The sequence below is a fragment of the Flavobacterium sp. I-STPP5a genome (assembly GCF_009764685.1).
Lineage (GTDB): Bacteria > Bacteroidota > Bacteroidia > Flavobacteriales > Flavobacteriaceae > Flavobacterium.
In genome coordinates, this window is record NZ_VHLM01000077.1 from 115,343 (window position 1) to 173,013 (window position 57,671).

The window sequence follows — 57,671 nt, forward strand, 5'->3', positions numbered from 1 at the left end:
AAATTAAGGAGAAAGGTGGCGACATGATTTTGTTTGAGTCCTTTTGTGGCGGATTAGTCGCCCCAGAATCAGACACGAATCTTTGGAATTATAAATTTACTTGGGCGCCGCGCAATGTGGTGCTGGCAGGTCAAGGAGGCGCTGCTAAGTTTATTCAAGAAGGCACCTACAAGTACATACCGTATTGCAATTTGTTTCGTAGAACCGAGTTTTTGCAAGTAGAAGGTTACGGTCGTTTTGAGGCGTATTCTAACAGAGATTCCCTAAAATACCGCTCTGTGTACGGACTAGATGATGTACTTACTTTATACCGAGGCACCATTCGTAGAGTAGGTTTTTCAAAAGCGTGGAACATGTTCGTACAACTTGGCATGACCGATGATAGTTACATCATGGAAAACTCAGAGAACATGAGCTACCGTGAATTTGTCAACTCGTTTCTGCCGTATCATCCTACCGATTCTGTTGAAATAAAAACCCGTTTGATTCTCAAGATTGACCAAGACGACATCATGTGGGACAAATTATTAGAACTCGATTTGTTCAATCCCAACAAAAAAGTAGGTTTAACAAACGCCACACCAGCCCAAATTTTAGAAAAAATATTAACCGATAGCTGGACCTTACAAGAAGAGGACAAAGACATGATTGTCATGTACCATAAATTTGGCTACGAGATAAACGGCAAAAAAGAACAAATAGATGCAAAAATGGTTTGCCTTGGTGACGATCAAACCTATACCGCCATGGCCAAAACCGTAGGTTTACCCGTTGCCATGGCCACATTATTAATCCTGAATGGCAAAATCACCACGCCAGGTGTACAATTACCCATTCGAAAGGAAGTATACGAGCCTATTTTAAAAGAGTTAGAAGAATACGGCGTAATCTTCAATGAAACCGCCATGCCGTATTTAGGATACAATCCTGATAAAGAGTTTAGTTAGTAGTTTTTTTTAGATTTATAGTTGGATGAATCCGCTCCTTTTCAGTAAGTAGCGGATTTGTTTTTTTAGATCGTTATATTTTCAGTCCTTGGGCGTGCCCCTGCGTGAAAAACTTCGGGTCAGGCTGTACGCTGCAATCTTTGTGTTTTTAAAGAAAAAACACAAAGGATTTCCGCTGCCATCCTTCACGCGAGCCCAGTTTTCAGTTGTTGATTTTTTAATAATTTGTAAGATAATTTTAATATATTTGGAAAACGCAAAGCGAAACAAACTTTAGATTATTTACACATGTTTGGTTGTGTGTATGAAGGTTTGTTTCGTTTATATGTAAGTTAGGCAGAGATATTATGAAAAAAGTACAAAAGACAATAATCCTACTATTTTTAGTTCAAATATGTTTTGGACAAAATCTAAACATAATTAATAATGAAGCAATTTTATTTAGTCTTAAACAAAAAAAGGATACTATTGATTTTATTTTAGTCGATACTAAAACTGACGAAAAAAAACCAATATTCTTATTTTGTCAAGGTTCTTTACCGATGCCTTTATTTATAAAACCCGAAAAAGAAGATATGTGGATGTTTGGTGGCGGAATTACAAATTTTGACATAAATGAAATCAAAAAATACTATCATTTAATTGTGATTTCTATGCCAAAAACACCTGTCATTGTTAATGAAAAAAACCTAAACGAATCATATTGTTACATCCCCAGTTCAAACAAGCCTGATGAATTTGACCAAGAATATGTAAAATCTGATTATTTAGAGAATTACGAAAAAAGAGCAAAGGAAGTTTTGAAGTTTTTAAAGAAACAGAAATGGGTAGATAATTCAAAATTGATTGTAGCAGGACATTCACAAGGTTCAAAAGTTGCTACAGTATTGACATTGAATAATAAAAATGTTACTCATTTAGGATTGTTTGGAGCAAACCCATTTGGTAGAATTGACCAAAGAATTAGAGAGTATCGGAAAAAGGCGGATATAAAAGAAATGACTTGGGAAGAAGCTGATGAAAGAACTGAAAACACTTATCAAATGCTTAGAGATTCTTACAATATCGACAAAATAAACAAGGAGCTCGATTTAATAGCTTGGAAGTCCTTTTCAAAACCATTTATCAATGACTGGTTGCAAATTAAAATTCCAACCTATTTAGCATATGGTTCTCATGATATTGCTTCAGAATTATGTGATTTAGTCCCCTTGTTTTACATCCAAAATTCAAAAACTAACTTGACTTATAAAAGATATCCAAATTTAGAACATAATTTCTTTGAAGTAGATGAAAATGGAAAAGCTAACTACGACAAAGAGCATTGGATAGAAGTAATGAACGAGTTTGTAAAATGGACTATTAAATAAATACATTTGCCACCAACACACACACACACACACACACACACACACACTTCAAGCAAATGGGTTTGGGGCTTAATTTGAAGATAGTTTTGTGTCTGAAACTTATATAAAGTCCGAAAATCGAGCTTAATTTGGTTCCAAACTCGCCAAGCGAAGGGATGTTGTGCGATATTTTGCCAAAAAAAACTAAAAAAGAAAAATGAATTTTAAAAATAAGATTGTCCTAATTACAGGAGCAAATTCAGGAATTGGAAATGCATTAGCAGAGAAACTAATTGCTGAAAAATATTATGTAATTGGAACTTCCAGAACTGGGAAAATTGAAAATATTAAGTCTGAAAACCTATTTGTTGTAGCATTAGATTTGAAAAATCAAAAGTCAATTGAAAATGCGAACAAAATAATTAGAAATAAATTTAACGGAATTGATATTTTAGTTAATAATGCCGGAATTGCGCCAGATTTAGATAAAACAGAACCAGATTTAGAAAGTTTAAGATCAACTTTTGAAACGAACGTTTTTGGACTTGTGAATTTTACCGAAACTGTTTTAGATTTAGTAAATCAAAACGGAAAAATTTTAAATATTTCTTCTATCATGGCAACGCTGAATACAACATCAAAAATTGATTCAACTGCTTACAGAATGTCTAAAGCTGCATTGAATATGTACACGAAAACTTTATCTGCAAGATTGAAAGATAGAAATATAGATGTGAACTCCATTCATCCAGGTTGGGTAAATACAAAATTATCAACTGAAGGTGCACCGTTATCAACAGAATTTTCTGCAAACGGAATATTTAAACTAATAGAAACCGGAATGAAAACGGGAACTTTTTGGAATGCTGAATTACAAGAAGAAATGTTGTGGTAAAAAAACACATCACACAACAGCTACGACAACGCATTTAGACAATCAGCTTAATAGAAAATTGGTTTTGTATTTGGAAGATTTGGCAAATCCAAAGATAGAGCTTAATTTAGTCCCAAACCCGCTGTAGTAGCGGGATGTTATAGGGCGGTTGTATCGAAATCAAGCAAGTAGTTCAAGTTCAAGATAACGATTTTAAAAACAAAAACGTGAAGTTAAATTTTTTAGCAGAACAAAGCGTTGGATAATAACTAACCTGAAACAAACATATTGAAATCAATAGTATTTTTTTTATTTTTTTGTATCACTATAAGTGCACAAAACAAGCCAATTGGTAAATTTGAGCATAGATGGTTTTCAGATTATTGTGAAGATGGTTTAGGTTGTATTGGACAAATTTTCACTCTTCAATTAAATCAAGATAATAATTATGTTTTAGTCGAACATATTGAAAGCGATGGAATGGAAGAACCAAAAATAATTGCTGGATTATATACATATGATAAAAATATATTGACTTTACAAACACCAACTATTTGGGTATTTAAAGTAAATAGAAAAATGACAAAATTAAAAGCTATAGAAAAAACTAAAGCATACGGAAAAAAAGTTAGGCAAATCTATAAAAAAAAGCAAGTTGATTAAAACTTGATAACGGAAACGTGGAAAGTTTGCTTTTAAATTATAATTTCGACAAAAACAACCAGCCCATAACAGCTACAACGAATTTGGGCAAAAGGCTTAATGATAAGTTGGTTTTGTATTTGGAAGATTTGGCAGATCCGAATAATGGGCTTAATTTAATCCCAAACGGCTTATAGCGCGTGTACTTTACAAGAAACCTTTGGAAAACTGATGAGAAAATATCAAATACTTATAGCGACTATCCTTTTAGCGATTTCTGGAATTTTAATATTTAGCAACACTGCACGATATGAACTTACAAAAAGAATAAATATTATTTCTGCAGGAAGTTATGCGTTTTCTGAATCTTATGAATTTCCCTACTCAGAGGCGAGAGTAATAAAAGCTATCGAAAATTTCAAAGAGAAAAATCCGAAATATCAAGTCCCTGAAGTGTCAATTTTCTCAAACAATTCATTTAAACTTGAAGATTCCAAATCCGAAAATGGATTATAGTTCATCGCTTATTTTTATGATGCTGATTAAAATAGAATTTTTAATATTGCAATACGAGGAAATGAAACCAATACTACTTTAGAATTCGTGTCTATAAATAACGGTTTGAAAATTGGAAATTGGAAAGACATAAATCGTGATTTCTCTTATGATGAAAATGAACGACTAAAAAATAGATTTGAAGAATCGTGTTTAAATCCAATAAAAAAGTTGTTGAATAACAATTAAGGTTTCTGGTAACACTTGTTAAAAATGATTTGGGTTTTAGGCTTAATTTGAAATTGGTTTTGTATTTGGGATGATTTACTTCGTCTATTCGCTATCGCTCGAGTGGTTAATGCGAAAATAGAACTTAATGTAGTGCCAAACCCGCCTTAGTGCCAGAACGTAAGTTAGAATGCGACAGAAACTCACGAAATAAAAAAAACACAAAGTGAAGTAATCAACTTGACGAGTGTCAAGAAACAATCAATTCAAAACCCGAAGCGAATAAAACTAAATGAAATTATCCGAATATATAAAGAAGAGAAATGGCGTTCCAATCGGGCATCCTAAGTCGCTTCGTAATAATTTAGAAAGGTCGCTTGGTGCAAATAATTTTTCAACTTTTTGGAATTTCTGGAACCCAATTGTCGGCTATTATTTAGGAAAAAAAGTATTTCGACCGTTAAAAAAAATATTTCCAGCTGGATTTTCGTTAGTGTTAACATTTGTTTTCTGTGGACTCATTCACGATTTAGTAACGACTGTAATAAGAGGTGAAATTTCACTTTTCTTTGCCGTTTGGTTTCTTTTAATGGGGATTTGCGTTGTGATTTCAAAAGGAATTAACTACAACTTATCAAAATGGAAATGGATTTTTAGAGCTTTAATAAATCTATTAATAATTGGTATTTGTTTTTTTCTAACAAAAGGTCTCAATACAATATTCAATTTTCATTAAAACTCAAGATTATCTCCTTACATATTCCTCTTTATAAGGAATAAAATACATCTTAAAAAAAGTGCCTTAACGATCTCGTGTTATAAAGGATTCCAACATCAAAACCAACAATATTTTAAAAACAAATCCGCTTCAGGTCTACTAGTCTAGTCTTGAAGCGGATTTGTTTTTGAATTAGGATTTGGCTGATTGTATAGTTATTGGTAAACTGTATAGCACTCGTACGGGCTCGCCTTTTACTTTTCCAGGAATCCATTTTGGGCAAATGTTCATTACGCGTACTGCCTCGTCACCAGTGTCAAAACCAATATCACGAATGCTCTTTACATCGGTAATGCTGCCGTCTTTTTCGACAATAAAAGTGATGAAAACTTTTCCTTTTAAATCGGGTTGTTCAGGAGTTTTATAATTGTTACCTACGAATTTGTAAAATTCCATCATTCCACCAGGAAAATCTGGTTTTTCGCTTATTTCTGGAGAGTTATAGATGCCGTGTTCTCCTTTTTTTACAATCTTATTTTCAAGGCTAAACAGATCAATTTCCATAGTTGCGGGAGCACCTTTGCTTAATTTGGTTAAAAGTTCCTCGTTGGTTGGTAGTCTTTCTTCTTTTGATAAAATCGAAGGGATCGCCCTTTTTTCGGCAGGAGTTAAGTCGTTGTACTTTTTCTCGGCGGTAATTTTTCCCTTTTCATCTTTTACCTTAAAAGTAGTTTTATTGTAGTAGGTAGTAAACAAACTCCCCACTTTGTTAGGTTGCGCATTTTGTTGGGTACCTATTTGTTGCGCCACTACCTTGGTGCATAGTGAAAATAGTAACGCTGTTACCGCAGGCAAGAGCAAGGCTTGCTTGGCAATGGCTTTTCTTTTTGATGTGGTTTTAGTCATCATTAGTAATCGTTTTTTAGTTATTAAATAGTTCAAATTACTGGCCAAGTAAAAAGTTGGGTTCGCGTTTGCCTTTGAGAGCAACAAAGATTGGTAAAACGGAACATTGTTATAAGAGTGCACTACTTTCTCATCGGCGAGAAATTCGTGGTTGAGTTGAATGGCTTTTTTATAAAAAATGAAAACGGGGTTGAACCAAAAAACGGTTTTCAATACTTCAATAAACAAAATATCCAAAGTGTGTTTTTGAGTCACATGCGTAAGCTCGTGGGTGTACAATTCGGCTTCAACTTGACGGTTGTTGTATTCTGTTTCGTTGATGAAAATGGTATTCAAGAATGTGTGCGGTAGCGTTTTTTCGGGAACCAAAACCAATTGAGCATTTTGATATGCAATGGGAGTATTGGACTTCATTTTTTTTGAAATCTGCACCACATTACGCAGAAATCGAAACCCCAAAACAAACGTAACTATTCCATATATACCCCAAAGCGCTATGACAAAATAGTTCGTCTCTTCCACTGCAACGGCAGTTGTTTGTAGAATTTGGATATTTCCAGATGTAACAGTAGGTTGTGCAATTTCTTGAACAACTTCAATAGTTATAAACGGAATTACCAACGAAAAAACCAAAGCAAACAATAAGTAAAACCTATTGAAACGGTGCATTTTTTCTTTTTCTAGCAGCAAGTGATACACTCCTAAAAGCACCACAAGGCTGAGGGTCGATTTGATTAGAAAGTCGGTCATTTTTTCTTTTTTAGAATTTCGCTATCAATTATTTTCTTTAGTTCTTCCAGTTCCGTTTGTGACAAATTGGTTTCTTTGGTAAAGAAAGAAGCAAATTGTGATGCCGAATTGTTAAAAAAGTTACTAATCAATCCGTTAACGTGTTTCGAGAAATAGTCGGTTTTTTTGACCAAAGGATAATATTCTCTTGAGTTTCCATATTCGCGGTACGCAACAAATTGCTTGTCAATCATGCGTTTTAGCAAAGTGGCAACCGTTGTGGTAGCAGGTTTTGGCTCTGGATAAGCTTCTAGTAAATCTTTCATGAAGGCTTTTTTGAGTTGCCAAAGGTGTTCCATGAGTTGTTCTTCTGAGTTTGTTAATTGCATCGTATATTAATTTTGATTTCTGTCTGATAGTAATTCTCCTTTGTCGTAGGTTCTAATGGTGGTTAATTTTCCATTTTCGTCATAATACAGCCATGTGCCGCTGTAGTACCAGTGTGCATATTGACCAGTGGTATCTATTTTGGATATCCCTTTTGATTGTATTTGACCGTTTTGATGATAAATAACGGTTTTGCAAATAGCGCCTTTGTATTTTTCACGTTTTATAATTTTACCGTCAAGGTAATAGCGCCATTTTTTTACGGGATCACCTTTGCGATAGGTACCAATTGACTTGTATTTGGCGCTGTCTTGTGTGTAATGCTCTACCCAACGACCTTCGCGCAATTTGTTTTTGGTTTGATTGGTTTTGCAACTTACAACAGCAAGTGCAACAACTAATAAAATATAAATATGTCGCATGGTTTACGTTTTTGTTCTACAAGTTAAAACATTGCTCTACAAATGTAGAGTAAAATTTGAAATAAACAAATGTTTTGTAAAAAATTTGTTGTTCAGGTATTTAGGTTGTCAATTGGACTAGAAGTCCTTTCTGTCGTAGCTATTGATTTTATTAGGTTTAGGATTAAATACCAACTATCAAAAGATACGTAAGAATTTTTGTTTACATTTGAAAAGAACAAAACGAAGCTGACTTTTCATAATGAAGCTAGATTTAAGTTCAGTTACTAAGGTTAGTTTCGTAGAATAAAAGTTTCCGGATAATTTAAGTTAAACAAAAAAAATACGCTTATAGAATTGATTTCATTTGTGTACCAAATCCTCCGAAGTAGATTTGGAATTGAAAGGATGGTAGAATATGACCGCAATGCCGAAAAAGTGCAGTAATAAATAGTAAGAATAATATATGACAACACTATACATCAATTGGGATTTTGATTCCGAAATAATAAATATTTTTGGTTTCCCCTTAAAATATTATGGGCTTTTATTTGCCAGTGGCTTACTTTTAAGCATGTACATTCTTAAAGTAATTTACAGAAGAGAAAACTTAACAGATAGCGCTCATGAAGCATTGTTTCTATATGGAATTATAGGAATTTTTGCTGGAGCAAGATTGGGACATTGTTTGTTTTATGATTTTGACTATTATTCAAAAAACGTATTAGAAATTTTTTTACCCATTCAAAAAACGATAAACGGAGGATATAAATTTAGTGGTTATGCAGGTTTAGCCAGTCATGGTGGAACGGTTGGGTTGATTGTTTCACTTTTTTTATATTCAAAAAAATATGAAATAAAATACCTGAAAATACTAGATTTGATTGCTATTGTTGCGCCATTGGGAGCTGCATTTATAAGACTTGCCAACTTAATGAACTCAGAAATGATAGGCAATCCCACAACCTTGCCTTGGGCTTTTATTTTTAGTAGGATTGATAGTGTTCCTAGACATCCATCCCAACTTTATGAAGCCATTGCGTATCTGCTCATTTTCGGGATTATTTTTGCTATTTACAAAACGAAAAACATCACGCTAGGAAATGGATTTTTGTTTGGTCTGGCAATAACTTTAATTTTTACGATGCGCATTTTAATTGAGTTTGTCAAAATCAATCAAGTAGAATTTGAAGAGGGAATGCTATTGAATATGGGTCAATTGTTGAGCCTGCCTTTTATAGCAATTGGGATCTATTTTATGGGAAAGAATGTAACAAGAAAGCGTTCTTTGTAAAAATACTAAGCAGCGAAGGTTGCAGCTACGGTGTTTTGAATTGACCTAATGGATAGCTTGTTTCAGATTTGTAAAATAAGGATGAATCAAAACGTTAGATTTCAATAAATTGTACAATATCAAAACAAGGAATTTAAATCTAGCGACGAACCTAAATCATGACTTTTTTAAAAGCTACTGTTGATTTCATAGTGTTATTGATTTAACTCGAAAGGTGCAGAGATACGTAAGAATTTTTATTTATATTTGAAAAGAACAAAACGAAAAAGATTTTTTATAAGCTAACTAGGTGTGGGTTTAGCATTAGGAACCTACAGTATTAAATAAACTACGAAAATATGCCTATTTACAACATATCAACAGAAGGTATAGCAAAAGTTCCGCAAACTAATTTTCAGACAAATGGAATACTTGAAAGGAATCATTTACAGAGATTTTTAAGGGATAAAATTGATATAATTTCAGAAGATACCTTAATTATTTCAGAAGAGTTTTCGGATTGGGATGATAGCAGAAAAAGAATCGATTTACTTGGTATTGACAAAAAAGCTAATCTTGTAGTTATTGAGCTTAAAAGAACAGATACAGGGGACCATATGGAACTTCAAGCACTTCGTTATGCATCAATGGTTTCTACTATGAATTTTGAAAAATGCATTTTAATTTATCAAAACTATATTGACAATAGAGGCTTAGGGATTGATGCCAAAGAGGACTTACTTAACTTTTTAAGTTGGGAAAGCCCATTAGAAGAAGACTTTGCTTCTAACATAAAAATTGTTTTAGCTTCTGCTGACTTTTCAAAAGAGCTGACAACTTCTGTAATGTGGTTATTGAGCAAAGGAATTGACATCACTTGCGTTAAACTATCACCATATAACTTCAATGGAGAAGTTTTGCTTGACATCAATCAAATAATACCATTGCCAGAAGCAGAAAGTTATCTAATAAAAATAAAAGAAAAGACTATAGAAAGACAAATTGCATTGGAATCAACAAGAGATAGAACTAAATATTTTTTTAATGACAAACTTCTTGGAAAAGGTCGTTTAGTTTTTGAAGTTGTAAAGCAATTTATAGAAAATAATGAACATCTAACTTTTGAAGAAATTCAAGATAAATTCCCATCAAATTTACAAGGCTCAACGGGCGTATTAAACACTTTGAATTTTGTAAACCACAAATATAATGATAGTAAAAAGAAAAGACATTTTATTGACAAAAATGATATTTTAACAAGTGCAGATGGAATAGAGTTTCTAGTCTCAACTGAATGGGGAATTGGTAACATTAATAATTTCGTCAATTTTGCCAGAAGTATAAATTTTGATATTAAAGAGAAGTGATTTTGCTTAATTCAGTCTACGCACATTTTTTTCGATTGAATTGGAACTAGGTGATATAAGGAAATAATTTTGTACTTATAAATAATTGCTTTTATATACTATGCTATCAACTGTTGAAAGAGAATATTTAAACCACAGATAAGAAAATCTAGAAATGATTAAACTTTTTGAAATTACGTCTGAATTTATTGAAGGACCATCATCTAATAATGAAAACGTTTTCAATTATTATCATAAAAGTAATCGCAGTGATATTAAAATCATTCGTGCTATTTTGGAAGATTGGTTTTCAAAATATCCTGAAATTGAAAAAAAAGAGCTAAAGATTCGTTTTAAAAAGGATTTTGATTCTGCTTTTTTTGAACTATTCTTATATGAACTTTTTAATAAATTAGGATATGAAATAGTAATACATCCTGAATTAAAAGACTCTAATAAAAGGCCTGATTTTCTAATAATGAAAGATGGTAATCAAACATATGTTGAAGCAAAAGTATGCTTTGGTAAAACTGAAGCCGAAATGGCATTTGAAAACCTTCAAAATGAATTTTATGACCAGTTAAGTAGAGTTAAAATTAAAGGATTTCTTCTTGCAATTGAGGAACTAAATTTTATTGGTAAAAAACAGCCTCGCGTTAAAGAATTACTTGCAAAAATTGAATATGAAGTTGGTAAACTTGATCCAGTTCAAATCACTGCAAATATCCAAGAGTTTGGATTTGAAGGATCTCCTATAATTAAATTTCAAAATAAAGACTTTAGTATTGTTGTGAAACCAATGCCATTAATCGAATCCGAAAAGAACACAGTCAGCGAAAATCCAATTGGAATGTTTCCGTTTGAAAGTTTTTGGGGAGGAGGTGAGGTATCACTCCGTCAATCAATTTTGAAAAAATCAAAGCGATATGGGAAATTTGATGTTCCATATTTGATTTGCATAAATGCATTAGACAAAAAAACTGCAGGAAAACCTGATATTGAAAATTTAATTTGGGGTTCATTACAGTACACTTATTCAACTAATCCGAAAGGAAGAGATGAAAAGCTGACTAGAAAAAGAGATGGAATATTTTATAATTCAGGAAAAGCACAACTGAAAAATGTTAGTGGAATTTTTATTACAAAAATATTTCCATCAAATATTCCAAATGCAAAATATTGGTTACACAAAAATCCATTTGCAAATAATGATTTTAATTTTGAAGACGTCGATTTAGTTTATAGTTTTGTCGTAGAGGACCAAATTATTTGTGTAGAAGGTTCAAATCTAGATAGAATTTTTAACATTAATAAAGATTGGTTAAGTGAATAAAGTATTGCTAAAATATTATTGTAACAAGTTTAAGACCATCGTGTCTATTCAAAAAAAACTATCAACGAGTACTATTTTGCGTTAAGGATGGAAGTGGAAATCCTTTTTAGGCGCCTTTTTTTGGCGGTTAAAAAGATTGAGAACGCACAGCCTGACCTTGTTGCTTGATGAATGGTGTTTTTCAAGAAGGATTTTATGCAACAAGGGAACGCCCAAAAAAAATCCGCCCTGTGAAGAGCGGATGATGTGGGTTTTGACAGCATTTATTTTGACAATTCTACAAAATACTTGTAAAACAACGGAATGGTTTCGATTCCTTTGAGGTAATTGAAGATCCCGAAGTGTTCGTTTGGCGAGTGAATGGCATCGCTGTCGAGACCAAATCCCATGAGGATGGTTTTTGATTTCAGTTCTTTTTCGAACAAAGCTACAATAGGGATGCTGCCTCCGGAACGCACGGGAATGGCTGGTACGCCAAAGGTTTCGGTATAGGCCATGTTTGCGGCTTTGTAGCCAATGCTGTCTATTGGGGTTACGTAGCCTTGCCCGCCATGATGCGGTTTTACTAAAACGGTTACGCCTGCAGGGGCAATGCTGTTGAAATGTTTGGTGAATAATTCCGTGATTTCTTCCCAGTCTTGATTAGGGACTAAACGCATGGAGATTTTGGCGTATGCTTTACTGGCAATTACCGTTTTGGCTCCTTCGCCGGTGTAGCCGCCCCAAATTCCGTTTACATCTAGCGTAGGTCGGATTGAGTTTCTTTCGTTTGTTACATAGCCTTTTTCGCCGTACACATCGTTGAGTTGCAAGGCGTTTTTGTATTTTTCTAAGCTGAAGGGCGCTTTGGCCATTTCGGCTCTTTCTTCAAGAGATAATTCTTCAACATTGTCATAAAAACCTGGAATGGTGATGTGGTTGTTCTCGTCGTGTAAAGACGCGATCATTTTAGCCAATACGTTGATTGGGTTCGCCACGGCGCCACCGTACAAGCCTGAATGCAAGTCGCGGTTAGGACCTGTAACTTCTACTTCTACATAACTCAAACCACGCAAACCAGTTGTGATAGATGGTTGCTGATTAGAGATCATTCCTGTATCTGAAATTAAAATGACATCGTTTTTAAGTTTTTCTTGATTGCGTTCTACAAACCAGCTCAAACTTTTAGAACCAATTTCTTCTTCGCCTTCAATCATGAACTTGACGTTGCAAGGCAAAGTATTTGATTGTACCATGTACTCCAGCGCTTTTACGTGCATGTACATTTGGCCTTTGTCATCACAGGCTCCACGGGCAAAAATGGCGCCTTCGGGATGAATATCGGTTTTTTTAATTACGGGTTCAAATGGGGGAGACGTCCACAACTCCATTGGGTCTGGCGGCTGCACATCATAGTGTCCGTAGACTAAAACGGTAGGTAAATTAGGGTCGATTATTTTCTCGCCATACACGATTGGGTAGCCTGGTGTGTCGCAAATTTCGACAAAATCACAGCCGGCTTTCTTTAAACTGGCTTTTACGGCATCGGCAGTTTCAAAAACATCGTGCGAATAGGCAGTATCAGCACTTACGGACGGAATTTTTAATAATTCGATTAACTCATTGATAAAGCGTTCTTTGTGTTCTTGAACGTATGCTTTTATGTTTTCCATTAGTTGAATGTTGTTTATATTTTCAAAAGTACAAAAAAGAGTATGAATATTTTTTATCAAAATTGTTTTGAATATTCGAAGTTAAGTGTATCTTTGCACCCACAATAAGCCGCGGATATGGTGAAATTGGTAGACATGCCAGACTTAGGATCTGGTGCCGCAAGGCGTGTAGGTTCGAGTCCTATTATCCGCACAAAAGTCCAAACGAAAGTTTGGGCTTTTTTTATGCTTTTGATTCTATTTTATTCAAACCATAAAAAAAGCTTCTCGTGGTGAGAAGCTTTTTGTAATATGACTGTTTTTATTTTCCTTCAACCCACTCATTAATTTTTTGTTCCAATAAAGCCAGTGGCATCACACCTGATTCCAATACTTTTTCATGGAATTTTTTAATGTCAAATTTAGTACCCATTTTAGTTTCGGCTTTTTTGCGAAGCTCCATTATTTTCAATTGTCCAATTTTATACGACAATGCTTGTCCTGGAATAGCCATGTAGCGCTCTATTTCTGGAATGATACTCGCTTCACTTTCAGCTTCGTTTGCTAAGGAATATTTAATGGCTTGTTCTCTCGTCCAGCCTTTTGCGTGTAATCCAGTGTCCACTACCAAGCGAACCGCTCGGTGCATTTCGTTACCCAACATGCCAAAATATTGATACGGATCTTGGTACAAACCTAGCTCTTTACCTAAACTTTCGGTGTACAAAGCCCAGCCTTCACCATAAGCACCAAACCAATTGAATTTTCTAAAATCAGGAAGACTTTTGTTTTCTTGCTGTAATGAAATTTGAAAGTGATGTCCCGGAATGGCTTCGTGCAAAAACAAATCTTCGTCGCCATACATATTGTATTCTTTTACATTCGGAATCGGAACATAAAAAATCCCCGGACGCGTTCCATCAGCCGTTCCTTGATTGTATTCGGCGCTAGCGGTTTGCTCTCTAAAAGCTTCGGTGCGTCTTACCTCAAATTTTGTTTTTGGCTGTAAAGCAAATAGTTTATCAACATTAGGTTTAATGCGGGTGTAAATACTGTTAAAGTTAGCAATTACCTCTTCTGGTTTGGTAAAAGGTTTTAACTCTTTTTTGTTTCGTACTTCTTCAAAAAATTCAATCAAAGTACCTTTGAAACCTACTTGTGCTTTTACTTTTTCCATTTCGGCAGTCAGTCGCGCCACTTCTTTCAATCCCAGCTCATGAATTTCCTCTGGAGTTTTATTGGTGGTAGTCCATTGTTTTACATAAGCCGCATATAGTTTTTTTCCAAAAGGTAAACTGCCTATCCCGCTCGTTGCTCTTGATGCTGGCAGGTATTCTTTTTTCAGAAAATCAGCCATTTTCTTGTACTGCGGAATCAATTTAGTGGTGATTGTAGCCGTATATTTTGCCGTTAAGTCTTTCTTGATGCTTTCAGGAAACGATGCTGGCATTAATTTTATCGAAGAATAAAATAAATTGTCTTCGATATTTGGAGTTTCCAGCGACGCAAACTGCGGAATCAATTTTACGGTTAGCGCTTTTGGTAAAACCACTCCTTTGTCTAATCCTTTTTTCATGTACACCATCGCCGAATCAATCCAAACGGCATATTTGTCCATTCGTTTTAAAAAGTTGGTGTAATCTTGTTCTGTTTTAAAAGGCTGTGCACCGGTTCCACCTGCAAACTGACCCATAGTCAAGTGTGTTCCCCAAAATTGATGTACCGGAATTAAATTAGTTGGCTGTTTTAGCACTTCTTTTCCAACTTCTAATTCCCATTTGATGATTTCGTAACTGTTTTTTTCTTCTTCAGATAAATCGGCTACGGCAACATTTTGTAACTCTGATTGGTATTTATCAAAAAAAGCTTGTTGCGTTTTTCTGTAACTATCGGTCATTTCAAATTGCAGCTGATCGTTGTACTGGTTTTGACCACTTTGGGTTGCACCCAATGGATCTAGCGCATTCTTATCGTCAAAATAGCTTTTTGTTAAGCTAGTAAAATCTTGCTTTTTATCTTCAGATTTACAGTTTACCAATAGCAGAGTAGTTGTTACTGTAAAAAGTAGAACGGTTATTTTTTTCATAATTTAGGTTTGTAATTTAAATAGCTAATGTATTGATTTTATTTCAATACTTAAATTAAGATCTCGAAATCCTTTAAGTAAGCTAGCTCTTCTTTATCATAAAATTTAGTTAAGTCCAAGCTGAGATTGGTGTATGAACAGGATTTAGGTTAAATTTACTTTACTAATCAATAAATTAAAATGAGAAAAAAATCCCTTTTCCTGATGCTGGTCATCGGAAATATGCTCACCATTCAAGCACAAGAAAAACAAGAAAACACCACTATGAATCCATTTTTTCAGGCTTATAACACGCCTTTCAATGTTCCGCCGTTTGACAAAATCAAGAACGAGCATTTTAAACCTGCTATTTTAGAAGGAATTGCGAAACATCAAGCTGAAATTGATGCTATTGCAAATAATACGCAACCTGCTACTTTTGACAATACCATTCTAGCAATGGAAAACGCTGGCGAATTATTATCGAATGTGAATACGGTTTTTTCTAATTTGAACTCTGCGAATACCAACAAGGAGATTCAAAATATCGCCAAAGAAACAGCTCCCAATCTATCGGCGCACCGTGATAACATTTACTTGAACGAAAAATTATTTGCTAGAGTAAAGTCGCTTTGGAACCAAAAAGAAAGTTTGGGTTTGAATTTAGAGCAAGCTAAAATTTTAGACAATGCCTATAAAGATTTTGTTAGAAGTGGCGCTAATTTGTCTAATGCTGATAAGGAAATACTACGCAAAATCAACGGTGATTTGTCCTTGACAAGCTTAAAATACGGTCAAAACATTTTGGCGCAGACCAATAGTTATGAATTGGTTATTGATTCTAAGAAAGATCTAGCTGGAGTGCCTCAAGGACTTATTGATGCCGCCGCAGCAGATGCGAAAGCAAAAGGCAAAGAAGGCAAATGGGTTTTTACACTTTCTAATTCTAGTGTGATGCCATTTTTACAATACAGTTCAAATAGAGAATTGCGCCAACAAATTTGGAATGCCTACCAAACTAGAGCCAACCATGACGATGCTTTTGATAATAAAGCAAATGCGGTTGCGCTAGCTAATTTACGTGGGCAAAAAGCACGTTTGTTAGGGTATAAATCACACTCTGATTATGTTTTGGAGGAATCAATGGCTAAGACACCTAAAAATGTGAACAAGCTCTTGAATGATTTGTGGAAACCAGCTCTTGAAATTGCCAAAACAGAAGCCTCTGATATTCAAAAAATGATGGTGAAGGATGGCATTAAAGGTGCGGTTCAACCATACGACTGGCGTTATTACACCGAAAAAATTAGAAAAGAACGTTTTGATCTTGACGAAGAAGAATTGAAACCTTATTTCAGTTTGGATAATGTGCGCAAAGGTGTTTTTCAAGTAACCGAAAAGTTATATGGAATTCAGTTTAAAGCCTTAACAGATGTACCAAAGTACCATGAAGATGTAACGGTTTGGGAAGTTTTAGAAAAAGACGGAACGCATTTAGGTGTTTTGTACATGGATTTTCACCCGCGTGAGTCCAAACGTGGTGGCGCTTGGATGACATCCTACCGCAGCCAAAAAACGGTGGATGGCACGCGCGTTGCTCCCGTAGTTTCTATCGTTTGTAATTTTACAAAACCCTCAGCAACTAAGCCAGCATTGTTAACTTTTGATGAGGTGACCACTTTCTTTCATGAATTCGGACATTCATTACACGGTTTATTGTCTAATGTAACGTACCGAAGTCTTGCAGGAACTAGTGTTCCAAGAGATTTTGTTGAACTTCCATCGCAAATCATGGAGAACTGGGCAGCAGAGCCTGAGGTTTTGAAAATGTATGCTAAACACTATCAAACTGGAGCAGTAATACCAGAAACGCTAGTAAATAAACTAAAAAAAGCAGTAACTTTTGACCAAGGTTTTACAACGACAGAATACCTAGCAGCTTCGCTATTGGATTTAGAATACCACTCGCAAACCAAAGATATTACTGTTGATGCCAACGCTTTCGAAAAAGCAGCCATGACAAAAATTGGTTTAATTCCATCAATTATTCCTAGATACCGCAGTACGTATTTTAGTCATATATTCTCAGGAGGTTATTCTTCTGGGTACTATAGCTATATTTGGTCAGGTGTTTTAGATACTGATGCTTTTGAAGCTTTTAAAACAACAACTCTTTTTAATCCAGAGAAAGCTAAATTATTCCGTGAAAATGTGTTAGAAAAAGGAGGAACTGAGGATCCAATGGTTTTATACAAACGTTTCCGTGGCGCTGAGCCTAGCATTGAACCACTTTTAAGAAAACGTGGTCTGGACAAAAAACAAGAGCCAGTAAAGAAATTAAAAGGCTAGTTCTAGTTATTGCATACAAGAAAGCCCTAGAACAGCACTTTGCTGTTGTAGGGCTTTTTTTTAATATCAAAAAAAGCTTATCCGTGGTATACGCGAGAAGCTATTATTTTATCGTCTTTAATTTCAAGGACCTCTGCAACTAGCAAATCTTCTTCGCCTACAACGGTACGGGTATATTCCATAAAAACACGGTCGCCATTTGCAGTAAGTGATTTTACTTTGTAATTCAAACTCGGTAATCGTTCAAAGGCATCTTGCCACCAAGCTCTCAAAGCTTCTTTACCCGTCACAAAGCCGTCACTTTCGGGTTTGTACATTTTTAATTTTGGACTATAATGTATGGCTTCATCATCATACAGAGATAGTAATTTTTCTAATTCTTTAGCATTGAAAGTTTCAAACCATTTAAAAGCAATAGATTGTAATTTTTCTGGAGTCATACGTGTTTGTTAGTGTATAAAAAAATCCCTTTTCGAAAAAAACCGAAAGGGATTAAAATGAAATTTTGAAAAGCGTTTATACGTTTTTCAAATTGATAATTTCTTGTTCAGTAAGCAACCTCCAGTTTCCTCTTGGTAAATTCTTTTTGGTTAAACCAGCAAAAGCAACTCTGTCGATTCGCAATACATCATAGTCAAAATGCTCAAAAATAGAACGAACTACTTTCACATTTGAAGAACGTAATTGCAATCCAATTTCACTTTTTGCTTCGCCATCAATATAACTTACGTCTTCTACAAAAACACGGTGACCGTCTAGCGTTAATCCTTTTTGGATTTTTTCTAAATCTTCAAATTTTAGATTTTTGTCTAATGAAACTTGGTAAATCTTAGATGATTTTTGACTTGGTAACGTAAATTTACGAATCATATCTGTATCATTGGTGAACAACAACAAACCAGTTGTATTTTTGTCCATTCTCCCAACCGCACCAATTTTTGCAGTAGTAGAACCTTTAACCAGTTCCAAAACGTTACGGTATTCCTGACCTTCGTCCATGGCTGTCGTAAAGTTTTTAGGTTTGTTCAACAAGATGTATACTTTTTTCTCCGGAGTCAATGTAGATCCATCAAAATTAACAACATCACCAGGTTTTACCATGTATCCCATTTCGGTTACAGGAATTCCATTTACTTTTACCGTCCCAGATTGTATGTAAATATCGGCATCACGACGTGAGCACGCACCAGAATTGGCAATATATTTATTCAAACGAATTTCGTCTTTTACTTTCGGTCTCTTTGGTGCTTGATTTGGTTTTTTCTCTACTTTGTCAGTAGCAATATCGGCAACTTTAGTAGTAACTTTAACTTTTTTCGGCCCTTGAGCGCGCTTCTGCATGGCAGGTTTTGGCTTATTCGAACTTGGTCTTGAGCTGTTTGCTCTTGGACCACTTTTCTTATTATTGCCTTCCTTGTTATTCATAATATTCCAATAATTTATGCAAAGATACTATTTATATACTTGACAATCAATAACCACCAATTATAAAAACGCTAACTGGCTAGTTAGTAAGCTAATTAATATATTTAAGTATCGTTTTTTTTGGAGCTAATTCCCGCTATCCGTTGCAATCTTTTCTTTTTTAAAGGAAAAAAGAAAAGGATTTTCACTGCTATCGGGGCTATATCTATGCAGGTATTTAGGAGTCTTTCAGAGTATTTTTGCAACCCTTTTATATGCTAAAACTAGAATGAATTTAAACCGTCATCAATAATTTTTTACCATGCCATAGTACACTCGGATTAATGAGCACAATACAAAAAACACCTGCAACAATAAGAAATTTCAAGACGTTGTGAAGCAATAAAAATTGAGATTTAGCATTGGATTTCCACAAGTAAAGCAAGAAAAAAATCAAAACAATCAGGCTGGAGTAAAAGTAAATATCCATGTACCCCACATCATAAATAGCAATCAAAAGATATACAGGTACTATAGTGAGTAGTGTTAGTAAAGTAATGACTTTTTTAGATTGCGATTCGCCATACACCACAGGAATAGTCTGGTAACTATTGATTAAATCGCCTTTTAAGTTCTCTAAATCTTTGATCATTTCTCGTATGAGCAGTAATAAAAATAAAAAAGATGCATGGGCAAAAATAACACCAAGTTGTTGTTTGTAATTTTCAATTTCTTCAAATGGAATCCGAGTATAAAAATACAGGAGAATCGCAAAAAAAGGCATTACAGCTAGTAACGAAGCGGTAAGATTTCCTATTATAGGATGTTTTTTTATTTTATGGGAATAAAACCAAATGAAAAAGATGTATGCTGAAAAGAACAAAAATACACGCCAAGATACAAACAACGCCATCAAAGCTACGATAAAGTTTAGTGTAAAATAGACTTGTAATTTGGTTTTTTGACTCACCAAACGATCCAACATCGATTTAGTAGGTCTGTTGATTAAATCCTTTTGACTGTCGTAAAAATTATTGATGATGTAACCCGAAGCAATCGTAAGTGACGAGGCAAAAACCAGTATAAAAAGATTGAAATTTAGAACAATGTCAAGTGCTCTTTTTTCTGGTGCCAATATAAAAATCGCCGAAAGGTATTGTGCGATAATAATGACAGGTATGTTATATCCTCGCACAACAGAGAACAAACTTGCAATTTTCATTATTAGAAGTTTGTCTTGTCTGCTTAACATTTTAAATTGGTTAAAGAGTATTTGAGTACCTGGTACAAATGTGTGTATTAAGAAACTCCCTGATGAATGAGTCAGGGAGTTTGTGTTTTTTAAAACTGATAAACTACTTCTAGTTTGTAATCTTTAAGAGAAGCTTTGGCTCTTTCTAAGTCTTCGGTAAAACCAAGAATGTAACCACCTCCACCAGATCCGCAAAGTTTCAGGTAATAGTCATTACTGTCAATACCTTGCTGCCAAATACTATGAAATTGCTCCGGAATCATCGGTTTGAAGTTGTTCAAAACTACTTTTGAAAGTTTCTTGGTGTTCATGAAAAGTGATTTCATGTCTCCGCCAAGGAAATTCTCAACACAAGCATCGGTGTATTTCACAAATTGATTTTTCAACATCGCTCTAAAACCTTTGTCTTTCAAGCTTTCCATGAAAATATTAACCATCGGAGCTGTTTCGCCTACAATACCTGAATCTAACAAAAATACAGCACCTTTGCCATCAAAACTTTGAGTAGGAATTCCTGTTGCTTCGATATTATCTTTTGAATTAATCAAAATTGGAATACTCAAATAACTATTTAAAGGGTCTAAACCAGAACTTTTCCCGTGGAAAAAACTCTCCATTTGAGAAAAGATATTTTTTAACTGCAATAATTTTTCACGCGTTAGATTTTCTAAAACCGTGATTTTATGGTGCGCATATTTATCGTAAATAGCCGCTACTAGAGCGCCACTACTTCCTACACCATATCCTTGTGGAATGCTAGAGTCAAAATACATTCCCGTATTAACATCTTCTTTTAACAAGTCAAGGTCAAAAGTAACCAGTTCCGGTTGCTCCGTTTGCAAGGTTTCTAAATAAACAACAAATCGTTTTAAATGACCGTTTGATTTGATAGCCTCATCAGATGGATTTTCATCTCTTTTTAAAGCGCCGTTGTAAAAGTTATAAGGAATAGAAAGCCCTTTTGAATCACGAATGATTCCGTATTCTCCAAAGAGTAATATTTTTGAATAAAATAATGGTCCTTTCATATGTATTTTTAAATTAACAATTTGGGGTTGGTAATTATAACGTATTTATTTTTTATAAATCCAATTGATCGCCTCGATTGTCTTCTTGGATTTTAATTTCAATTTGTTCTTGCTCTTCAGGTGATAATTCCGTCCAAACAGTTTGTTGTTTTTCAAAAACGTTTCTGACCGCTACTAATAAAGATGCATCAGTAGTTGCGAGTAACATTTTGATCAATTCTATTTTTTCTGATTGAATATCCATCAACTTCTTTTTTTAAGAATGTTTAAAGATACACAAAAAAAGATTAAACAAGCGCTGCTCCGTTTCCTATTTGATCACAAATGTACTGCCCATTTTGACAATAGCCAACTAATTCGTCCTTAATAAATTGTAAAACTTTTTCGTTAACGTTTTCGGGATACAAAACGTGTACATTGGCACCTGCATCTAGCGTGAAACAAACAGGTATTTTGGTCTCATTCCTGAATTTCCAAATGGCATTAATGATTTGTAATGTGTTTGGTTTCATCAAGATAAAATACGGCATAGAGGTCATCATCATAGCATGCAACGTCAAGGCTTCGCTTTCTACAATTTTGATAAACGCGTCTAAATCGCCACTTTCAAAAATAGTAATCAGTGCATCTAAATTTTCATGCGCTTGTGCAAAGCGCCTTTCGGCAAAAGGATGGTCGTGCATCAAGTCATGACCAACGGTACTCGAGACTTGTTTTTCGCCTTTGTCAACTAGTAAAATTGTATCTTGAAAATTTTTAAAATTAGGATGAATCGCATGCGGAAATTCCACTCCAAATAAGTCTGAACTTCCAGGAATGTTCGCCTGATTTCCCCAAACCACGACTTGTCCTTTTACACTTCGGCAAGCACTTCCGGAACCCAAACGGGCAAGTAAAGACGCTTTTTGATAGAAATAATCTTCAGACATGGCTGGGTTTAACGCTTTTTCTAAACTCATCAAGTTCATGGCCAAAGCAGCCATTCCTGATGCTGATGACGCAATTCCGGAACTGTGCGGAAACGTGTTTTCGGTATCAATCGTAAAATGATAGTCTTTTAAAAACAGCAAATAGATTTCTATTCGCTCTAAAAACTTTTGAATTTTCGGTTTGAAATCTTCTTTAGGCTGCCCTTCAAAAAGCAAATCAAAAGAGAAAGAACCGTCGTTTTCTTTTTTGGCGAAAGCCAATTTTGTAATCGTTTTGCAATTATTCAACGTAAAACTCACCGATGGATTAGCTGGAATTTGATTTTCTTTTTTTCCCCAGTATTTTACAAGTGCAATATTACTGGGCGCGCTCCATTGAAAATTTCCGCTTTCAACAGTGTTTGTGTATGATGATGGAATAAAATCGTTTGCTGCAATCATAAAATGAAAAATTTACGCAAAGATACTTTTTTAGTGCATTTGTTTCTTGGTTTATCACACAATTAGTTGCAAAGTTTTCAGTATTTTTGGATGCTAAAACAAAAGTCTCATGAATAAATTCTTAAAAATAATTATTGCGGTGGTAGCCTGTCTTGCCATTGGATATACATCAGGAATGGTTACCCGCTCCGCCATTACAACTTGGTACCCTACCTTGATAAAACCTAGTTTTAATCCACCCAATTGGATTTTCGCACCTGTTTGGAGCAGCTTGTATGCTATGATGGGTGTAGCAGCAGGATTGGTTTGGAACGAAATTAAAAGCAATGAAGTGGTCGTTAAAAAAGCTTTAGTTTTCTTTTTGATACAACTGGGACTAAATGCGTTGTGGTCGTACTTGTTTTTTGGTTTGCATAACCCAATGCTCGCAGGATTAGAAATAATTGTGCTGTGGTTGATGATTTATGAAACTTATGTTCAGTTTGCAAAAATTAATAAAACCGCTGGGTATTTGTTTATTCCTTATGTGGCATGGGTGAGTTTTGCTGCGGTTTTGAACGGAAGTATTTGGTGGTTGAATAGATAATTAACAGTTTTCAGTCTCAGTTAGCAGTCTGTTTAATAACTAAAAGTTTATTTTTTGAAGTGCAATATTTTGCTACTTAGGAACTCCTGTAGCGAAAGTACATTTTGTTGCGCAGCAATTATTTTTGATTTGGGGTCTTTGTTGCAAAAGTCTAGAAAGGCGGCAATTTCTTCTTGACGAAGTTGCAAAGTATCAGTATAAAATTCAGTTTCGATTTGTGTTTTTGCTGCCTCTGTAAACGGTAATATTGGACTTTTTTGATGATTGTTGTTGTCCTTCTTTTTGAATAAACCTCCTATCATTTTACGAATACGAATAAAATCCATGCCGTTTTCAATGGTACCAGTGTAAACGGCGGGGTTTTTCAGTGATGATGCATTTTTTTCGAGAGCGTATTTATCTAGTTTAGCTTGTTCCCATTTTGCATCTTTACTTAATTTTATGGATGTCATATTTTGAACTATTACTTCTTTAAGTTCTTCGACTTTTGGGGATAATGAGATTTTAATATCACCTTGGTTTAATACGGCTATTGAAATTTTCATTTCTTTTATTTCATGATTTTTAGCAACAAAAACCAATTGGTCGTTTAAATTAATACCAATGGTAAACTTTCCCTCAGTATCGGTCAAACTAACGGTTTTTGCGGTTGCATTGATAACTTCTACCTTGGTTGCTAAGGTTTTATCAAAAACTACTTGCCCTTGAAGGCGTTCTGAAACTTGTGAAAAACCACTTTGACAGAGCACAAAAAGAAGTATAGCGAGTAATTTTGATTTCATAGGGATCTGATAATAGGAGCGTAAAGTTATCAGAATCGTCTTAAATAAAACTTAGTGAAGTTTTAAACTCTTGTTAATTAAAATTAAATGGAGTTCGCCACAATAAACCCACTTGTCCACGCATTTTGAAAATTGAAACCTCCAGTGATGGCATCGATATTCACAATTTCTCCCGCAAAATAGAGATTTTGATGCAATTTGCTTTCCATCGTTTTGAAGTTGATTTCTTTTAAATCAATTCCGCCAGCTGTTACAAATTCTTCCTTAAACGTACTTTTTCCGTTAACTTGAAATATTCCTTTTGTCAATTGATTCGCTAGATTTTGTAATTGCGTTTTCGACAAATCGGCCCATTTTGTTTCAGTTTCAATTCCGGAGGCAAGTACCAAACTTTCCCATAATCTGTTGGTTAGTTCGAAAGGTGATTTTTTGGAAACTGATTTTTTAGCGTGTTCTTGTTTTAAGTCTTTTAGCTTTTTCTCAACATCGGCTGTTTCTTCATCATTCAACCAATTTACGAAAATGGTAAATTGATAATTTTTGTCATGCAAAATGCGTGCTCCCCAAGCGGAGAGTTTCAAAATTGCTGGGCCGCTCATGCCCCAATGCGTAATTAATAAAGGTCCAGTTGATTTGAGTTTGGTGTCTTTTACGGTTACGGTTACATTTGCGGCAACGCCAGGTAATTCTTTTATTCTGGAATCTTTAATGTTGAAAGTGAATAGAGAAGGAACTGGGCTGACAACGGCGTGACCAAAATTTTGTAGCATTTCCCAAACTTTCGGATTACTTCCTGTGGCTAAAATTAGCTTTTCAGAAAGATAATTCTCGGTTTGTGTTTCGATCTTCCAAACGTTTTCTCCCGAAACTTCGGGATTGAAAATAGATTGTACACTTTGTCCTGTAAGTACTGCGATTCCGAGTTTTTGTGTGGCTTTCAAAAAACAATCAATAATGGTTTGTGAGGAATTCGAAACGGGGAACATACGTCCGTCTGCTTCAATTTTAAGTTCTACGCCATGTTTTTCGAACCATTCAATCGTATCGCCTGAACAAAACTGATGAAAAGGACCACGCAATTCTTTTTCGCCACGAGGGTAAAATTTTACCAATTCATTTGGTTCAAAGCAAGCGTGCGTTACATTGCAACGTCCACCACCGGAAATTCGAACTTTTTGCAACACTTCTGCACCGCGTTCTAAAATTGCGACTTTAAGTTTTGGATTTTTCTCTACGATATTAATCGCTGTAAAAAAACCTGCTGCGCCTCCGCCTACTATTATTATATCGAAATTTTGATTCATTTTTAACTATTTCTGGAATTGAGAAGATTAGTTTTTTTGCAAAGATAAATTCTTTGAACCATTAAGAGAGTTAAGTTTATTAAGTTTTATCAGATGCTAATTTCTTAATAGCATTAATTTTCTTCATTGTTGGAGTACTATTTTTTTTAAACCATTAAGAGAGTTAAGTTAATTGAGTTGAGCTTTTATGAAAATAGCTTAATGGCCTTAATTTTCTTCATTGTTGGAGCACTTTTTTTTTAAACCATTAAGAGAGTTAAGTTAATTGAGTTGAGCTTTTATGAAAATAGTTTAATGGCCTTAATTTTCTTCATTGTTGGAGCACTTTTTTTTTCTAACCATTAAGAGAATTAAGTTCATTAAGTTTTGTGCTTATGAAAATTCCTTAATGCCCTTAATTTTCTTAATTGTTTAAATCTGTTTTTTTTAAACCATTAAGAGAGTTAAGTTAATTGAGTTGAGCTTTTATGAAAATAGCTTAATGGCCTTAATTTTCTTCATTGTTGGAGCACTTTTTTTTTCTAACCATTAAGAGAATTAAGTTCATTAAGTTTTGTGCTTATGAAAATTCCTTAATGCCCTTAATTTTCTTAATTGTTTAAATCTGTTTTTTTTAAACCATTAAGAGAGTTAAGTTAATTGAGTTGAGCTTTTATGAAAATAGCTTAATGGCCTTAATTTTCTTCATTGTTGGAGCACTTTTTTTTTCTAACCATTAAGAGAATTAAGTTCATTAAGTTTTGTGCTTATGAAAATTCCTTAATGCCCTTAATTTTCTTAATTGTTTAAATCTGTTTTTTTTAACCATTAAGAGAGTTAAGTTAATTGCGCTGAGCTTTTATGAAAATAGCTTAATGGCCTTAATTTTCTTCATTGTTGGAGCACTTTTTTTTTCTAACCATTAAGAGAGTTAAGTTAATTGCCTTGAGCTTTTATGAAAATAGCTTAATGGCCTTAATTTTCTTAATTGTTGGAGCGTTATTTTTTTAACCATTAAGAGATTAAGTTCATTAAGTTTTGTGCTTATGAAAATTCCTTAATGCCCTTAATTTTCTTAATTGTTTAAATCTGTTTTTTTAAACCATTAAGAGAGTTAAGTTAATTGCGTTGAGCTTTTATGAAAATAGCTTAATGGCCTTAATTTTCTTAATTGTTGGAGCGTTATTTTTTTAACCATTAAGAGATTAAGTTCATTAAGTTTTGTGCTTATGAAAATTCCTTAATGCCCTTAATTTTCTTAATTGTTTAAATCTGTTTTTTTAAACCATTAAGAGAGTTAAGTTAATTGCGTTGAGCTTTTATGAAAATAGCTTAATGGCCTTAATTTTCTTAATTGTTGGAGCGTTATTTTTTTAACCATTAAGAGATTAAGTTCATTAAGTTTTGTGCTTATGAAAATTCCTTAATGCCCTTAATTTTCTTAATTGTTTAAATCTGTTTTTTTTAAACCATTAAGAGAGTTAATTTAATTGAGTTGAGCTTTTATGAAAATAGCTTAATGGCCTTAATTTTCTTCATTGTTGGAGCACTTTTTTTTTTAACCATTAAGAGATTAAGCTCATTAAGTTTTGTGCTTATGAAAATTCCTTAATGCCCTTAATTTTCTTAATTGTTTAAATCTGTTTTTTTTGAACGATTAAGAGATTTAAGATGATTAAGCCGTGCGTAAATTCCTTAATAAACTTCATTTTTTTATTTTTTGAATCAGCTTTATTATCTTTTAGTTATTCATCTGGTAGCCTTAAAAAATATTCATTAATCAAAGGTTTACACGATTTAGAAATATTAATTGTATTGAAATTTATCAGTAATCCCTGTGGCATGCCTAATAATTTCATGTAGGTTAATAGTTTTGCTTCGTCAATTGGGTGGAATTTTTCAACGGTTTTTAACTCAACAACAATAGCATCATTTACTAGTAAATCCAATCGTAGTGGATGCGCGAGTTCTAAATCATAGTAATCTATTTCAATATTTAATTGTTGTTTTACATTATACCCGTTTTTTTCTAGCTCATATTTCAAGCATTCTTCATAAATTTTTTCTAATAGTCCTGGTCCTAGTTTTTTGTGAACTTTTATGGCATAGCCAATAATTTCATAGGATAATTGCGTTATCTCTTTTTTTGTCATAAACAGAATTATTTACCTCGTTGCTTAATTCACTTAACTCTCTTAACGGTTTAAAAATAAAATCTTATTTAGAATATCGCTAATAATAACATCGAAATTTTGATTCATATTCTATCGGGGAAATCGGTTATGATTCCGTTTACGTTGTATGTTTTTATTTTTTGAATGTCTTTTACTTCATTTATGGTCCAAGGGAAAACCTGAAAACCTCGTACCTGAATTAGTGCTGTACTTTCTTTTGTCAATAAATGAAAATACGGATGAATGGATTTTGCTTGTATCGTTTCGGCGAAAGCCAAAGGCAAGTCTAAATCAGTTTCTGTTAAAACCCCGATGCCAATTTTGCTATTTAGTAAAGCTACTCGTTGCAACGCGTTCCAATCAAAACTAGAAACTAAAAAATGGTCGTAAGTCCAGCCCTTTTTAGTAACATACTTTTCAATTAGCGCCACCACTTTATCAGTTGTATCATGACTTTTGAGTTCGATATTGATGAAACACTTTTGGTTCACCAAATCAAAAACTTCCTCGAGCGTGGGGATTTCGTGTTTTCCTTCTATTAAAAAAGCCTTTAATTCCGGCAAAGATAATACGTTTACAAAACCTTTTCCATCTGTTGTTCGGTCAATTGTTTCGTCGTGAATTACGATTATTTCACCATCAGCACTCAAATGCACATCGAGTTCAATGGCGTTTACTTGCAGGTCCAATGCTTTTTGAAACGAAACCAAAGTATTTTCGGGTTCGAATCCTTTTGCGCCGCGATGTCCAATTTTGAGCATTGTCTTTTAATTTTGGTAAAGGTAAACATAAAAAAAACGCCTTCATTTCTAAAGGCGTTCTGGTGTTATTATTTTTAGACTTATTTTTTTAATTCTAATAAAATGATGTCAAATTCAGTATCGAATGTAACTTTTCCATTTGCAACTACCGATTCTTTCTCAGAATACGCATCTTTCACTTTGGTTCCGTCAGCGAAAATAGTTCCAACTGAAAGTTCTTTAGTGCCAATCGTTAAATCCAATGCAACAACCACTTTATCTGTATAATCTTCCTTTGAGAAAGTTCTTGAAAAAGTATAGGGTTGAGCCGAAATTTGTTTGTGAATTCCTGCTCCAACTGAAGGATGGTTTTTTCGGAATTGACCTAATTTTTGCCAATGCAGCAGTGTTTTTTGAGTTTCAGGATTCGATTTAATAGCGTCCCAATTCATAAAAGATCGTAAGGTTGCATCGCCTTGTGTTCCTTCAATTACCAACGAACGAGCGCTTTCGTCACCATAATACACTTGCGATATACCCGGCGAAAGCAATAATTTGGTTCCCGTTTCCTTATTTTTAGTGCGTTTTGCATCAAACGGTGCACCATCGTCGTGCGATGACATATAGTTCAAGACACTAAAGCCTTTTAAGTCATTATTCAGTTTATTTGAATATTTAGAGAAAATAAATTCATAGTCTTTTTGTGCATCCCATTTGAATTCGAAATTGATCATGTTGTTGAAACCATTCTTAAAGTAGTTTACTTTTTTATCGCCAAAATCAAAATCTTGACCGCCACTGATGCCATAATTGTAAACTTCGGCTATGGTGTAAAAGGAATTGTTATCCAATACTTTTGTTGGATTGTTTTTTTTCCAAGTTTCAAAAGTGTAATCACATTGGGTCTTGAAATCGGCCCAAACCGTTTCATCGGTATGTTTTACAGTGTCTCCCCGGTATCCGTCAATTCCGTAATCCGAAATATAATCTGTTAACCATTTGATGATGTAATATTTTGGCGCTTTTGGATAACCTGTGCGTGCAAAAAAAGCATCGAGTTCTTTCATTTCTTGTTCGTAACGTCCTTCTTTTTTCCATTTTTCGATTAAAAAAGGAGGTAAAGCCACAGCTTGATTGCTTTCTGTTTTTATATCCGGAAGATTGGATACCAGGGTACAAGCGGTTGTGTTTTCAAATGATTTGTAATCGCAAGTTGGTCCTGTTCGTACCCAATCTTGCGGCCAAACTGTATCTTCAGCAGTAACCGGTCCAGTGTGATTGATTACGCCGTCAAGAATAATTCGGATTCCGTGTGAGTGTGCTTTTTGAACTAATGCTGCTAAATCTTCTTTCGTTCCAAAGTTTGGGTCTAAAGCCGTCCAATCTTTGGCCCAGTAGCCGTGAAAGCCATAACTCAAACCAGTGCCTTCGTCAACGCCGTCGTGAATTTGTTCCACCACTGGCGTAAACCAAATGGCATTAATGCCGAGTTTGTCAAAATAGCCTTCGTCAATCTTTTGAGAAATCCCTTTGATGTCGCCACCTTCAAATCCGCGTAGTTTTCCTGTGGTTTTATTTCTGTTAAAGTTTAAGTCGTTGGATTTGTCGCCATTATTAAAACGATCCGTCATCAAAAAGTACACATTCGCTCCTTCCCAAACGAAAGGAGTTTTGTTACTTTCAACAACTGTTTGTGCATTGGAGCAACTGTTTAAAGTTATCATTGTCAATAGTAAAAGAGAGTATTTTTTCATTTTTTTAGTAGTAAATAATTTGATTTTGAAACATATAAGTCATATTAGTTATTTTCAAATTTCTTAAATGACTTTTATGGTTTATACTATTTCAACTCTAAAATCAAAACCGATTTAGCTTCGATTTTAATTTCATTGGTAACGTCAAAAGTAAGTTCAGAAATAACGTCTTTTCCTGATTGAAAGTTTTTAATGTTCTCTTTAAAACGATCGGTTTTTATCGTTTTGGTTTCGTTACTGTTGTTCATCACAACCATTACCGTTTCATCATTGTTGTATCTAAAATATACATACACATTGTTTTCTGGAATGTAATGTGTCATTTTTCCGGTGTGAATGGCTGTTTTTAATTTCCTCCAATTGAATAATTTAGCCGTAAAATCAAAGTATTCGTTTTGGGCTACAGATCGTCCTTCTTTAGTAAAAGCATTGTTTGCATCGCCATTCCAACCTCCTGGAAAATCTTGACGAATATCAGCATCACCTTTGTTTTTATCACCGTCCATTCCTATTTCGCTACCGTAATACAATTGAGGAATTCCGCGAACAGTTGCAAGAATCGTCATGGCCATTTTGTATTTCCTAATGTCTTTTCCATAAGTTTCATTGATTCGATTCGTGTCATGATTCTCCGCAAAAATTAAAATATTGTTTGGGTTTGGATATAAAAAATCATTCGAGAAATTGTCGTAAAATCGCATCACGCCTTTGTCCCATCCTGCATCGTCTTCGTTGAATGCTTTGGTTGTAGCTTCGTAAAGTGTGAAATCCATCACACTTGGTAAGTTTGAGTTGTAGTTTTGGATTGCTGAAATTTTACTGTCTTTTTGCCAATAGGCCATTTGAGCTTGACTCTGCATCCAAACTTCGCCAACAATATTAAAATTTGGGTATTCGTTGGTAATGGCTTTTGTCCAAGTTGCAATTCCTGCGGGATCGGAATAGTTGTAAGTGTCTACTCGAAATCCATCCAAATCAGCTGATTCAATCCACCAAATGACGTTTTGAATCAAGTATTTTAGAGTCAAAGGATTTTTCAAATTCAAATCGGGCATCGATGGTACGAACCAGCCGTCAATAGCTACTTTTTTATCGATTTCAGCTGCGTTGATATCATGAATAACAGTTCGTTTGTGATTGGTTTGAGTGTATTTTTCAAATTGGTTAATCCAATCTTTGGTGGGTAAATCTTTGATCATCCAGTGTTCAATTCCCCAATGGTTGGTGACATAATCCATCACTAGTTTCATGTCTCTTTTATGCATTTCAGAGGCCAATCTAGCATAATCAGCATTAGTTCCATAACGTGGATCAATTTTATACACATCAGATTGTCCGTAGGTGTGATACGAAAATTTAGCATCGTTGTCTTCGCAAAGCGGCGTGCTCCAAATGGTTGTTGCGCCTAAGGACGAAATGTAATCTAGGTTTTTAATAATTCCTTCAATATCGCCACCGTGTCTTCCGCCTGGTAAATCTCTATTAAATTTTTCTTGGGTCGAATTTTCACTGTCGTTATTTGCGTTCCCATTCGCAAAGCGGTCTGGCATTAATAAATACATCATATCAGAAGAATCAAAGCTTTTGCGGTGCGCAGAATTTTCTCTTCTTTGCTTCAAAGAATATTTTTGTGTAAACCTTTCGTTGTTTTTACTTTTGAAAGTAAATAGGAGATCAGAGGCGGGTACTTTTTTGGTGTCTATTGTGACAAAAAGATAGTTTTGATTTTCTGTCTTTTGAACGGAACTTATTTTTATTCCATTAGAAACGGTGACGTGGTTTTCAGAAATGTCCTTGCCATAAAACAGAATTTGCAACTCAGTGTTTTTCATTCCTGCGTACCAAAATGGAGGTTCCATTTTGTCAATTTGAGCGTGTAACGTTACAGACATAAAAACAAGGAATAAAGTTAATTTTTTTATCAAACTTTTATTTTGAAACTGTGCTGAGAAAATAGAATTCATTTAAAAACTTTTAAATAGTGTAAGCATTGCTGTTCTTTCGATGGCTACTTTTGAAACTTTTTTAAGTAAACAATCCCAACGTGAATTGGAATTGTTGTTTTGCTGGTTAAGGCGTGTTAAATGATAGATTGTACTACAAGTTCTAACATTTTCTTATACAGCAATGGCGTTTTCTGGAGAGACCATAACCTGCTCTCCGTTTACGACTATTGCTAACTCTTTATCTCCAATAATAGAAAAAGTAGTCTCATTGTGATTAATGTTTACTTTCAATATTTGGTTTCTGAAATTGATTTTAAACGAATATGCCGTCCATTCTTTTGGAATTTTTGGCGAAAAATGAAGTATGTTATCTTTTACTCTCATTCCTCCAAAACCTTCTACGATACTCATCCAAGTTCCTGCCATAGAGGTTATATGACAACCTTCTTCTACTTCCTTATTATAATCATCAAGATCCAGGCGTGATGTTCTCAAATAAAACGTGTAAGCCATATCCATCTTGTCCAATAAAGCGGCTTGAATGGAGTGTACGCAAGGCGAAAGTGAACTTTCATGAACGGTAAACGACTCGTAAAATTCGAAATTATTTTGAAGTTGCTCGCTTGTAAAATGATCTTCAAAGAAATAGAAGCACTGTAAAACGTCAGCTTGTTTGATGTAAGGCGAACGTAAAATGCGATCCCAAGACCATTTTTGATTGATTGGTCTTTGGCTTTTGTCTAGATCAGCTACGCGAACCAATTCTTTATCTAAGAAACCGTCTTGTTGTAAAAAAACATTATGCTCTTCCGAAAACGGAAAGTACATATTGTCCGAAACTTTTTTCCAAGATTGTAATTCTGCGTCTGTGATGTTTACCTTTTCCGTAATTCTTTTGTGATCTGCTGGATATTCAAGAGATACTTTTTGAATTTGTTCGTAGGTATATTCTAGACACCATTTTGCAATATAATTAGTATAGAAATTATTGTTTACGTTGTTCTCATATTCATTTGGACCCGTAACACCCAGAATTACATATTGGTTCAAATTAGTCGAAAAGTTGGCTCTTTGATGCCAGAAACGAGCAATTCCGATAAGGACTTCAAGACCTTTTTCAGGAATGTAGCTGTAATCACCAGTATATCTGTAAAAGTTGTAAATAGCAAATGTTATGGCTCCATTTCTATGAATTTCTTCAAACGTTATTTCCCATTCGTTATGGCATTCTTCACCGTTCATGGTCACCATTGGATACAAAGCAGCGCCATTAGTAAAGCCTAATTTAGTTGCGTTTTCAATAGCTTTATCCAATTGATTGTAACGGTAGGTTAATAAATTACGTGCTACCTCTTGGTCTTTGGTTGCCATGTAAAACGGAATACAGTATGCTTCGGTATCCCAATAGGTAGAACCACCATATTTTTCGCCAGTGAAACCTTTTGGTCCAATATTCAAACGAGAATCTTTACCAAGATAGGTTTGGTTCAATTGAAAAATATTGAAACGAATTCCTTGTTGCGCTTTGACATCGCCGTCAATAGTAATATCTGACATTTCCCAAATTTTTGCCCAAGCAGTAATTTGATCTTGTAACAGCTGCTCGTAGCCCAATGCTAAGGCAGCTTGAATAGCTTTTTCAGCAGCAGTAATAGTGTTTTCATGGTTTAAAGAAACCGTGTAACCACCAATTTTTTGAATAGATGATTTTTGGCCTTGAGCCACAATTACATCGTAGCTAAATTGGATTTTATCTGTAGTGGCATCAATATTTGATGGGGAAATTCCTGTTTTTTCACCATTAGTTAAAATGCTGTTGTGCATGAATGTGGTTGCCTTGAAATGGGTTTTGAAGGTTTGAGCCGTTACAAAAGCTTCATTTCCTGATTTTTTCACATCAAGGGGTTCCCAGAATTTCTCTTCCCAGTTGGCATCTTCATTAGTTACACCGGCATCAATATAAGGTTTGAATACAATTTTAGAATCTTTGTTCAAAGGTGTGATTTCATAATTGATAAGCCCAACTTCATCCAAGACGATAGAAAGAAAACGCTTGATGCTAACTGAAATTTCTGTTCCATTTTTTAAGGTAGCTTCAAAAGAACGGTGGTACCAACCTTCTTTCATATTCAATTCACGACGAAAGTTTTTGATATCGGTACAGGTATTCAAATCGAATTTTTCACCGTTGATTTCAATGTCAATCCCAATCCAGTTTGGTGCATTTAAAACCTTTGCAAAATATTCTGGATATCCGTTTTTCCACCAGCCTACTTTTGTTTTATCTGGATAATAAATTCCAGCAATATAGCTGCCTTGAAAGGTTTCGCCGCTATAATTTTCTTCAAAATTAGCGCGTTGTCCCATAGCTCCGTTGCCAATACTAAACAAACTTTCGGATGATTTTACACGTTCGGCATCAAAACCTTCTTCTATGATGGACCAATTGTCTGGTTTTATATAATCTTGATTCATTCTTTTATTATTTAAAAATTCAAAAATTTAAAGATTGTTTTTAGCTTGGTACAATCAGATTTTTTTGTTTTTGAATCTTGTTTTTATTTTCTAAGTAAAACTTCTATAAATTGGGTATCGATAGCTGTAAAATCATTAAAGATGTATTTAGCTTCCTGCAAAGTAGTTGCATCTCCAATTCCTACACTAATCATATTTGCGATATTTGCTGCTTGAACTCCCGCCACTGAATCCTCAAAAACGATTGAATCTTCTGGTTTTATGTTCAATAATTTTGCAGCCATCAAGAAAACTTCTGGATCAGGTTTGGCATTGGTCACATCATTTCCATCAACTACAGCATCAAAATAGGGTAGCAGTCCTGTTTTTTCTAAAATAGGTCTCGCATTTTTACTGGCTGAACCTAATGCTATGGGTTGATTGTTTTCTTTTAGAAATTGTAAAATTCTAAAAACTCCCGGTAGAATTTCGCTTTCATTCATGTCTACTAAATACGTCAAGTAGTCTTCATTTTTTTGAAAAAGCCATTGGTCTTTTTGTTCTTGCGAAGCATCTACTTTTCCTAAATCTAAAATAATATCCAAAGAGCGCACGCGGCTTACTCCTTTTAATAATTCATTGTGCTCGTGTGTAAAATCGATGTCAAGTGAATTAGCAATTTTTTTCCAAGCCAAATAATGGTATTTAGCGGTATCTACAATTACGCCGTCAAGGTCGAATATAAATGCTTTAATGTTATTCATTTAAATTAATTTTCGATTTGTCATTAATGGTTAAAGCTATTAGGCCGGCAAGAATCATAGATGCTCCACCAATTAGTAAAGCATAAATAGGTTCACTGTTAAAATATTGAGAAACTAAAAACCCTAAAATAGAAGCTGCTACTAACTGAGGAATTACAATAAAAAAGTTAAAAACTCCCATGTAATATCCCATTTTGCTTGATGGTAATGAACCTGAAAGCATTGCATACGGGATTGATAAAATACTTGCCCATGCAATTCCAACTCCAATCATCGGAAGCCATTCCATTGTGAAAACCGTTGGTTCAGAAATAAAATAAACAGAAATTAAACCTAATCCTCCACAAACTAACGCTACGAAATGAGTAAATTTTCTGCTAGTATATTTTGCCAATACGGGCAAAAGAAATGCAGCTATCGCTGCAATTAAATTGTAGTTGGCAAACATTTCACCCACTTGATTTGCGCCAATATTGTAGGCTTCAGAAGTTGTGTCTGTTGTTCTGTAAATGTGTTGTGTAACTGCAAGTGTAGTGTAAATCCACATTGAAAAAAGTGCAAACCAAGAAAAGAATTGTACCCACGCCAATTGTTTCATTATTTTGGGCATGAACTGAAAATCATTCATTATTGTTACAAAACCATTTTCTGTATTATTTGCTTTTTGCAGTAAACCAGAAATCAGCATTGCTATTCCACCAAGACCAATTAGTCCGATGGATAGAACGTATAAATCTTTTTTCAGGTCATAATTATAAATTGTAAATGATAATACAGCACTTACAACTAAAAATAATAATCCTTTACTTAAATGAGATTTACCGTTTGCTAAAAACCATTCTTTCGAATGTGTTTCTTTTTGATAAGTTTCTTTGTTGTGGTTTTCAAAAGCTTCTAATTCTGCTGGCGAATATTCTTTAGAAGTTAAAACTGTCCATAAAACGGTTAGCAGGAAAGCTATTCCGCCAAAATAAAATGAATATTTAACAGAATCGGGAATAACTCCTAGTGGAGCGGTATTGCTTACTCCAAAATGCGTAAAAATTAACGGAAGTTTAGAGGCAAAGTAAGCTCCAATTCCAATAAAAAAGCTTTGCATGGCAAAACCTGTAGTTCTTTGTGAATCTGGTAGATTGTCACCTACAAATGCACGAAAAGGTTCCATTGAAACATTTATGGAAGCATCCATAATCCATAGCATACCTGCAGCAAACCACAACATAGGAGAATTTGGCATTATGAATAAAGCGGCCGAGGCTAAAATGGCACCAGCAAGAAAATAAGGTTTTCTTCTTCCCAATTTAGTCCAAGTTTTATCAGAAAAATATCCGATAATTGGCTGAATTATTAATCCAGTCATTGGAGCGGCAACCCATAAAATAGGAATGTCATCAATGTTAGCGCCGAGGGTTTGAAATATCCTGCTAACATTTGAATTTTGCAAAGCAAAACCCATTTGAATTCCCAGAAATCCGAAACTCATGTTCCAAATTTGCCAGAAATTTAATCTACGCTTTTCCATTATCGTAATTTAAAAATTAATACGATAAGCGCTATGCTTATCAAAACTTATCTTTATTTTCGAAGTAAAAGTTAAAGCTTTGAGGGGTAAATATAAAAAGATATTTGGAACAATTGTTTTGCAAATAAAAATATCAGCAATCTTTTTTAACTACAAGGTTGTAGTAATGAATATAATACAAAAATTTTTAAAAAATCAATTCAGTTTTCAGCTTCAGTTTACAAAAAGTGACTAGAAACTGCAGCTGAAAACTGCGATTTAAAACGGATAACTACTAATTTGTAGATTCTCTTTCAATCAAGTGGGTTTCTATAATTTCGGTTTTGTAGTTTTCATCTTCCTCATCTTCGGCTTCAAGTCGGTCAATTAGCATTTTTGCCGCTTTATTTCCCATTTTTATACCACTTTGACTGACAGTGGTTATAGTAGGAGTAGAATATTTAGAAATGATACCATCTGTAAAAGCAATTACCGCTAGATCTTTAGGGACATTCAAACCCATTTTATTGGCAGTTTTGATTATTGTTACGGCAAACAGTTCGTTTACAGCAAAAACGGCATCAATAGCCTTGTCCTCTAAGAGTTCACTTATGGTGATTTCGCAGGTGTTAACGTCTTCTATTTTAATGATAAGATCTTCATTAAATGGAATTCCGTTATCCAGTAGTGCTTTTGTGTAACCTTCTGTTCTTAATTTGCCAACACTAACGTAGTCTACAGTAGTTACTAGGGCTATTTTTTTCCGGCCTTTATCAATTAAGCTTTGAACTGCTTCATAGGCTGCAGCTTGATCATCAATAATTACTTTATCACACAAGATGTCATTTGTAACACGATCAAACATGACAACAGGCATTCCTTGATTGATGACCTCAGTAATGTGATGGAAATCTGCTTTAAATTGGGTTTCTTTAGATAAAGATATGATAAAGCCATCAATACTGCCGTTTGCTAGCATTTCCATGTTTAATACTTCTTTGTCAAAAGAATCATTAGAAAGGCAAATTATAACGCTGTAGCCGTGCTCATTAGCAACTTGTTCAACTCCATTGATTACTGTAGAGAAAAAATGATGTACAATTTCAGGGATTATGATGCCGATAGCTTTAGTTTTTCGGTTTTTTAAACTTAGCGCTATATTGTTAGGCTTATAATTGTAAAATTTGGCGAAAGCCTGAACTTTGAGTCTTGTCTCTTCGCCTATTTCAAGACTGTTTCTTAAGGATTTGGAAACGGTGGAAATGGAAACGTCTAATTCTTTTGCAATTTGTTTAAGCGTTATTTTCCTTTTCATATTAGTATTTAGTAAAAATTTATTTCTCAATAAAGGTAAAATTAAATTTTTAATATGGTAATTATACTCGTAAAAATTTCAATAAAACAGAAAGTTTTCAACACTATTACGTTTTCGTAACCTAATTTTTTTATGGGGTAGTTGTGTGTATTGAAATTTACATAAATTTAACATTCGAAGTAATTGTTAAAACTATAATTAGACCAAAAAAAGTTAAATTAAATTAAACAAAATGTATGAAAACAATTTATAAAAAGTTGTTGGTTTTAGTACTGCTACTTCCATTTAGTATTCTGGCGCAGAATACAGTAAGTGGAACAGTTGTTGACAAGACCACTGGTCAACCTATTCCAGGAGTAAACGTCAATGTTAAAGGTGTTAAAAATGGAGTAGCTTCGGATTACGAGGGTAAATACCAAGTAAACAATGTAAAATCGGGCGATAAGATTGTTTATTCTTTTATAGGATATACTAGTGCTGTTGTGGAATACCTAAGCCAAAAAACAATTAATGTGAGTTTGCAAGAAGATGCAAACCAATTGAAAGAAGTTTTAGTTCAAGTAGGTTATGGTTCTGTTAAGAAAAAAGATGCTACCGGAGCTGTAACAGTTTTAGGTACAAAAGATTTTAATAAAGGTGCAAACGTTACTGCTGAGAATTTATTAAACGGTAGAGTAGCAGGGGTTACAGTGAATACTAGTGGTGCGCCGGGTTCTGGTTCTCAAATTAGAATTCGTGGTGGATCATCCTTATTTGCAAGTAATGATCCTTTAATTGTTATTGATGGATTACCTATTGAGAATAACTCAGATAAAAACTTTGGTTCAACTTCTATTTTAGCATCAATCAATCCGAGTACTATAGAGTCTATGACTGTTTTAAAAGATGCTTCGGCAACTGCTATTTACGGATCAAGAGCTTCTAATGGTGTGATTATTATTACTACCAAAAAAGGAAGTAAAAACCTAGCCGTTGATTATAACTTTCAATATGGTAGCGGATCACTTGATAAAACGATTCCAGTATTTAATGCTGATCAATTTAGAGCATTAATTGCAGAAAAGCGTCCGAGTGATGTATCTAAATTAGGTACGGCAAACACAGACTGGCAAAAAGCAATTTATAGAAAAACGGATTATGTTGATAATAACGTTTCTGTAAGAGGAAATTTATTTAATGCAATACCTACTCGTTTAACTCTTGGTAATACGTACCAAGAAGGATTACGTTTAACGAACGCGTTCAATAGAAACACAGTGGGCTTAGCCTTAAATCCTTCTTTCTTGAAAGATCATTTAAAAATAAAATTGAATGCAAATTACTCTAACGAGAAAAATAGATTTGCAGAAAATGTAGAAGGTTCAGCAATACGATTTGATCCTACACAACCTATTTACAGCGCAGGATCTATTTATGGTGGTTTCTTTGAGTATTACAACCGAAGTGATAGTAAATTATTTCCTCAAACCCCTAGAAACCCAGTTGCTCAATTGTTACAAACATTTGATAAAGGAATTAATAATAGAGTTTTTGGTAACTTTGAGGTAGATTATAAATTTCATTTCATGCCAGCTTTACGAGCTGTAGTAAATGCAGGTTACGATCAAGCTGACGGTGAGAGATCAAAAGTTGCATCTCAATTTGCTGCAAGTAGTGGCTCTAATGATAATATTCCTTTTGGGACAAATGAGTTTTCAAGAAGTGAAAGAAAAAACAAGCTTCTTAACACTTATTTAGTGTATAACAAAATATTTGATAAACTTGTTTTTGATGCTACAGCAGGATACGAATACCAAAAATGGGATTCTTTTAATTATGTAACAGGAAATACAAATGATCCAAATTTACCTAAAGGACCTACTGGTTTTCCACAAATGACCATTGATTTTGATAGAGTAAATATTGGTTTCTTTGGAAGATCATACTTAAATTTCAAAGATAAGTATATGTTGACTTTGTCTTACAGAAGAGATGGATCTTCACGTTTTGACAAGAACAATAAATGGGGTAATTTCCCAGCTGCTGCATTTGCTTGGAAAATTAAAGAAGATTTATTATCAAATAACACAACAGTATCTGACTTGAAACTGAGAGTAGGGTACGGTATTACGGGACAACAAGAAGTTGGTAATAACAATGACTATTTGCAACAATACAACCTAGGAAGCGGAAGTTCTCTATACTCGTTTGGAAATGGAGCATTACCAATTGCGGTTTCAGCTAGACAAAGTTTTAATTTGAAATGGGAAGAAACTATTACTTACAATGCTGGGTTAGATTTTGGTCTGTATGATAATAGAATTACAGGTAGTTTGGAGGTTTTTTACAAAGACTCTAAAGATTTACTAGCGGATGTTGCTACTGCTGACGGAAGTAACTTTTCTAATAACTCTTGGCAAAACATAGGAAGCTTAGCTATTAAAGGAGTTGAATTATCATTAAATGCTGATGTAATTAGAACTGATGCTGTAAACTGGAATTTAAACTTTAACGCGACTACTTTTCAAAGAGAAATAACAAAGCTAAACTCCACGATTATTAGATCAGGAGAAAATATTGCAGGAACAGGAACACAAGGGCAAGTATTTAAAGTAGGTTATGCACCACACTCTTTCATGTTGTACAAACAATTATTTGACACAGCAGGGAAGCCTATTGAAAACGGATACGCTGACATCAACAATGATGGGGTAATCAATTCAAATGACAAATATGTTTATAGAAATCCAGATCCAAAAGCAGTATTTGGTTTTGCATCAACTTTAAATTACAAAAACCTTGATTTCTCTTTCAACTTAAGAGCGAGTGTAGGGAATAGAGTTTTTAACGCTGTAAATGCAGGTAGAGCTCAATATGATCAATTAGTAAGTGGTGCAACAGTAGGTAACATACCTACATCAGTTTTAGATACTGATTTTAAAACAACATCAAATGTTGTTTTGTCTGATTTGTTTGTAGAAAACGCATCATTTTTAAGAATGGATAACATCACATTAGGGTACACTTTCCCAAAATGGTTAGAAGGGAAAGCATCATTACGTTTGTTTGCTGGAATGCAAAATGTTTTTGTAATTTCTGATTATTCAGGATTGGACCCAGAGGTTGCTAATAATGGTGTTGATAATACAATTTACCCTAGACAGCGTTCAATTTTGGGTGGGGTTAATGTTAAATTTTAATAATTAAATCATGAAAAAAATAAATTTTATTTACGTGCTATTCGCTTTCGCGACCTTACAATCGTGTACCAGTGATTTAGATGTAGTAGCCGAGGATCCTCGTATACTTACACCTGGGCAGTTGTTTGCTACGCCTACAGGATACAAGCAAGCCCTAGCTGGCGTGTATGGAAATCTTAGCCTAACAGGTACTGGTGATGCAGGTTCTTCTTTCTTAAAAGGTATAGATGCAGGTACTAGCCAGTTTGGTCGTTGTATGTGGTATTTACAAAATTTAACTACTGATGAGGTAGTGTGGACTTATGAAAATGACGAAGGAACTGCCGAGCTTCAGCGTAATACTTGGACTTCTGCTAATCCTATTTTGTTGGGAATGTTTAGTAGAACCATGGCTGAGGTTGCTCTTGCGAATGATTTCTTGAGACAATCTACTCCAGCTCTGCTTAGTTCAAGAGGAATTACAAATCCAGCCGATGTTGCTGAGATTAATGTGTATAGAAATGAAGTACGTGTATTAAGAGCATTTGCTTACTACAACATGATGGACTTGTTTGGTAAAGCGCCGTTTGTTACTGAAAATGATCCTTTAGATTTTAAAGGACCACAGTATAGTAGATCACAGCTTTTTACTTTTATTGAGAAAGAATTAAATGAGGTTATTCCTAATTTGAAAGCGGCTAAAACAAATGAGTACGGAAGATTAGACAAAGCGATGGCTCAAATGATTTTGGCTAAGATGTATTTGAATGCTCAGGTTTACATAGGTACTCCAAAGTATGCTGAATGCATGGCAAAATGTCAAGAGGTAATCGCTGGTGGGTATACCTTAACCACAAAATACCTAGACAACTTTAAGGCAAATAACCACACTTCATCTGAAATGATTTTTACATTACAATCAGACGGGGTAAAAACTCAAAATTATGGCGCAACAACGGTTATGATTAACGGACAAGTTGGTTCGGTTGAGTCTAATGGTGCTGAGTTTGCTGTAGGTGGTTGGGGTGGTGCCCTTAGACTTAGAAAACAATTTGTTGAAAAGTTTGATGGTTCTCAATTTAATAATGATGAGAGAAAAACGTATTCTGCAGGATCTAGACCTATTGATATTGCTGATTTGACTAATGCGGGACAAGGTTACATTTTACGCAAATATTCTAATAAAACAACTACAGGCGTTTCTGGTTCAAACACAACTTTTGTGGATACTGATTTTCCACTTTTTAGATTAGCAGATGCCTATTTGATGTATGCTGAAGCTCAAATGAGAAAAGATGGTGCTACAAACACTAATAATGCTACAACTGCAACTGCTCAGTCATTAACTTATATTAATGCTTTAAGACAACGCGCAAATGGTGGAGCAACAATTGGAAATGTTACGGAATCACAAGTGAATCTTGACTTTATTATTGATGAAAGATCACGTGAATTGCATTGGGAAGGTCACAGACGTCAAGATTTAATTCGTTTTAACAAATATGGCGGTGGTTCATACAATTGGGCTTGGAAAGGTAATATTGCAAATGGAACTTCTATTGCTTCTGAGTTGAATGTATTTCCACTTCCTAGCGCTTCCATTACTGCAAATCCAAACCTAACTCAAAACACGGGTTACTAAATAAAATTTAATTAAAAAAACAGAAAAAATGAAAAATTTTAATAAAATAGTATTGGCTATGTTAAGTATAGTAGCCATTTCATGTACCGATGACATTCAAAATACGGATAGAGAGCCGGTAGCAGCAACTAATGCACCTGTTTTGTTAACTCCAAAAGGAGATTTTAATATTGTGCTTACAAAGGCTACTGAAAAGGATATAGCTACTACGATGGTATGGGATGATGCCGCCTATGTTGGAACTTCAACCGTTGTAAATTACAGTATTGAAATTGCAAAAGCAGGTACTAAATTTGCTAACCCAACGGTTGTTACTACAACTACTAGTCGTTTCAAAAGTATTACCGTTGCGGAATTAAACGCAGCGTTAAATAACGGAGGTTTTATTAACAAGCAAGAAAATTTAGTTGACATTCGTATCAAATCATCAGTTGGTGCAGCAGCAGCAGCTGCTCAGTTTTCTAATTCGTTTACAATCAAAGCTACTCCTTACCGTGTACCACTAGCATCATCACACTGGTTAGTAGGTGCTGCCACTCCTGGTGGATGGACATGGGATAACGATGCCGAAACTGAGTTTCCACTTGTTCCTGGACAAACTAATGTTTTCCAAGTATCAGTAGTATTAAAAAATGGTGAAGCATTTCGTATCTTTTTAGGAAACAACTTTACCAGCAACGGAAATTGGGATTCAAGTAGAAATTACCCGTTTTATGCTAATGCAAGTTATACCATTACACCAGAGTTAGTTAATGCAAACGATGGGGATAGTAACTTCAAATATGTAGGAGTTACAGGTTTAAGAGTACTGAAAGTAGATGGAGTTGCTAAGACGATCACTTTAAATTAATTTTTTTTTTGATAAAAAAGGGCTGTCAAATACCGATAGCCCTTTTTTTATTTCACTACATCTAACTCATTTAAACCATGAAAAAAATACTACTTTTTGTATTGTTTTGTGTATCGCTATCGGTTTTTGGGCAACAACAAAACATTACGTATACCATTACTCCTGCTACTTTTGAAGAAGGAACTACTGTAACTTTAACCGTGAGTGGTGCTTCTATTAATGAGTCTGCTTGGGGAGTAACGGGCAATGCTTTATATATTTGGGCATGGTCTTTTGACATCAATGATGCAAATATTGTTGATTGTCCTACTAACGGTGCATGGACAGCTTCTAATGAAGCGAACCGATTTACGTATGATTCGGGCTCAGATACCTACACAAAAACATTTACACCAAACACTTTTTATAACAGAAACGGAATAGGTAGAATCGGTTTTTTAGTGAAAGCTAAAGACGGAAGTGGTGATAAAAAATCGCAAGATATAATCAATGAAGTAGGTTCATTTCAAGTAACATTGACTGCTCCTTCAGAAAATAGCGCAACTATCATTTCTAGTAGCGGAAGTTTGAATATTTCAGCTTCAAATACGGGTGGAAATGCGAGTTACGTTTTAAAAGCAAACGGAGTAACAGTAAACACAAACTCTTTTACTGCTAACTACAATTTTAATCAAACAGGAATTACTAGCAATCAAAATTACGAACTTCAAGTAACTCAAGGTGCCACAACAATTAGTAAAAAATTTAGCGCTATTGTAAACCCAAATGCTGCTAGCCAAGCCATACCAATGGGGTTGTTAGATGGTATAAATTATAATACTGCGGATGCCTCAAAAGCAACACTTGTACTTGATGCGCCATTTAAAGACTTTGTTTACGTTGCAGGAAGTTTTAATAATTGGCAACCTACAGACGTTTATGCTATGAAAAAGGACCCGATCTCTGGGAAGTTTTGGTTAGAATTAACAGGCTTAACATCTGGAGTAAATTACACCTATCAATACTGGGTTGTTGATGCTACTCCAAGTGCTGGATCAGCATCACTTGTAAAAACAGCCGATCCTTATTCTACTTTAGTTTTGTCTCCTTTTGACGATGGGGGCATTCCTGCTTCAAAATATCCAAACATGCCTGTGTATCCTGCTGGTCAGGAACGTGAGGTAACTGTTTTACAAACGGGTAAAACGCCTTTTGCATGGAGTGCTGCTACTACTAATTTTGTCAAACCAGCCAAAGAAAAACTAGTTGTTTACGAATTATTAGTACGTGATTTTGATGCTAATAGAAGTTATCAGGACTTAATTAATAAGATTGATTATTTCAAAAATTTGAAAATAAATGCGATTGAATTAATGCCTGTTATGGAGTATGAAGGCAACGAAAGCTGGGGGTATAACACCTCATTTCATTTGGCTTTGGATAAATTCTACGGAACTTCTGACAAGTTAAAAGAATTTATTGATTTGTGCCATCAAAACGGGATAGCCGTAATTCTTGATGTGGCGTTAAATCATGCTTTTGGTCGTAATCCTATGGTTCGTATGTGGATGAACGATCCTGACGGTGATGGCTGGGGTTCTCCTTCTACTGAGAATCCTTATTTTAATACAACTGCCATGCACAGTTACAGTGTGGGTGAAGATTTTAACCATCAGCAACCTAGAACACAAAATTATGTGCAAAGGGTCATTAAACAATGGGTTGAAGAATATAAAATTGATGGATTTAGATGGGATTTAACCAAAGGGTTTACCCAAAATTGCCCAGCTAATGTAGCTGGAGGTCAGGAAAATTGTACTGGAAATAGACAGCAAGATAGAGTAGAGGTATTGCAAAAATATGCCGATTATTCTTGGAATTTAGATCCAAATCACTATGTTATTTTTGAACATTTAGGCGGAAATGACGAAGAACAGCAATGGGCCAATTACAGATTGAATGAAACTCCAAGCAAGGGAGTAATGATGTGGGGAATATTGACAAGTCAATACAACAATCTTACAAAAGGATTTTCTGGCAACATATCAGGAATGAACGCTTCTAGTAGAGGGTTTACAGCGCATAGATTAATGGGTTATGCTGAAAGTCATGATGAAGAACGTTTGATGTATAATAACATACAGTCTGGAAATAACAGCAGTACTGCACATGATGTCAAAAACTTAAATGTGGCTCTGTCTAGAATGTCTGCTTTGGGAGCCGTTTCATTATTGGTTCCTGGACCAAAAATGATTTGGCAATTTGGGGAGCTAGGTTGGGAAAAGTCTATCTTTTCTTGTAACAATGGCGTTGTAAACACACCTTCTGATGGTACTTCTGGCGATTGTAAGCTAGATACAAAACCACAACCGCAATGGACTGGTAACTGGCTTGGGGATACTAATAGAAGTAAAATTTACGATGATTGGGCCAAAATGATTACCATGAAAACAATGGAACCGGTTTTTTCTGGTACCGCAAGTATTGCAAACACGAGTTCGTTATACCCTAATATTAAAATTACCAACAGCGCTTTGGCTTCAAGCCAATTAAAAGATGTTTTGATTCTTGCTAATTTTAATGTAACCGCTCAAACAGTTCCATCTGGTTTTGCTTACACAGGTACGTGGTATAATTTGATGGACAATAGTGAAATTGTAATTTCAAGTACATCACAACCAATATCTTTACAGCCAGGTGAGTTTAAAATATACGGGAATAAAACAGCTTCTTTGGCAATTGCCGATTATGAAAAATCACCAACTATTGTGTTGTATCCAAACCCAGTATCTGATTATTTTATATTGAATGAAACTATTTCTAAAGTTCAAATTTTTTCTATCACGGGACAATTGGTTAAAAGTTTTGATGCTACTAAAACAGCAGGATCTCCATTTTTAGTTAGTGATTTGAATCAAGGACTTTACATTGTAAAAACATTTGATGAGAATAATGTCATGAAGGTCTTGAAACTATTGAAAAATTAATAAGACGTTGAATTAGTGAAAAACGGCTGTCCTTAAAAGATAGCCGTTTTTGTATAAAAAAACTGCTCCAGAAGTGAAGCAGTTTTTCAACAACAAATAAAAACTAAAAATTAAATTTTACCATTTTTGATTTCGTCCACTATTTCAGGATTCAACAAGGTTGAAGTATCTCCAAAATTAGAGTAATCCCCTTCGGCTATTTTACGTAGAATTCTACGCATGATTTTGCCAGATCTGGTTTTGGGTAGACCAGAGACAAACTGAATTTTATCCAACTTTGCAATAGGTCCAATGTGATCAGATATGTGTTGATTAATTTCTTTACTCAGATTTTCTCTATCGCGATATTCTCCAGTTTCTTTTAGAATTACAAAGCCATACAAAGCATTTCCTTTGATATCATGGGGGAAACCTACAATAGCACTTTCAGCAACCGCTGGATGTTCGTTGATAGCATCTTCAATAGGGGCTGTTCCAAGGTTATGACCAGAAACAATTACAACATCGTCTACGCGGCCCGTGATTCTGTAATACCCAACTTCGTCACGCAAAGCGCCATCGCCAGTGAAATATTTACCTGGAAAGGTAGAGAAATAAGTGTCTTTATATCGTTGATGATCACCCCAAATAGTTCTAGCAATTCCTGGCCAAGGGAATTTAATACACAAACTTCCCGTTACTTGATTGCCCTCAATTTCGTTGCGTTTTTCATCCATCAAAACAGGTTGGATTCCCGGTAATGGTAACGATGCATAGGTAGGTTTTGTTGGTGTTACAAAAGCAATTGGTGATATCATGATTCCTCCGGTTTCGGTTTGCCACCAAGTGTCCACTACAGGACATTTTTTATCGCCTACATGGTTGTTGTACCAGTGCCAAGCTTCCTCATTGATAGGTTCTCCCACGGATCCAATGACTTTCAAAGAGGTCAATTGGTATCGTTGTACAAATTCGATACTTTCTTTCGCTAAAGCTCTAATGGCTGTAGGGGCAGTATAGAATTGAGTGACTTTATGTTTCTCAATAGTTTGCCAAAACCTACTGAAATCAGGATAGGAGGGAACGCCTTCGAAAATTACTGTCGTAGCTCCATTCAATAAAGGGCCATACAAAATATAGGAGTGTCCAGTGATCCAACCAATATCAGCAGTGCACCAAAAAATGTCGTTGTCCTCGTAATTAAAAACATTCTTAAACGTATAGGCGGTATACACCATATAGCCTGCAGTAGTATGAACCATACCTTTTGGTTTTCCTGTAGAGCCAGAAGTGTACAAAATAAACAACGGATCTTCGGCATCCATAATTTCGGCCACGTTATTGTCTGATGCAGCATCTAGAAGTGGCTGTAACCATTGGTCACGACCTTCTTTCATATTGATAGTTGAGTTGATTCTTTTAGCAACCAATACTTTTTCAACGCAATCGCAACTCAATAAGGCTTCGTCAACGATACTTTTTAAATCAATTGTTTTATTGCCGCGATAGCCACCATCTGAAGTTACGACCATTTTACAAGTGCTGTCATTTATACGAGCTGCCACCGCCGATGCCGAGAATCCTGCAAAAACAACGGAGTGAATAGCACCTATTCTTGCACAAGCTAGCGTAGTAACAGCTAGTTCTGGAATCATAGGCAAATAAATGCATACGCGATCTCCTTTTTGTATGCCTTGCTCTTGTAAAACATTTGCCATTTTGCACACACGCTCATGTAGTTCGTTATAGGAAATGTGTAAAGCGGTTTCTGTTGGATCATTGGGTTCAAAAATGATGGCAGTTTTTGTTCCGTTTTTTGCTAAATGTCTGTCAATACAATTTTTGGTGATATTTACTTTGGCTTCGGTAAACCATTTTATCTCGGCTTCGGCCATATTAAAATCAACCACTTTATCCCATTCTTGGTACCAAGTAAAGTTTTCAGAGGCTACTTTGTCCCAGAATTTTTTTGGTTCACGAACTGATTTTTTGTAATGTTTAAAATATTCTTCTAAATTATTAATCTTATAGTAACTCATGATGTTTGATAAATTTTATAAATTATAACTACCTATTTTATGTTTTTGTACTGTTTGTGTAATTTCGTCAATAATGGTTTCGTCATCAATTGTAGATGGAATTTGAAAGGTTTCACCATCAACAATACTTCGCATTAGTTTTCTCAAGATTTTTCCAGATCTTGTTTTTGGTAAACGTTGCACTACAACTACATTTCGCAGCGAAGCAACGGCCCCAATTTGCTGCCGAACCAGTTTTATAATTTCTTGTTCTAATTGGTATTGTTGCATTTCGGTTCCTAGTTTAGTCACGACCAATGCTAGCGGAACTTGTCCTTTTAGCTCATCGTGAATGCCTATAACTGAACATTCTGCAACGCAGGGATGAGCAGCCACAACTTCCTCCATTTCTGCGGTTGATAAACGGTGTCCAGCTACATTAATAACATCATCGGTTCTTCCGGTAATAAAAATATAACCGTCTTCATCTTTATAACCACCGTCACCAGAAAGGTAATAGCCATCAAATTTGCTAAAGTAACTGGCTTTAAATCGGGCTTCATTTGCCCAAATTCCTAGCAGGTTTCCGGGTGGCAATGGTAATTTTATGACCACAAGCCCTTCTTCATTTGGACCTAGTTCTTGGCCGTTTTCATTGAAAATCCGAATGTCATAGCCACAAACTGCTTTTGTAGCCGAACCAGATTTGACAGGCATTTTTTCAATTCCAAGGGAGTTGGCAATCATGGGCCAACCAGATTCGGTTTGCCACCAATGGTCAATGACAGGAATTGGAATGTGTTCTTGATACCATTCTAACGTTGCATTGTCACAGCGTTCTCCTGCTAAAAATTGATTTTTTAAACAACTTAAATCGTATTGTTTGATGAATTCTCCGTTAGGATCTTCTTTTTTAATGGCTCTAATGGCAGTTGGTGCTGTAAACATAGTACCTACTTTATGTTCCGAAATAATTCTCCAAAACGTGCTGGCGTCAGGAGTTTTTATTGGTTTGCCCTCAAATATAATGGTTGTATTTCGGTTTAATAATGGGCCATACAAAATGTAGCTGTGTCCTACTGCCCAACCCATATCCGATGCTGCCCAAAAAACTTCATCTTGATTTACGTTGTAAATATGTTTCATCGAGAATTTCAATGCAACGGCATAACCTCCAGTGTCTCTTACAATTCCTTTTGGTTTTCCTGTAGTTCCAGATGTGTATAAAATATAAAGCGGATGATTAGAAGGTAAGGCAACACAGGATGTCTCTTCTGATCCGTACACTAAAGCGTCATAATCTACATCATATTTTTTAAACGGGATTCTAGCTCCTAATTTTCTATTGAAAACGATAACTTTTTTTGGTCGGTGACTCGCTAATGCAATGGCTTCATCGACTAATGGTTTGTAGGCAATTAATCGATCTACTTCTATTCCTGACGAAGCCGTAATAATGGCACGCGGTTTACAATCATCAATGCGGATAGCCAATTCATGTGGTGCAAAACCACCAAAAACAACCGAATGAATTACTCCAATACGTGCGCAAGCTAACATTGCAAATGCTGTTTGCGGAATCATAGGCATGTAAATAATGGCCGTATCCCCTTTTTTTAAACCTAATGCAAGCATGCCACCTGCTAGTTTTGCTACTTCGGTTTTTACCTCAGAGAAGGTGTATTTTTTTACGGTTTGTGTTACTGGAGAATCATATATTAGGGCAACTTGGTCGCCATATCCATCTTGAATGTGTTTGTCAAGGGCTAAGTAACAAATGTTCAATTCTCCGTCTTTGTACCATTGTGGATATCCATTTTCATCTTTCGATAAAATGGTCGCTGGTTTGTTGAACCATTCAATTTCATCGGCCTGTGCTGTCCAAAATGCTTCTGGTTGGTCGATGCTTCGGGTATAAATTTCTTCGTACTTCATGGTGTTGAATTTGTTCTTTATTGAATTAAATCCTGTACTTGTTCTACTAACTTTTTGATCGAAAATGGTTTCACTACATACAAGTTAGCACCTAAGGAGAGCCCTTTTTCAATGTCTTTTTCTTTATTTTTTGCCGAAAGGAAAATTACCTTGCAATGTTGCAAACGTTCCTCTTTTTTTATTTGTTCCAATGTTGCAAAACCATCCACCATGGGCATCATAACATCCAGTATAATAACGTCTGGGAGTTTAGTTTGCAAAATGTCCAATGCTTCTTGTCCGTCACGGGCTATAAAAACCTCAAAATTGTTTTTTTTGAAAGTATATTCTAATGACATTACAATATTTGGCTCGTCATCTACAATTAAAATTTTTTTCATTTTTTAATTATTTTCTGTTGTATTATAATTGGGTAATGTAAAGATGAAAGTGGCACCTTCAACCTCATTCTTTTCACTCCAAATAGTTCCTTTATGATGTTCTATAATCTGTTTGCAAATGGCTAATCCTAATCCGCTTCCTATTGGTTTTTTTATGTTTTGATTCCGAGATTGATAGAATTTGTCAAAAATAGCTTCGGCATCTTCTTCTTTAATACGTTTACCGTTATTGTGAATTTTGACTGCTACATTTGTTTCATTCTCAAGGATAGAAATAGTTATTCTTCCATTCGTTTCTGAACAAAATTTTATGGCATTAGACAATAAATTATGGATTACTTGTACTATGCGTTCTTCGTCATAAAAAGCCTTAATAACGTGATCAGCTTTGTCAAAGTCAATTGTGATTTTTTTGTTTTTAATTAATTGATTTAATGAAGTTGTCGTAGTTAAAATCGTTTTTGTAATGTTGTTTTTTGACAAGTAGATTTTCTGTTTTCCCGTTTCAAATTTTTCTAAATCCAAAATTTTATCAATCAAACGATTCAATCGATCCGACTCTGAAATGATATTTTGCAAAAATTGTTTTCGCATTTCTTCGGGAACAGCGTCATCATCATACAAAATTTCGCTTGCTGCACGAATTGCTGTTATTGGTGTTCTCAACTCATGGGTTACGGTGTCTAGAAATTCATCTTTTTGGATGTCTTTATTGACTAGTTCCTGATTGGCATTCTTGAGTTGTTCCGATATTTTTTTTAATTCGTTCGAAGTATCCGTCAATTTCTTGTTGATGATAATGTTTTCTTTGGATTCCTCCAAAATTCGCAATACTTCGGGCAAGCTGATTTTGTCTTCTTTGACTACACTTGCAATTAATATTTTGGCGGAAGCCGTACCAATGTGACCTGTCAATAAATTCTCGGCAAACTTTATAAATCGGGCATCGGCAGTTGTTATATTTTTATCGATGTTGTATTTTAAATTGAAAATAGTCAAAGCTCGTTTTGTTCGGTCTTCGCCAAGAAAGCGAAGCAATACTTTTTGAATATCAGAGATGTATGCTGTTCCTTTCCATACAAAAGCATTTTCGTGATTGGTGATGTATTGGTCAATATCCACAAACATTTCGGCATAATTGCGTTCTCTGTAATTTCCTTTGAAACTTACCGATACCGCGGCATAACTCATGATGTTAATTAATAAGCTCCAAAAAACAGCATGCGGAATAGGCTCTAAATAATCCAATCCAAAAAGGTGAAAAGGCTTTAATAGTGAAATGCCCCAAGGTCCTTCGGTAACAAAACGACTGACTGAATTTGTCATGCCGCTTGCATAAGGAATTAGTAAGGTATAAAAACAAACTGCAAATCCGAGAATGATTCCTGTGACAGCACCATTTTTTGAGCCTCGGCGCCAAAAGATAGCCCCAAAAAAGGAGGGCGCTAATTGGGCAATGACTACAAAGGCTACTAAGCCTATTGAAACCAGTGAATAGTCTAGAATAAATAATCTGTAGATGGCATAGGCCAAAATAATTAGAGAAAAAATTCCAATTTTACGGCTGTTTACAATGCGTTTGCTATTTTTTTCTTGCGACGAATTTTCTAAGGAGCCTATAAAGCCATACGGAATCAATAAGTTGTTGCTTAACATGGTGGCTAGAGATATAGACGAAACAATAATCATGGATATGGCTGCAGAAAACCCTCCTAGAAACACCATTACCGTCAAGGTATCGTTGTCAAACAATTGCGGTATAAGTAAGGAATATGTATCTGAATTGTGTCCTTTGCCTTCAAAAAGAATATTGCCTCCCCAAGCTATTGGAAAAACAAAAAGGTTGAAAAGTAATAAATACAGCGGGAATAGCCATATTGCAGTGCGTATATGAGTTTCTTTATTGTTCTCTACTATGGCGGTATGGAATTGTCTTGGTAAAAGAAAAATGGCAAACATAGATAAAACGCAAAGGAAAAACCAGTTCATAGCATCCGTAATGCCTCCAATGGTATTTTTTTTGTCAAAATCTTTTATAGTTGCTGCTTGTTTATAAATATCATCAACGCCATCAAATACAAAATAGGTTACATAAATCCCTATGATCAAAAAGAAAATCAACTTTAAGATCGACTCCATTGCAACAGCAGTAACAATACCTCTTCTTTTTTCAGATGCATCAACATATTTAGTTCCATAGTAAGAGGCAAAAAGAGCTAGAGCAAGACATACGTAGGTAGTAGTGTCAGTAAAAATATTTGAGCTTGCTTGTGTTTTTGTTACAATATGAAAGGTATCTGATATCGATTTGAGTTGTAAGGAAATATAGGGTAAAATTCCAAAAATACAAACTATGGTAACCAAGGCGCCAAGAAATCTACTGTTTCCGTACCGTAAAGAAATAAAATCTGCAATGCTGGAAATTTTATTTACTCTCGAAATTCGGATGATTTTCTTGAGGATAATCATCCAAGTAGGGATGATTAATATGGGGCCTAAATAAATAGGTAGGTATCCTAAACCGGATTCTGCAGCTACGCCAATGCTGCCATAATAAGTCCATGCAGTACAATATACGGCTAACGAAAAAGAATATATATAAGGATTATTAGTCCATTTAGAGTGGCTTCTTTTTTCAGACCAATAGGCAATGTAAAAAAGAATAGACAAATAGAGTACTAATATCAATAAAAGACCTATACTATTCATAATACCTTTTGATAATTAAATACGAGATTGCAATTGAAAAAAGCCATGCCGAGAAGATATAAACATAGATAATTGGAAATCCAAAAATGGGTTTTGAACTGTCAAATAAAAGTAAGAGTGGCATGTTCAAGGCCAATAGCATTAGCATTGAAAGAATAACGAGTTTTTGTTCATGTCTCTTTTTCATACAAAATGGGATAGTCTAATTGATGCGTTTTTTAATAAGGAGTAATTGTTCCAGCACGTAAATGCAAATAGCTTTTCATTCAACGTTGCTTTAAATAAGCAATCCCTACAATTAATTGTAGAGATTGCCCAAAATAATGGTTTGCTTAATCGTTTCTTTCGTCATAGTCACCAGCGAGAGCATAGTAACCAAAGGTTCCAAGTCCCGCCACGATTAACGGAGTGAGCACAAAAAGGATAATGATTCCAAATACTAAATCTTCTTGTTTTCCTGATGTAAATTTGGGTAACCCAAATTGGAAAATACAAAAATAGGCTGCAGCTGCTGCACATGCAATCCAAACTAATCCTAAAAGTCTTTTTAATTGATTCATAGCTGTGTCTTTTATACGTGAGCGTTTTTATCTTTATTTTTTATGTAAACCATTCCAATAGTAAAACTGATTGCAGCAATAACAATTGGGTACCATAATCCTTCTAAGTAATATTCAGGATGGCCTAAATCTTTAGCATTAGTTACAAAGTAGGTTGATATTGCAGGTAGTAAGCCACCAAAAATTCCGTTACCTACGTGATAAGGCAATGACATGGAAGTGTATCTAATTTTCACCGGGAACATTTCAACAAGGAAAGCAGCTATAGGACCGTAAACCATTGTAACAAATATCACTTGAATAAAAACTAAAAATATTAGTGTCCATTTGTCACTAGAGTTAATTTTTATAGTGGTTTTAGTTTCAATTTTCGGTTTTCCGTCAACTATTTTTGCAATACCGTTTTCTAAAGATACTGTTTTTACTTCGACTAATGTTGTTCCATCTTCATACTCTTTGTTAGTCGTGTAGATAGAGTCCATGGTTTGTTTCTTGTTTTCTTTTAATTCGGCAAGAATTTTAGTATTGGCAACTACTTCTGTTTTATTTTTCACATTAGTTGTTTCAAACATCTGCTTGTAGATTGGTCTGTACAATAGAATAGCAACCAGCATTCCTCCCATCATAATGTATTTTCTACCCACTTTATCACTCAGCCATCCAAAAAATATGAAGAATGGAGTACCCATAATTAATGCAATCCCAAGTAAAGTATCTACTTGTGAGGAATCAATTGACATAACCGTTTTAAGGAAACTCATCGCGTAAAATTGTCCTGTGTACCAAACTACACCTTGTCCCATTGTTGCGCCAAATAATGCAAGTAATACAAATTTCAAGTTGTAACGGTTTCCAAAACTTTCTTTTAGTGGGTTGGTACTCGTTTTTCCTTCGCTTTTTGCTTTGGCAAAAACAGGAGATTCATCCATATTTTTACGAATCAAATATGAAACTCCTACCATAACAATGGATACCCAAAACGGAACTCTCCATCCCCATTCGTCAAATTGTTCTGGAGAAAGAAAGTTTCTCGTTGCTAGAATTACCATTAAGGAAATAAATAGTCCCACTGTAGCAGTAGTTTGAATCCATGAAGTCCAATATCCTCTTTGTCCTACGGGTGCATGTTCAGCTACATAAGTTGCAGCTCCTCCATACTCACCCCCAAGCGCTAGTCCTTGAAGCAAACGAAGAATCAAAACTAATAATGGCGCCATAAACCCAATGGTTTCATAAGTTGGAATACATCCTATTAAAAATGTAGCTCCTCCCATCAAAAGGAGTGTAACCATAAAAGTGTATTTTCTACCGATTAAATCTCCTAATCTTCCAAAGAAAAGGGCTCCAAACGGGCGAACAACGAATCCAGCTGCAAATGTGGCTAAAGTAGATAGGAAAGCAGCAGTAGGATTGTCAGAAGGGAAAAATTTAGTTGAAATTACAACGGCTAAACTTCCAAAGATGTAAAAGTCATACCATTCAATCATGGTACCCATTGAGGATGCAGAAATGACTTTCCAAATTCCTTTTGTTGATTTAGTGCTCATAAATTATGCTTTTAAAATTAGTTATAAATAAATTTGCAATTGTACTACGAAGTCTCCTAATGATCCAGATCGATTACTTGTTGAGGTATAAACAGGTCTCGTTGAATACTGTGTTGTTATTTTTGCATGATGCCCGTCTAAGAAAAAGTTAGATCCTACATCAAACTGTGTGCTGGACTGTGTTAAAGCATCGAAGTTTTTATACGTAACTGCTCCAAAGGGTTGAATTCTCACTTTTGGTTTCGCCTCTTTGTTAGGCAATAAAAAACCTGCTTGCGTGTACCAGATAGTTCCAGAACCTATTGTAGGCTGCGCATTTCCAGGACCGGCTATGGCTCTGTTCCCTGTGAAATTAGGATCTACTGATCCAATATTCATAATGCCCACATTGCGTAAATAGTTAGGTCCAAAATCATAATCATAAAGTACACTGTAACCCGTTACAGCCGTTTTGTTTTCTTTTTTTCCAATAGGTAAATCTAGAAACACGTCAGCAGACAGAAGTGTAATGTCGTGTTTGTTTACGGTGTTATTAACTAAAGATCTTGTAGCATCAGGAGCATTATAAAAACCCGCACCTACATTGAATACTTTCTTAGTTCCTAAATAACTACCTACTTTAAAGGGTAGTACATTTGCTTCTTGATCTAGAAATTGATATTCAAAATATCCTGCTTTAGACCATTTTGTCATTCCACTGTTGTCAACTGCTACGGCGTTACCTACGGTAGTGGTGTTTGTAGGAGCTATATTAGTTGCGTAAGGTTTATTATAACTCAAGCGATACTCTAGTTTTCCATATTTACCCTTTGCAAATAGACCCATTTGTCTAGCAAATTGATCTGAGTTTTCAATTAAGGGCCAGTTAAATATAGGAGCATCAATAGTAAGGAAGTTAAGGGTTGATGCCATCGTTAATCGGGATAGACCCATGTAGTAATGTAATCCTGCACCAAGTGACATGCTAAATTTTTTGTCTTTTTCAGGTAGAACTACTGCATATTCGTTCCATGCGTCATGAAAAAACAAACCTGGTTTTTTACCTGCACCATAACCACCTGTTCCAGATGTTCCTGCTGCGCCGCCATTGGTAAAAGTTTGGTTGTTAATCCCAAAATGGGTCAAAATCATGTATCGTTTAGATACTTGTGCATAGGCTAGAAAACGCAAACGTCTGTTTCCTATGTCGGTTGCAGTTGATGTTGCTTCACCACCAATCATTGTACCGGGATTCATTTGAGATGAACGCATCCAGATCTGGTTCCATGCAATGACACGCATGAACTTTGAACCGTCTTCGTTCAGGTTAAATTTCAAGCCAGCGCCGTAGTCAGTGGAGCCTTGAGAAAAACCTTGCAGTGATAGTAGGAGTACTGCCGCTGAAAACAATATTTTTTTCATAAATAAAATTTTGGTTAGTAAATGGTCGGTTAATAAAGTGCCAAATTCTATTTTTTTATTGTGAAAAAAAATTCAGATATATATTTGTGTAAAGTCTATAGTTAATCTTTGAAACGTTCCCATTTTATAAGCATGAATTTGTCACCAAGTTCAGTGATGATCATTCCTGCTCCAGATAGTAGTTCTTTATTCTTTAAGTATTCTATTAGTTCTAAGTGACTTAAAATTTTATAGGTAGGGTGATAATTAGCGTGTGATGGTTTTTTTATGTTAAATGACTTTACCCAATTGCTAATGGTGACATGCGAAACGCCAATAATGCGCTCAATTTCTCGAAAACTCAATCCTTCCAAATAAAGCTGTAGTGCCTTAGTAACATAGTAGTCATCAATCTTTTTACCCAATTTATTTACAGTAAAAAAATAGTTGCATTTTTTACACAAGTACCTTTGTTTATTGTTGATTACTCCACTTTTTGTGATGTGGTTTCCTTGGCATTT

Annotated in this window: 44 protein-coding genes and 1 tRNA gene (2 of these 45 running past the window's edge); 16 read left to right on the plus strand and 29 right to left on the minus strand. The window is 34.9% G+C overall.

Translation table 11 applies throughout. The features are described from left to right. The 6 genes from FJV36_RS14590 to FJV36_RS14615 form a co-directional block, all read left to right on the plus strand. On the plus strand, positions 1 to 947 hold the 3' portion of the coding sequence (locus FJV36_RS14590) for a saccharopine dehydrogenase family protein (RefSeq protein WP_158728423.1). 424 nt of this gene lie to the left of the window's left edge; only the last 947 of its 1,371 coding nucleotides appear in the window; its start codon lies off the left edge, out of view; the stop codon is at positions 945 to 947. Between the two features lie 347 nt (positions 948 to 1,294). After that, positions 1,295 to 2,317, plus strand: coding sequence for a hypothetical protein (locus tag FJV36_RS14595; RefSeq protein ID WP_158728424.1), 1,023 nt, complete (start codon positions 1,295 to 1,297; stop codon positions 2,315 to 2,317). Positions 2,318 to 2,513: 196 nt separating this feature from the next. Then, complete coding sequence (locus FJV36_RS14600; RefSeq protein WP_158728425.1) at positions 2,514 to 3,191, plus strand: SDR family NAD(P)-dependent oxidoreductase; 678 nt, start codon at positions 2,514 to 2,516, stop codon at positions 3,189 to 3,191. A gap of 267 nt (positions 3,192 to 3,458) precedes the next feature. Next, positions 3,459 to 3,833: a hypothetical protein gene (locus FJV36_RS14605; RefSeq protein WP_158728426.1), complete on the plus strand. Its 375-nt coding sequence runs from the start codon at positions 3,459 to 3,461 to the stop codon at positions 3,831 to 3,833. Between the two features lie 210 nt (positions 3,834 to 4,043). Further along, a complete protein-coding gene (locus FJV36_RS14610; protein WP_158728427.1) occupies positions 4,044 to 4,328 on the plus strand; it encodes a hypothetical protein in 285 nt (94 codons plus the stop codon). 499 nt (positions 4,329 to 4,827) lie between these two features. After that, on the plus strand, positions 4,828 to 5,271 hold the full coding sequence (locus tag FJV36_RS14615; protein ID WP_158728428.1) for an acyltransferase: 444 nt from the start codon (positions 4,828 to 4,830) through the stop codon (positions 5,269 to 5,271). A 174-nt stretch (positions 5,272 to 5,445) separates the two neighbouring features. Here FJV36_RS14615 and FJV36_RS14620 read toward each other — a convergent pair whose 3' ends face one another. From FJV36_RS14620 to FJV36_RS14630, 3 genes are read right to left on the minus strand one after another with little or no spacing between them, the layout of a single operon-like run. Further along, the gene (locus tag FJV36_RS14620; RefSeq protein WP_158728429.1) at positions 5,446 to 6,909 is read right to left on the minus strand and encodes a M56 family metallopeptidase; all 1,464 of its coding nucleotides are present in this window, start codon (positions 6,907 to 6,909) and stop codon (positions 5,446 to 5,448) included. After that, entirely contained in the window at positions 6,906 to 7,277 is a 372-nt protein-coding gene (locus tag FJV36_RS14625) for a BlaI/MecI/CopY family transcriptional regulator (protein ID WP_158728430.1), read from the minus strand. The genes FJV36_RS14620 and FJV36_RS14625 overlap by 4 nt, the downstream gene beginning before the upstream one ends. A gap of 6 nt (positions 7,278 to 7,283) precedes the next feature. Continuing rightward, positions 7,284 to 7,697 (minus strand): toxin-antitoxin system YwqK family antitoxin, encoded by a 414-nt coding sequence (locus FJV36_RS14630; RefSeq protein ID WP_158728431.1) that lies wholly within the window; start codon positions 7,695 to 7,697, stop codon positions 7,284 to 7,286. Positions 7,698 to 8,142: 445 nt separating this feature from the next. Here FJV36_RS14630 and lgt point away from each other — a divergent pair, with 445 nt between their 5' ends. The 3 genes from lgt (at position 8,143) to FJV36_RS14645 (ending at position 11,628) form a co-directional block, all read left to right on the plus strand. Next, positions 8,143 to 8,970, plus strand: a complete 828-nt coding sequence (lgt, locus tag FJV36_RS14635) for a prolipoprotein diacylglyceryl transferase (protein ID WP_158728432.1) — start codon at positions 8,143 to 8,145, stop codon at positions 8,968 to 8,970. Positions 8,971 to 9,308: 338 nt separating this feature from the next. Beyond that, complete coding sequence (locus tag FJV36_RS14640; RefSeq protein WP_158728433.1) at positions 9,309 to 10,316, plus strand: hypothetical protein; 1,008 nt, start codon at positions 9,309 to 9,311, stop codon at positions 10,314 to 10,316. 154 nt (positions 10,317 to 10,470) lie between these two features. After that, positions 10,471 to 11,628, plus strand: coding sequence for a hypothetical protein (locus FJV36_RS14645; protein WP_158728434.1), 1,158 nt, complete (start codon positions 10,471 to 10,473; stop codon positions 11,626 to 11,628). 263 nt (positions 11,629 to 11,891) lie between these two features. Here the strand turns inward: FJV36_RS14645 and FJV36_RS14650 are convergent, their stop codons facing one another. Next, complete coding sequence (locus FJV36_RS14650; RefSeq protein ID WP_158728435.1) at positions 11,892 to 13,280, minus strand: dipeptidase; 1,389 nt, start codon at positions 13,278 to 13,280, stop codon at positions 11,892 to 11,894. Positions 13,281 to 13,391: 111 nt separating this feature from the next. Here FJV36_RS14650 and FJV36_RS14655 point away from each other — a divergent pair. Continuing rightward, a tRNA-Leu gene (locus FJV36_RS14655) sits at positions 13,392 to 13,473 on the plus strand. A gap of 108 nt (positions 13,474 to 13,581) precedes the next feature. Here the strand turns inward: FJV36_RS14655 and FJV36_RS14660 are convergent. Continuing rightward, positions 13,582 to 15,345, minus strand: coding sequence for a DUF885 family protein (locus tag FJV36_RS14660; RefSeq protein WP_158728436.1), 1,764 nt, complete (start codon positions 15,343 to 15,345; stop codon positions 13,582 to 13,584). A 180-nt stretch (positions 15,346 to 15,525) separates the two neighbouring features. On the opposite strand from FJV36_RS14660, the gene FJV36_RS14665 reads away from it, so the two are divergent. After that, positions 15,526 to 17,673, plus strand: coding sequence for a M3 family metallopeptidase (locus tag FJV36_RS14665; RefSeq protein ID WP_158728437.1), 2,148 nt, complete (start codon positions 15,526 to 15,528; stop codon positions 17,671 to 17,673). Between the two features lie 77 nt (positions 17,674 to 17,750). Here FJV36_RS14665 and FJV36_RS14670 read toward each other — a convergent pair whose 3' ends face one another. From FJV36_RS14670 to FJV36_RS14695, 6 genes are all read right to left on the minus strand, one after another. Continuing rightward, positions 17,751 to 18,113, minus strand: a complete 363-nt coding sequence (locus FJV36_RS14670) for a nuclear transport factor 2 family protein (RefSeq protein ID WP_158728438.1) — start codon at positions 18,111 to 18,113, stop codon at positions 17,751 to 17,753. A 76-nt stretch (positions 18,114 to 18,189) separates the two neighbouring features. Then, a complete protein-coding gene (locus tag FJV36_RS14675; protein WP_144891393.1) occupies positions 18,190 to 19,098 on the minus strand; it encodes a pseudouridine synthase in 909 nt (302 codons plus the stop codon). A 274-nt stretch (positions 19,099 to 19,372) separates the two neighbouring features. After that, positions 19,373 to 20,329, minus strand: coding sequence for a geranylgeranylglycerol-phosphate geranylgeranyltransferase (locus FJV36_RS14680; protein WP_158728439.1), 957 nt, complete (start codon positions 20,327 to 20,329; stop codon positions 19,373 to 19,375). Between the two features lie 89 nt (positions 20,330 to 20,418). Further along, entirely contained in the window at positions 20,419 to 21,357 is a 939-nt protein-coding gene (locus tag FJV36_RS14685; protein ID WP_158728440.1) for a mevalonate kinase, read from the minus strand. A gap of 52 nt (positions 21,358 to 21,409) precedes the next feature. Then, positions 21,410 to 21,601, minus strand: a complete 192-nt coding sequence (locus FJV36_RS14690) for a hypothetical protein (protein WP_144891399.1) — start codon at positions 21,599 to 21,601, stop codon at positions 21,410 to 21,412. A 43-nt stretch (positions 21,602 to 21,644) separates the two neighbouring features. Beyond that, positions 21,645 to 22,727 carry a diphosphomevalonate/mevalonate 3,5-bisphosphate decarboxylase family protein gene (locus FJV36_RS14695; RefSeq protein WP_158728441.1) on the minus strand — a complete coding sequence of 361 codons (1,083 nt, stop codon included), beginning with the start codon at positions 22,725 to 22,727 and terminating at the stop codon, positions 21,645 to 21,647. 109 nt (positions 22,728 to 22,836) lie between these two features. Between FJV36_RS14695 and FJV36_RS14700 the strand changes: the two genes are divergently transcribed. Continuing rightward, positions 22,837 to 23,313 (plus strand): TspO/MBR family protein, encoded by a 477-nt coding sequence (locus tag FJV36_RS14700; RefSeq protein ID WP_158728442.1) that lies wholly within the window; start codon positions 22,837 to 22,839, stop codon positions 23,311 to 23,313. 47 nt (positions 23,314 to 23,360) lie between these two features. Here FJV36_RS14700 and FJV36_RS14705 read toward each other — a convergent pair whose 3' ends face one another. From FJV36_RS14705 to FJV36_RS14750, 10 genes are all read right to left on the minus strand, one after another. Beyond that, a complete protein-coding gene (locus FJV36_RS14705) occupies positions 23,361 to 24,095 on the minus strand; it encodes a hypothetical protein (protein ID WP_158728443.1) in 735 nt (244 codons plus the stop codon). Between the two features lie 83 nt (positions 24,096 to 24,178). Continuing rightward, a complete protein-coding gene (locus FJV36_RS14710) occupies positions 24,179 to 25,399 on the minus strand; it encodes an NAD(P)/FAD-dependent oxidoreductase (protein WP_158728444.1) in 1,221 nt (406 codons plus the stop codon). Between the two features lie 1,724 nt (positions 25,400 to 27,123). Then, a complete protein-coding gene (locus tag FJV36_RS14715; protein ID WP_158728445.1) occupies positions 27,124 to 27,531 on the minus strand; it encodes a GxxExxY protein in 408 nt (135 codons plus the stop codon). A gap of 104 nt (positions 27,532 to 27,635) precedes the next feature. Further along, entirely contained in the window at positions 27,636 to 28,313 is a 678-nt protein-coding gene (locus FJV36_RS14720) for a glycerophosphodiester phosphodiesterase family protein (RefSeq protein ID WP_158728446.1), read from the minus strand. 80 nt (positions 28,314 to 28,393) lie between these two features. Further along, positions 28,394 to 30,046 carry an alpha-amylase family glycosyl hydrolase gene (locus FJV36_RS14725; protein ID WP_158728447.1) on the minus strand — a complete coding sequence of 551 codons (1,653 nt, stop codon included), beginning with the start codon at positions 30,044 to 30,046 and terminating at the stop codon, positions 28,394 to 28,396. An 86-nt stretch (positions 30,047 to 30,132) separates the two neighbouring features. After that, positions 30,133 to 32,010 (minus strand): glycoside hydrolase family 13 protein, encoded by a 1,878-nt coding sequence (locus FJV36_RS14730; RefSeq protein ID WP_158728448.1) that lies wholly within the window; start codon positions 32,008 to 32,010, stop codon positions 30,133 to 30,135. 153 nt (positions 32,011 to 32,163) lie between these two features. Next, positions 32,164 to 34,467, minus strand: a complete 2,304-nt coding sequence (locus tag FJV36_RS14735) for a glycoside hydrolase family 65 protein (RefSeq protein ID WP_158728449.1) — start codon at positions 34,465 to 34,467, stop codon at positions 32,164 to 32,166. A gap of 83 nt (positions 34,468 to 34,550) precedes the next feature. After that, positions 34,551 to 35,210: a beta-phosphoglucomutase gene (gene pgmB, locus FJV36_RS14740; protein WP_158728450.1), complete on the minus strand. Its 660-nt coding sequence runs from the start codon at positions 35,208 to 35,210 to the stop codon at positions 34,551 to 34,553. Further along, the gene (locus FJV36_RS14745; RefSeq protein ID WP_158728451.1) at positions 35,203 to 36,732 is read right to left on the minus strand and encodes an MFS transporter; all 1,530 of its coding nucleotides are present in this window, start codon (positions 36,730 to 36,732) and stop codon (positions 35,203 to 35,205) included. The genes pgmB and FJV36_RS14745 overlap by 8 nt, the downstream gene beginning before the upstream one ends. A 274-nt stretch (positions 36,733 to 37,006) precedes the next feature. Further along, the gene (locus tag FJV36_RS14750; RefSeq protein WP_158728452.1) at positions 37,007 to 38,026 is read right to left on the minus strand and encodes a LacI family DNA-binding transcriptional regulator; all 1,020 of its coding nucleotides are present in this window, start codon (positions 38,024 to 38,026) and stop codon (positions 37,007 to 37,009) included. 236 nt (positions 38,027 to 38,262) lie between these two features. Between FJV36_RS14750 and FJV36_RS14755 the strand changes: the two genes are divergently transcribed. From FJV36_RS14755 to FJV36_RS14770, 4 genes are all read left to right on the plus strand, one after another. Beyond that, a complete protein-coding gene (locus FJV36_RS14755) occupies positions 38,263 to 41,205 on the plus strand; it encodes a SusC/RagA family TonB-linked outer membrane protein (protein ID WP_158728453.1) in 2,943 nt (980 codons plus the stop codon). Positions 41,206 to 41,215: 10 nt separating this feature from the next. Then, positions 41,216 to 42,826, plus strand: coding sequence for a RagB/SusD family nutrient uptake outer membrane protein (locus tag FJV36_RS14760; protein WP_158728454.1), 1,611 nt, complete (start codon positions 41,216 to 41,218; stop codon positions 42,824 to 42,826). A gap of 28 nt (positions 42,827 to 42,854) precedes the next feature. Then, entirely contained in the window at positions 42,855 to 43,676 is an 822-nt protein-coding gene (locus tag FJV36_RS14765) for a SusE domain-containing protein (protein WP_158728455.1), read from the plus strand. 77 nt (positions 43,677 to 43,753) lie between these two features. Further along, positions 43,754 to 46,642, plus strand: coding sequence for an alpha-amylase family glycosyl hydrolase (locus FJV36_RS14770; RefSeq protein WP_158728456.1), 2,889 nt, complete (start codon positions 43,754 to 43,756; stop codon positions 46,640 to 46,642). Positions 46,643 to 46,752: 110 nt separating this feature from the next. Here FJV36_RS14770 and acs read toward each other — a convergent pair whose 3' ends face one another. The 8 genes from acs to FJV36_RS14810 form a co-directional block, all read right to left on the minus strand. Then, positions 46,753 to 48,660 (minus strand): acetate--CoA ligase, encoded by a 1,908-nt coding sequence (gene acs, locus FJV36_RS14775; protein ID WP_158728457.1) that lies wholly within the window; start codon positions 48,658 to 48,660, stop codon positions 46,753 to 46,755. A 15-nt stretch (positions 48,661 to 48,675) separates the two neighbouring features. After that, entirely contained in the window at positions 48,676 to 50,595 is a 1,920-nt protein-coding gene (locus tag FJV36_RS14780; RefSeq protein WP_255470420.1) for a propionyl-CoA synthetase, read from the minus strand. Further along, positions 50,592 to 50,954 carry a response regulator transcription factor gene (locus FJV36_RS14785; protein WP_158728459.1) on the minus strand — a complete coding sequence of 121 codons (363 nt, stop codon included), beginning with the start codon at positions 50,952 to 50,954 and terminating at the stop codon, positions 50,592 to 50,594. Before FJV36_RS14785 ends, FJV36_RS14780 begins: the two co-directional genes overlap by 4 nt. 3 nt (positions 50,955 to 50,957) lie before the next feature. Further along, entirely contained in the window at positions 50,958 to 53,663 is a 2,706-nt protein-coding gene (locus FJV36_RS14790; protein ID WP_158728460.1) for a sensor histidine kinase, read from the minus strand. Between the two features lie 332 nt (positions 53,664 to 53,995). Beyond that, positions 53,996 to 54,223, minus strand: coding sequence for a DUF6814 family protein (locus FJV36_RS14795; RefSeq protein ID WP_158728461.1), 228 nt, complete (start codon positions 54,221 to 54,223; stop codon positions 53,996 to 53,998). An 11-nt stretch (positions 54,224 to 54,234) separates the two neighbouring features. Continuing rightward, entirely contained in the window at positions 54,235 to 55,770 is a 1,536-nt protein-coding gene (locus FJV36_RS14800) for an MFS transporter (RefSeq protein ID WP_158728462.1), read from the minus strand. A 21-nt stretch (positions 55,771 to 55,791) separates the two neighbouring features. After that, positions 55,792 to 57,171 (minus strand): porin, encoded by a 1,380-nt coding sequence (locus FJV36_RS14805; RefSeq protein WP_158728463.1) that lies wholly within the window; start codon positions 57,169 to 57,171, stop codon positions 55,792 to 55,794. A 101-nt stretch (positions 57,172 to 57,272) separates the two neighbouring features. Beyond that, positions 57,273 to 57,671, minus strand: the 3' portion of a protein-coding gene (locus FJV36_RS14810) for a hypothetical protein (protein WP_158728464.1). Its footprint extends 21 nt past the window's final position; 399 of the gene's 420 nt are visible here — the last part of the coding sequence; its start codon lies beyond the right edge, outside the window — the gene reads right to left on this strand; it ends in the stop codon at positions 57,273 to 57,275.

What these genes read in the sequence shown, in the direction of transcription:
- FJV36_RS14595 (WP_158728424.1), top strand. Translation starts at nt 1,295, where the DNA reads ATGAAAAAAGTACAAAAGACAATAATCCTACTATTTTTAGTTCAAATA.
- FJV36_RS14600 (WP_158728425.1), top strand. Translation starts at nt 2,514, where the DNA reads ATGAATTTTAAAAATAAGATTGTCCTAATTACAGGAGCAAATTCAGGA.
- FJV36_RS14610 (WP_158728427.1), top strand. Translation starts at nt 4,044, where the DNA reads ATGAGAAAATATCAAATACTTATAGCGACTATCCTTTTAGCGATTTCT.
- FJV36_RS14615 (WP_158728428.1), top strand. Translation starts at nt 4,828, where the DNA reads ATGAAATTATCCGAATATATAAAGAAGAGAAATGGCGTTCCAATCGGG.
- FJV36_RS14620 (WP_158728429.1), bottom strand. Translation starts at nt 6,909, where the DNA reads ATGACCGACTTTCTAATCAAATCGACCCTCAGCCTTGTGGTGCTTTTA.
- FJV36_RS14625 (WP_158728430.1), bottom strand. Translation starts at nt 7,277, where the DNA reads ATGCAATTAACAAACTCAGAAGAACAACTCATGGAACACCTTTGGCAA.
- FJV36_RS14630 (WP_158728431.1), bottom strand. Translation starts at nt 7,697, where the DNA reads ATGCGACATATTTATATTTTATTAGTTGTTGCACTTGCTGTTGTAAGT.
- lgt (WP_158728432.1), top strand. Translation starts at nt 8,143, where the DNA reads ATGACAACACTATACATCAATTGGGATTTTGATTCCGAAATAATAAAT.
- FJV36_RS14640 (WP_158728433.1), top strand. Translation starts at nt 9,309, where the DNA reads ATGCCTATTTACAACATATCAACAGAAGGTATAGCAAAAGTTCCGCAA.
- FJV36_RS14645 (WP_158728434.1), top strand. Translation starts at nt 10,471, where the DNA reads ATGATTAAACTTTTTGAAATTACGTCTGAATTTATTGAAGGACCATCA.
- FJV36_RS14650 (WP_158728435.1), bottom strand. Translation starts at nt 13,280, where the DNA reads ATGGAAAACATAAAAGCATACGTTCAAGAACACAAAGAACGCTTTATC.
- FJV36_RS14660 (WP_158728436.1), bottom strand. Translation starts at nt 15,345, where the DNA reads ATGAAAAAAATAACCGTTCTACTTTTTACAGTAACAACTACTCTGCTA.
- FJV36_RS14665 (WP_158728437.1), top strand. Translation starts at nt 15,526, where the DNA reads ATGAGAAAAAAATCCCTTTTCCTGATGCTGGTCATCGGAAATATGCTC.
- FJV36_RS14670 (WP_158728438.1), bottom strand. Translation starts at nt 18,113, where the DNA reads ATGACTCCAGAAAAATTACAATCTATTGCTTTTAAATGGTTTGAAACT.
- FJV36_RS14675 (WP_144891393.1), bottom strand. Translation starts at nt 19,098, where the DNA reads ATGAATAACAAGGAAGGCAATAATAAGAAAAGTGGTCCAAGAGCAAAC.
- FJV36_RS14680 (WP_158728439.1), bottom strand. Translation starts at nt 20,329, where the DNA reads ATGTTAAGCAGACAAGACAAACTTCTAATAATGAAAATTGCAAGTTTG.
- FJV36_RS14685 (WP_158728440.1), bottom strand. Translation starts at nt 21,357, where the DNA reads ATGAAAGGACCATTATTTTATTCAAAAATATTACTCTTTGGAGAATAC.
- FJV36_RS14690 (WP_144891399.1), bottom strand. Translation starts at nt 21,601, where the DNA reads ATGGATATTCAATCAGAAAAAATAGAATTGATCAAAATGTTACTCGCA.
- FJV36_RS14695 (WP_158728441.1), bottom strand. Translation starts at nt 22,727, where the DNA reads ATGATTGCAGCAAACGATTTTATTCCATCATCATACACAAACACTGTT.
- FJV36_RS14700 (WP_158728442.1), top strand. Translation starts at nt 22,837, where the DNA reads ATGAATAAATTCTTAAAAATAATTATTGCGGTGGTAGCCTGTCTTGCC.
- FJV36_RS14705 (WP_158728443.1), bottom strand. Translation starts at nt 24,095, where the DNA reads ATGAAATCAAAATTACTCGCTATACTTCTTTTTGTGCTCTGTCAAAGT.
- FJV36_RS14710 (WP_158728444.1), bottom strand. Translation starts at nt 25,399, where the DNA reads ATGAATCAAAATTTCGATATAATAATAGTAGGCGGAGGCGCAGCAGGT.
- FJV36_RS14715 (WP_158728445.1), bottom strand. Translation starts at nt 27,531, where the DNA reads ATGACAAAAAAAGAGATAACGCAATTATCCTATGAAATTATTGGCTAT.
- FJV36_RS14720 (WP_158728446.1), bottom strand. Translation starts at nt 28,313, where the DNA reads ATGCTCAAAATTGGACATCGCGGCGCAAAAGGATTCGAACCCGAAAAT.
- FJV36_RS14725 (WP_158728447.1), bottom strand. Translation starts at nt 30,046, where the DNA reads ATGAAAAAATACTCTCTTTTACTATTGACAATGATAACTTTAAACAGT.
- FJV36_RS14730 (WP_158728448.1), bottom strand. Translation starts at nt 32,010, where the DNA reads ATGAATTCTATTTTCTCAGCACAGTTTCAAAATAAAAGTTTGATAAAA.
- FJV36_RS14735 (WP_158728449.1), bottom strand. Translation starts at nt 34,467, where the DNA reads ATGAATCAAGATTATATAAAACCAGACAATTGGTCCATCATAGAAGAA.
- pgmB (WP_158728450.1), bottom strand. Translation starts at nt 35,210, where the DNA reads ATGAATAACATTAAAGCATTTATATTCGACCTTGACGGCGTAATTGTA.
- FJV36_RS14745 (WP_158728451.1), bottom strand. Translation starts at nt 36,732, where the DNA reads ATGGAAAAGCGTAGATTAAATTTCTGGCAAATTTGGAACATGAGTTTC.
- FJV36_RS14750 (WP_158728452.1), bottom strand. Translation starts at nt 38,026, where the DNA reads ATGAAAAGGAAAATAACGCTTAAACAAATTGCAAAAGAATTAGACGTT.
- FJV36_RS14755 (WP_158728453.1), top strand. Translation starts at nt 38,263, where the DNA reads ATGAAAACAATTTATAAAAAGTTGTTGGTTTTAGTACTGCTACTTCCA.
- FJV36_RS14760 (WP_158728454.1), top strand. Translation starts at nt 41,216, where the DNA reads ATGAAAAAAATAAATTTTATTTACGTGCTATTCGCTTTCGCGACCTTA.
- FJV36_RS14765 (WP_158728455.1), top strand. Translation starts at nt 42,855, where the DNA reads ATGAAAAATTTTAATAAAATAGTATTGGCTATGTTAAGTATAGTAGCC.
- FJV36_RS14770 (WP_158728456.1), top strand. Translation starts at nt 43,754, where the DNA reads ATGAAAAAAATACTACTTTTTGTATTGTTTTGTGTATCGCTATCGGTT.
- acs (WP_158728457.1), bottom strand. Translation starts at nt 48,660, where the DNA reads ATGAGTTACTATAAGATTAATAATTTAGAAGAATATTTTAAACATTAC.
- FJV36_RS14785 (WP_158728459.1), bottom strand. Translation starts at nt 50,954, where the DNA reads ATGAAAAAAATTTTAATTGTAGATGACGAGCCAAATATTGTAATGTCA.
- FJV36_RS14790 (WP_158728460.1), bottom strand. Translation starts at nt 53,663, where the DNA reads ATGAATAGTATAGGTCTTTTATTGATATTAGTACTCTATTTGTCTATT.
- FJV36_RS14795 (WP_158728461.1), bottom strand. Translation starts at nt 54,223, where the DNA reads ATGAATCAATTAAAAAGACTTTTAGGATTAGTTTGGATTGCATGTGCA.
- FJV36_RS14800 (WP_158728462.1), bottom strand. Translation starts at nt 55,770, where the DNA reads ATGAGCACTAAATCAACAAAAGGAATTTGGAAAGTCATTTCTGCATCC.
- FJV36_RS14805 (WP_158728463.1), bottom strand. Translation starts at nt 57,171, where the DNA reads ATGAAAAAAATATTGTTTTCAGCGGCAGTACTCCTACTATCACTGCAA.